The sequence below is a fragment of the Phenylobacterium immobile (ATCC 35973) genome (assembly GCF_001375595.1).
GTDB lineage: Bacteria > Pseudomonadota > Alphaproteobacteria > Caulobacterales > Caulobacteraceae > Phenylobacterium > Phenylobacterium immobile.
Map to the genome: position 1 here is coordinate 1044759 of NZ_CVJQ01000001.1, position 57671 is coordinate 1102429.

Annotated in this window: 46 protein-coding genes (2 of these 46 cut by a window edge); 19 read left to right on the forward strand and 27 right to left on the reverse strand. The window is 67.1% G+C overall.

All coding sequences use genetic code 11. The annotated features are described in order from the left end of the window. A protein-coding gene (locus BN1313_RS05250) for an alginate export family protein (RefSeq protein WP_176695901.1) crosses the window boundary here: on the reverse strand, positions 1–1109 show its 5' portion. The gene continues 268 nt to the left of window position 1, outside the view; only the first 1109 of its 1377 coding nucleotides appear in the window; the start codon lies at positions 1107–1109; its stop codon lies off the left edge, out of view. Positions 1110–1237: 128 nt separating this feature from the next. On the opposite strand from BN1313_RS05250, the gene BN1313_RS05255 reads away from it, so the two are divergent. Then, complete coding sequence (locus BN1313_RS05255; RefSeq protein WP_091737424.1) at positions 1238–2773, forward strand: spinster family MFS transporter; 1536 nt, start codon at positions 1238–1240, stop codon at positions 2771–2773. A 61-nt stretch (positions 2774–2834) separates the two neighbouring features. Here BN1313_RS05255 and BN1313_RS05260 read toward each other — a convergent pair whose 3' ends face one another. Continuing rightward, on the reverse strand, positions 2835–4046 hold the full coding sequence (locus BN1313_RS05260; RefSeq protein ID WP_091737426.1) for a dipeptidase: 1212 nt from the start codon (positions 4044–4046) through the stop codon (positions 2835–2837). 191 nt (positions 4047–4237) lie between these two features. On the opposite strand from BN1313_RS05260, the gene BN1313_RS05265 reads away from it, so the two are divergent. Next, positions 4238–5227, forward strand: a complete 990-nt coding sequence (locus tag BN1313_RS05265) for a quinone oxidoreductase family protein (RefSeq protein ID WP_091737429.1) — start codon at positions 4238–4240, stop codon at positions 5225–5227. Between the two features lie 61 nt (positions 5228–5288). Here the strand turns inward: BN1313_RS05265 and BN1313_RS05270 are convergent, their stop codons facing one another. From BN1313_RS05270 to BN1313_RS05280, 3 genes are all read right to left on the reverse strand, one after another. Then, positions 5289–6641 (reverse strand): spinster family MFS transporter, encoded by a 1353-nt coding sequence (locus BN1313_RS05270; protein ID WP_091737431.1) that lies wholly within the window; start codon positions 6639–6641, stop codon positions 5289–5291. Between the two features lie 157 nt (positions 6642–6798). Next, positions 6799–7722 carry a DMT family transporter gene (locus BN1313_RS05275; RefSeq protein ID WP_176695902.1) on the reverse strand — a complete coding sequence of 308 codons (924 nt, stop codon included), beginning with the start codon at positions 7720–7722 and terminating at the stop codon, positions 6799–6801. An 82-nt stretch (positions 7723–7804) separates the two neighbouring features. Continuing rightward, a complete protein-coding gene (locus BN1313_RS05280; RefSeq protein WP_176695903.1) occupies positions 7805–8641 on the reverse strand; it encodes an adenylyltransferase/cytidyltransferase family protein in 837 nt (278 codons plus the stop codon). Between the two features lie 174 nt (positions 8642–8815). Between BN1313_RS05280 and BN1313_RS05285 the strand changes: the two genes are divergently transcribed. The 3 genes from BN1313_RS05285 to BN1313_RS05295 all read left to right on the forward strand — a co-directional run bounded on the left by BN1313_RS05285 (position 8816) and on the right by BN1313_RS05295 (position 12288). Next, complete coding sequence (locus BN1313_RS05285) at positions 8816–10405, forward strand: 4-hydroxyphenylacetate 3-hydroxylase family protein (protein ID WP_091737435.1); 1590 nt, start codon at positions 8816–8818, stop codon at positions 10403–10405. A 9-nt stretch (positions 10406–10414) separates the two neighbouring features. Next, positions 10415–10900: a flavin reductase family protein gene (locus BN1313_RS05290; protein WP_091737437.1), complete on the forward strand. Its 486-nt coding sequence runs from the start codon at positions 10415–10417 to the stop codon at positions 10898–10900. 65 nt (positions 10901–10965) lie between these two features. Further along, on the forward strand, positions 10966–12288 hold the full coding sequence (locus BN1313_RS05295; RefSeq protein WP_091737438.1) for a spinster family MFS transporter: 1323 nt from the start codon (positions 10966–10968) through the stop codon (positions 12286–12288). Here the strand turns inward: BN1313_RS05295 and BN1313_RS05300 are convergent. The 12 genes from BN1313_RS05300 to BN1313_RS05355 all read right to left on the reverse strand — a co-directional run bounded on the left by BN1313_RS05300 (position 12261) and on the right by BN1313_RS05355 (position 29776). Then, positions 12261–12920 carry an SDR family oxidoreductase gene (locus BN1313_RS05300; RefSeq protein ID WP_091737439.1) on the reverse strand — a complete coding sequence of 220 codons (660 nt, stop codon included), beginning with the start codon at positions 12918–12920 and terminating at the stop codon, positions 12261–12263. The genes BN1313_RS05295 and BN1313_RS05300 overlap by 28 nt on opposite strands. A 9-nt stretch (positions 12921–12929) precedes the next feature. Next, on the reverse strand, positions 12930–13472 hold the full coding sequence (locus tag BN1313_RS05305) for a chromate transporter (protein WP_091737441.1): 543 nt from the start codon (positions 13470–13472) through the stop codon (positions 12930–12932). After that, on the reverse strand, positions 13469–14041 hold the full coding sequence (locus tag BN1313_RS05310) for a chromate transporter (protein ID WP_176695904.1): 573 nt from the start codon (positions 14039–14041) through the stop codon (positions 13469–13471). Before BN1313_RS05310 ends, BN1313_RS05305 begins: the two co-directional genes overlap by 4 nt. A 64-nt stretch (positions 14042–14105) precedes the next feature. Next, positions 14106–18170, reverse strand: a complete 4065-nt coding sequence (glgX, locus tag BN1313_RS05315; protein WP_091737446.1) for a glycogen debranching protein GlgX — start codon at positions 18168–18170, stop codon at positions 14106–14108. Between the two features lie 2 nt (positions 18171–18172). Next, positions 18173–19624, reverse strand: coding sequence for a glycogen synthase GlgA (glgA, locus tag BN1313_RS05320; protein WP_091737447.1), 1452 nt, complete (start codon positions 19622–19624; stop codon positions 18173–18175). A 2-nt stretch (positions 19625–19626) separates the two neighbouring features. Then, complete coding sequence (gene glgC / locus BN1313_RS05325) at positions 19627–20889, reverse strand: glucose-1-phosphate adenylyltransferase (protein ID WP_091737449.1); 1263 nt, start codon at positions 20887–20889, stop codon at positions 19627–19629. After that, on the reverse strand, positions 20886–23066 hold the full coding sequence (glgB, locus tag BN1313_RS05330) for a 1,4-alpha-glucan branching protein GlgB (RefSeq protein ID WP_091737452.1): 2181 nt from the start codon (positions 23064–23066) through the stop codon (positions 20886–20888). Before glgB ends, glgC begins: the two co-directional genes overlap by 4 nt. Before the next feature lie 45 nt (positions 23067–23111). Then, on the reverse strand, positions 23112–25598 hold the full coding sequence (locus BN1313_RS05335) for a glycogen/starch/alpha-glucan phosphorylase (RefSeq protein WP_091737454.1): 2487 nt from the start codon (positions 25596–25598) through the stop codon (positions 23112–23114). A 280-nt stretch (positions 25599–25878) separates the two neighbouring features. Then, a complete protein-coding gene (def, locus tag BN1313_RS05340; protein WP_091737456.1) occupies positions 25879–26415 on the reverse strand; it encodes a peptide deformylase in 537 nt (178 codons plus the stop codon). Positions 26416–26462: 47 nt separating this feature from the next. After that, positions 26463–26675, reverse strand: coding sequence for a hypothetical protein (locus BN1313_RS05345; RefSeq protein ID WP_091737459.1), 213 nt, complete (start codon positions 26673–26675; stop codon positions 26463–26465). A 259-nt stretch (positions 26676–26934) separates the two neighbouring features. Next, positions 26935–28728 carry an SLC13 family permease gene (locus tag BN1313_RS05350; RefSeq protein WP_245620102.1) on the reverse strand — a complete coding sequence of 598 codons (1794 nt, stop codon included), beginning with the start codon at positions 28726–28728 and terminating at the stop codon, positions 26935–26937. Between the two features lie 70 nt (positions 28729–28798). Further along, positions 28799–29776: an alpha/beta fold hydrolase gene (locus tag BN1313_RS05355; protein ID WP_091737461.1), complete on the reverse strand. Its 978-nt coding sequence runs from the start codon at positions 29774–29776 to the stop codon at positions 28799–28801. 292 nt (positions 29777–30068) lie between these two features. On the opposite strand from BN1313_RS05355, the gene BN1313_RS05360 reads away from it, so the two are divergent. The 7 genes from BN1313_RS05360 (at position 30069) to BN1313_RS05390 (ending at position 36511) form a co-directional block, all read left to right on the forward strand. Then, entirely contained in the window at positions 30069–30590 is a 522-nt protein-coding gene (locus BN1313_RS05360; protein WP_091737464.1) for an MOSC domain-containing protein, read from the forward strand. Positions 30591–30699: 109 nt separating this feature from the next. Continuing rightward, the gene (locus BN1313_RS05365) at positions 30700–31692 is read left to right on the forward strand and encodes an aldo/keto reductase (RefSeq protein WP_091737466.1); all 993 of its coding nucleotides are present in this window, start codon (positions 30700–30702) and stop codon (positions 31690–31692) included. Positions 31693–31763: 71 nt separating this feature from the next. Beyond that, the gene (locus BN1313_RS05370; RefSeq protein ID WP_091737468.1) at positions 31764–33107 is read left to right on the forward strand and encodes an MFS transporter; all 1344 of its coding nucleotides are present in this window, start codon (positions 31764–31766) and stop codon (positions 33105–33107) included. Between the two features lie 88 nt (positions 33108–33195). Further along, positions 33196–35154: a porin family protein gene (locus BN1313_RS05375; protein ID WP_141653073.1), complete on the forward strand. Its 1959-nt coding sequence runs from the start codon at positions 33196–33198 to the stop codon at positions 35152–35154. Positions 35155–35245: 91 nt separating this feature from the next. Next, positions 35246–35440, forward strand: coding sequence for a hypothetical protein (locus tag BN1313_RS05380; RefSeq protein ID WP_091737473.1), 195 nt, complete (start codon positions 35246–35248; stop codon positions 35438–35440). Beyond that, positions 35424–35657 (forward strand): hypothetical protein, encoded by a 234-nt coding sequence (locus tag BN1313_RS05385; protein WP_091737475.1) that lies wholly within the window; start codon positions 35424–35426, stop codon positions 35655–35657. Before BN1313_RS05380 ends, BN1313_RS05385 begins: the two co-directional genes overlap by 17 nt. A gap of 137 nt (positions 35658–35794) precedes the next feature. Further along, positions 35795–36511 carry a response regulator transcription factor gene (locus tag BN1313_RS05390; protein ID WP_176695905.1) on the forward strand — a complete coding sequence of 239 codons (717 nt, stop codon included), beginning with the start codon at positions 35795–35797 and terminating at the stop codon, positions 36509–36511. A 93-nt stretch (positions 36512–36604) separates the two neighbouring features. Here the strand turns inward: BN1313_RS05390 and BN1313_RS05395 are convergent, their stop codons facing one another. Continuing rightward, the gene (locus tag BN1313_RS05395; RefSeq protein ID WP_091737480.1) at positions 36605–38962 is read right to left on the reverse strand and encodes a TonB-dependent receptor; all 2358 of its coding nucleotides are present in this window, start codon (positions 38960–38962) and stop codon (positions 36605–36607) included. Between the two features lie 219 nt (positions 38963–39181). Here BN1313_RS05395 and BN1313_RS05400 point away from each other — a divergent pair, with 219 nt between their 5' ends. Then, complete coding sequence (locus BN1313_RS05400; RefSeq protein WP_218054313.1) at positions 39182–40597, forward strand: MFS transporter; 1416 nt, start codon at positions 39182–39184, stop codon at positions 40595–40597. A 63-nt stretch (positions 40598–40660) separates the two neighbouring features. On the opposite strand, the gene BN1313_RS05405 is transcribed toward BN1313_RS05400, so the two are convergent. Then, on the reverse strand, positions 40661–42031 hold the full coding sequence (locus BN1313_RS05405) for an aromatic ring-hydroxylating oxygenase subunit alpha (protein WP_176695906.1): 1371 nt from the start codon (positions 42029–42031) through the stop codon (positions 40661–40663). Positions 42032–42260: 229 nt separating this feature from the next. Between BN1313_RS05405 and BN1313_RS05410 the strand changes: the two genes are divergently transcribed. Next, on the forward strand, positions 42261–43004 hold the full coding sequence (locus BN1313_RS05410) for an alpha/beta fold hydrolase (RefSeq protein ID WP_091737485.1): 744 nt from the start codon (positions 42261–42263) through the stop codon (positions 43002–43004). Here the strand turns inward: BN1313_RS05410 and BN1313_RS05415 are convergent. From BN1313_RS05415 to BN1313_RS05435, 5 genes are all read right to left on the reverse strand, one after another. Then, positions 43001–44266, reverse strand: a complete 1266-nt coding sequence (locus tag BN1313_RS05415) for an MFS transporter (RefSeq protein WP_091737487.1) — start codon at positions 44264–44266, stop codon at positions 43001–43003. The genes BN1313_RS05410 and BN1313_RS05415 overlap by 4 nt on opposite strands. Positions 44267–44385: 119 nt before the next feature. Beyond that, entirely contained in the window at positions 44386–45819 is a 1434-nt protein-coding gene (locus tag BN1313_RS05420; protein WP_218054314.1) for an MFS transporter, read from the reverse strand. 57 nt (positions 45820–45876) lie between these two features. Further along, positions 45877–46497 (reverse strand): glutathione S-transferase family protein, encoded by a 621-nt coding sequence (locus BN1313_RS05425; protein ID WP_091737493.1) that lies wholly within the window; start codon positions 46495–46497, stop codon positions 45877–45879. Between the two features lie 12 nt (positions 46498–46509). Further along, entirely contained in the window at positions 46510–47787 is a 1278-nt protein-coding gene (locus BN1313_RS05430) for an MFS transporter (protein WP_176695907.1), read from the reverse strand. Between the two features lie 97 nt (positions 47788–47884). Next, positions 47885–49168, reverse strand: coding sequence for an MFS transporter (locus BN1313_RS05435; RefSeq protein ID WP_091737498.1), 1284 nt, complete (start codon positions 49166–49168; stop codon positions 47885–47887). Positions 49169–49354: 186 nt separating this feature from the next. On the opposite strand from BN1313_RS05435, the gene BN1313_RS05440 reads away from it, so the two are divergent. Together BN1313_RS05440 and BN1313_RS05445 are read left to right on the forward strand one after the other, a co-directional pair. Further along, positions 49355–50230, forward strand: coding sequence for a class I SAM-dependent methyltransferase (locus tag BN1313_RS05440; protein WP_245620103.1), 876 nt, complete (start codon positions 49355–49357; stop codon positions 50228–50230). A gap of 106 nt (positions 50231–50336) precedes the next feature. After that, a complete protein-coding gene (locus BN1313_RS05445) occupies positions 50337–52142 on the forward strand; it encodes a DEAD/DEAH box helicase (RefSeq protein WP_091737503.1) in 1806 nt (601 codons plus the stop codon). Positions 52143–52147: 5 nt separating this feature from the next. On the opposite strand, the gene BN1313_RS05450 is transcribed toward BN1313_RS05445, so the two are convergent. Beyond that, positions 52148–52819, reverse strand: coding sequence for a glutathione S-transferase family protein (locus tag BN1313_RS05450; RefSeq protein ID WP_091737506.1), 672 nt, complete (start codon positions 52817–52819; stop codon positions 52148–52150). A 105-nt stretch (positions 52820–52924) separates the two neighbouring features. On the opposite strand from BN1313_RS05450, the gene BN1313_RS05455 reads away from it, so the two are divergent. Both BN1313_RS05455 and BN1313_RS05460 read left to right on the forward strand, forming a co-directional pair. Then, entirely contained in the window at positions 52925–53611 is a 687-nt protein-coding gene (locus BN1313_RS05455; RefSeq protein ID WP_091737509.1) for a DUF1028 domain-containing protein, read from the forward strand. Positions 53612–53805: 194 nt separating this feature from the next. Further along, complete coding sequence (locus BN1313_RS05460; RefSeq protein ID WP_245620104.1) at positions 53806–55170, forward strand: MFS transporter; 1365 nt, start codon at positions 53806–53808, stop codon at positions 55168–55170. Here BN1313_RS05460 and BN1313_RS05465 read toward each other — a convergent pair. Then, positions 55167–56420, reverse strand: coding sequence for a GGDEF domain-containing protein (locus BN1313_RS05465; RefSeq protein WP_091737512.1), 1254 nt, complete (start codon positions 56418–56420; stop codon positions 55167–55169). The two genes, BN1313_RS05460 and BN1313_RS05465, sit on opposite strands and share 4 nt — an antisense overlap. 187 nt (positions 56421–56607) lie before the next feature. On the opposite strand from BN1313_RS05465, the gene BN1313_RS05470 reads away from it, so the two are divergent. After that, positions 56608–57450 (forward strand): SDR family NAD(P)-dependent oxidoreductase, encoded by an 843-nt coding sequence (locus tag BN1313_RS05470; RefSeq protein ID WP_091737515.1) that lies wholly within the window; start codon positions 56608–56610, stop codon positions 57448–57450. On the opposite strand, the gene BN1313_RS05475 is transcribed toward BN1313_RS05470, so the two are convergent. Continuing rightward, positions 57447–57671 carry the 3' end of an IS481 family transposase gene (locus BN1313_RS05475; RefSeq protein ID WP_091734875.1) on the reverse strand. 714 nt of this gene lie beyond the right edge of the window, so 225 of the gene's 939 nt are visible here — the last part of the coding sequence; its start codon lies off the right edge, out of view; the stop codon is at positions 57447–57449. The two genes, BN1313_RS05470 and BN1313_RS05475, sit on opposite strands and share 4 nt — an antisense overlap.

Consider the following 57671-nt stretch of genomic DNA (forward strand, 5'->3'; position numbering starts at 1 on the left):
TCGGTGCGGCTGTTGGGCTCGAATTCCAATCGGACACCCGGGGCGACGACGTTGGCCCGGCTTGATGAGGCCAAAATGCCGAAGGGCGCCAGTCGCGGCCGTCGAACGGTGTAAAGCGCGTCGAAGCGTCCGTATTTCGGGCCGGGGCCGTCGCCCGATCCCCAGTCGAATTCAACCGCCAGCCGCGGGTTCCAAGGGTTGTCGAAGGTGTAACCGAGGTTGGCGCGGGCGAAGCCGGCCAGAACATCCATGCGTGGCGCACCTGGCTCCATGTCGGCGCTGATACGGCCGACCTGCCGCAGGACTTCGGCTTCATAGTCCCAGCCTGGACCGAGACTGGGCCGATAGAGGCGGGCGGTGAAGGTCGCCAGCCGGCGATCGCGACTCGGACGCGAGGCGGCGTCCGTCTCGCGCAGGCCGAAGTAGGAGAGCTCGAGGCGGTGGCCGTGGCCCACATCCAGTCCGTTAGCGATCACGCCCCAGAACAACAGGTGCAGGCTTTCGCGATCGAGACCGCGGCGTAGGTCGCGCAGCGACACATCGTCGGCGGGCAGCCGCAGCTGCGGGGCGACGGCGATCAATGTGACGGTCTCGCCGCTCTTGAAGCCAAGGCCGGCGCGAAGTCCGGTGAAGCCGTTGGGGGTGTTGCGGTAGTTGTCGACGGTCAGTTGCCGGCGTTGTTGGGTCGGACTGATCTGGAATCGGCCGAGCTGGAGCGCCGCCTTCGCCTTCTCGCCCACCGCGAAGTCATATCCGACGTAGGCCTGGACTGGCTCCAGGATGTTGACGTCATTCGAGCTGATGGCCGAGCCCATCTTGACGTTGAAGGCGCGGCTGTCGACCAGTTCGCCGCCGACCCGCCAAGCGCCCTTCACGCACTCGGCGAAGAGCGCGGTGCGCAGGCTGTAGACCGTCTCGTTGTCGCGAAACTCCGGCCGTGGCTGGTTTTCGACAATCTCGTAGCGGGCGCGAACATTGCCGTCGGCGGTCAGCTGGTCGCATGTCCGCGCTACGGCGGCCGCGGCGGGAAGCAGCAGCGCGAGAAGGATGGCGAAGAGGCGTCCCAGGCGGACAAGGCCGCGTTGGCGCTCTTTAGGCCGAGCCCCCAATCGTACGTCTCCCACGCTTCTTGGGGCGAATTGAACGCCGCGCCCCTTCCCAAATCCCAGACGCCGATGTCTAACATCGCTTCCGCACGCCTCCACGAAGCGAGGCGGCGACGGTCCGGGGGGACACGATGACGACGACGGCGACGAACGATGCTGCGGATGCGCCCGCAGCGAAATCTTTGTATTCCGAGAAGTACACCAGCCTGGTGCTTTTCCTGCTGGCGTTAGCCTACGCCATCAACTTCGTCGACCGTTCGATTGTCACAATTCTTGGCCAGGCCATTAAGGTCGACCTCAAGATCACCGACACTCAACTCGGTCTGTTGGGTGGGCTCTACTTCGCCCTGCTGTACACCGTCCTCGGCATCCCCATCGCCCGCCTAGCTGAGCGCTACTCACGGGTGAACATCATCGCGATCTCGATGATCATCTGGTCCGGGTTCACGGTCGCCTGCGGCACCGCCGCCAACTACCTGATGCTGTCGATATACCGGTTCGGCGTGGGTGTCGGCGAGGCGGGTCTGGCGCCGCCCGCCCATTCGCTGATCAGCGACTACTTCCCACGCCACCGCCGCGCCCAGGCGCTGGCCGCCTTCAGCGTCGGCGTGCCGGTGGGCACCATGACCGGCGCGATCGTCGGGGGTTGGCTGACCACGCATTTCTCCTGGCGGTTCGCCTTTGTCATGGTGGGCCTGCCGGGCATCATCGTCGCCATTATCATCAAGCTGCTGATGAAGGAGCCGCCGCGGGGCCACATCGACGCCGAGGCGGCGGCCCACGCCGCCGGCGACCTGGCGGGCGTGCCGGCCACGTCGAAGCCTGCGAAGACGCCATTCTCGATCGGCGGCGAACTGAGGGAGGTCGGCCGCGTCGTGCGGCTCCTCTTCGGTCAATGGCCGGTGGCGAATATCCTGATCGGTCTGTCGCTGGTCACCTGCGCCGGCTTTGGCACAGGGCAGTTCAGCGCACCCTACTACGTCCGCGCCTTCGGCCTGACCTTCGCCCAGGTGGGCATGATCGTTGGCGTCATCGGCGGGATCTCGGCGATCATCGGGACCTTCGTCTCCGGCTGGGTCACCGATCGGATGGCGAAGATCCACCCCGCCGGCTACGCGCTCACGCCCGCCGTAGCGTTGGCGCTCACGGTGCCGCTGCACCTGGCTGTCTACAACGCCCCGACCTGGCAGGTGGCCGCCGCGCTCCTGGCCTTGCCGGGTCTGCTGGCCGGCTACCAGCTGGGCGCCAGCTTCGCGGTCGTTCAGAATGTCGCCCCCGTCCGCCAACGGGCCACCGCCACGGCGGTGCTGATGTTCGTCATGAACCTGGTCGGCATGGGTCTTGGGCCGCCGCTAGCCGGCATAGTCATCGACCATTATGCGGCCTTCCACCTGGCCTACCCCGACGCCAGCGGCTTCTGGGCCGCCGTCACCCACCTCTTCGACAGCGTGCCGGCCTTCAAGGCGGCCTGCCCGGGCGGACAGGCGCCGGTCGGCTCCGCTGCAGAGGCGAAGGCCGCCTGTCACGGGGCCCTCGTCCTGGGCACGCGCCACGGCATCATGACCATGTTCGGCTTCACCCTCTGGGGCGCGACGCACTACGCCCTGGCGGCCTTCGGCATGAAGGCGGCCATGGAGCGCGCGAAGGCCGCGCAGGCCGCGGTCTAGGCCAGCGCACAAGGAAAAGGGCGCAGCGTCGCCGCTGCGCCCTTTCTGAATTCGGCGGTGGCTACTTCTTCGCCGCTTGCGCCGCCGCCAGCGCTCGCAGGAAGTTGCCGCTCCAGATCTTGTCTATATCGGCTTCGCTGTAGCCGCGCTTCACCAGTTCGGCGGTGACGGCGGGCGCATCGGCGGCGTTGTGGAAGCCGTTGATGCCGGAGCCATGGTTGAAGTCGGTGCCGACTCCGACGTGATCGACGCCGATCCGCTTGACCACATAGTCTATGTGGTCGACGAAATCCTTCACGGTCGCCTGCGGGTAGAGATTGTCGAAGGCGGTCAGGAAGGCCACGCGATCGGCCTCGGCGAATTTCTCCGAGCCGCCATAGCCGAGCTTGGTGTCATCCAGGCCGTACTTGCGACGCAGCGCCCGTACATTGTCTTCGTAGTCGGCGGGCTTGGGGACAAGGTAGCGGTTGAAGGGGGTCAACTGGACGACGCCGCCATTGGCCTTGATGGCGTCCAGCTCCTCATCGGACAGGTTGCGGGGATCCGGCGAGATGGCGAACACCGAAGAGTGGGTGGCCACAACCGGCGCGCGGCTGAGTGCGATGGTCTGCAGAACAGCCGCCTTGGTCAGCTGCGAGACGTCGATCAATACGCCCAGGTCATTGAAGCGGGAGACCGCGGCCTTGCCCAAGGCTGACAGCCCGCCATTCTCTTCGCCCGCGCCGGCCTGCGGGCGGGATGAATCTGCGAAAACGGTGTTGCCGGCGTGGTTAAGCGCCGCCACGCGTACGCCGCCTTCGTAGAAATGGTCGAAGTTGGCCAGGTCGCCCCCCAGCGAATGGGCGTTCTGGAAGCCGATGATCACCGCAACCTTGCCCGCCGCCACGATCTTGCGGACATCATCGGCCGTGTAGGCGATTGCAATCTCGCCCTTGCTCTCAGCGGGCATGGCCTGAATCTCGGCGAGTCGGACATCAGCGTCCTTCCGCGCAGCCGCATAGCCTTCCGGCGTCCGCGGGCCGGTGGAGACCGCGACGGCGTAGACGACGGCGTCGACGCCGCCGGCCTTCAGCTTGGCTAGGCTCGTGTGGGACGTGCCGTCCTTGTCGAAATAGCGAAGGATCGTGCCTGGCGGCAGGACGTCGACGTGGCTGTCCAACACCAGCGCGCGCTGGTGTATCGCCGCGGCGTCCTGCGCCTGCGCCGCTGCGCCGAGCGCCATCCAGGCGACGCCGGCCAGGGCGAGGCGGCGGGTCAGAGAAAGTCTTGTCATGGGTTCCTCCCTTGCTTCCGGCTAATTTACGACTGGATCGCTAGGAATTTATCGCAGCTTTTCTGGCGGGCGCGATAGCCGCGCTTCGCGGTCGCTTTCGGGGGTGACGGCGACAATTGCGTGGGCAAGGATGCGCCCCGTCAAAACACAGGACGAGCGGCGAACGCTCGCTTTGCAGAAGAGGGAACAGCATGAGAGTCGCCCGCTATCACAAGAAGGGACCGCCCGAGGTCCTGCAGGTCGAGGACATTGCGACACCGGAGCCGGCCGAGGGCGAAGCGCTTGTTCGGGTTGAGGCTACCGGCGTGACCTACGCCGATGTCCTGCGTCGCGGCGAGGGCTACTATCCGGTCCAACCGAAGCTGCCTCACATCCCGGGCAACTTGGCGGTGGCGATGGTGGAGGCCGTGGGCCCCGGCGGCGACGCCGGCCTCGTCGGCCAGCGCGTCCTCGCCAACGTGTTCACCGGCGCCTATGCCGAACAGGGCCTGGCTAAGATCGCCACCTTTCGCAAGATCCCCGACGGCGTCGATCCGATCGACGCCCTGGCGATCTTCAGCGAGGCCGAGACCGCCGGCCTCGCCGTCCGCGCAGCCGGCAAGTTGCAGCCGGGCGAGACGGTGTTTGTACCCGCGGCCACCGGTGGCGTCGGCTTCCTTGTGGTGCAGTTTGCTCGCCTTTGGGGCGCCAAGCGCGTCTTCGGCGCAGCGAGCACCCCCGAGAAACGCGCCGTGGTCGAAAGCCTGGGCGCAATCCCGATCGACTACACGATCGACGGCTGGTCGAAGGAAGTGATCGAGAAGAACGAGGGCAGGGGCGTGGATCTGGCTTTCGAAGTGACCGGGGGCCCCGTCTTCTACGAGACCTTCAACGCCGTGCGTCCGGGCGGTCGGGTGGTGAACTACGGCAATGTCACGGACACGGACTCGCCGATCAACCCGCGTCAATTGCTTCGCAAAAACCAGGCCCTGATCGGCTTCTACCGCGGCGCTGGCGCCGCCGATAACCTCTTCGTCGAGGAGCGCGCCCAACTCTACAAGGACCTCGACGTCATGTTGGCCAAGGGCGAGCTTAAGGCTGCGATCGGCAAGACCTTCACCCTGGATCAGGCCGCCGACGCCCATCGGGCGCTGGAAGGCCGGGCCTCGCCGGGCAAGGTGATTCTGCTGCCTAACGGTTGATCTTCAGCCCATCGCCCGGCGGTCTCCGCCGGGCGATCGTCCCCCGTAAGGTAATGATCGTTCAGCTGTCGGCGACCGTCTTCCTGAAGACCCGGGTGTTGACCAGCAGGAACAGACCGCCGATCGCGCCCAGCCCGGGCGCGAGCATGAACGCCCAGCGGATGGCGTCGGCCTTGCCCAGGATCGGCAGCAGGTAGTCGCTGATCATGCCTGTGAACAGCGGGCCGAAGCCTTGGCCCAGCACATTGGCGCCGATCAGCATCATGGCGCCGGCCAGGCTGCGGGTGGAGGTCGGCACGGCCTCCAGGGCTTCCGCGATGATCGGCGCGTTCTTGAACGACATGAAGAACGAGGCGCTGCAGCCGCAGGCTAGCGAGATCCACACCGTGCCGCCGAAGATGAAGCCCAGTTGCAGCCCGACGCCGATCATCATGGCGAGGGCGGGAAGCAGGATCATCCATTCGCCCTTGCCGCTCTTACGCACCAGGTGCGCCGACATGAAGCCGCCGGCGAGCCCGCCCAGGATGCCCGAGGCGCCCCAGGTCGGCGCCAGGATGTTGGTCACCCAAGGGATGTCGATGCCGTGGACGCGCATCATGAAGGCCGGCGTCCAGGTCGCGGTGATGCCGTTGGCGAGGCCCAGGATCACCTGGGCGATGAACAGCACCAGGAAAGGCTTGGAGGCGAACATCACCCGCAGCGATGCCCAGAAACCCTCAGCGCCCAGTTCCACGCCATGCCCGTGGCCGGCCGCTGCGCCAGGCGCCGCGGTTGGCGCGGGATCGAGATGGTCCATCCGTCCGCGCAGCGGCTCACGGACCGTGAAGAAGACAATGAGGCCGAGGATCACGCCGGGAGCGCCGGCGGCGAAGAAAGCGACGCGCCACCCATAGAGGCTGGCGACCAGGCCCACCATCGGCGAGCCGATGACCATCGCCAGGACCGCCGTGGTCTGGAAAACGGCGATCGCCTGGGCGCGCTCCCGCCGACGGAAGTAATCTGTGATGAGCGATAGCGAGGGTGGGATGCCGGCGGATTCGCCGATCCCGACGCCAGCCCGCACCAGGGCCATCTGCCAGAAGTTGCCGGCCGCGCCGCACAGCATGGTCATGATCGACCAGCCGACCAGGCCGATCGACAGGATCGTCTTGCGCACCCACTTGTCCGCCCAACGGGCGATCGGGATGCCGAACACGGTGTAGAAGATGACGAATGCGAACCCGGAGAGGAGGCTCATCTGGGTGTCGGTGGCGTGCAGGTCCTCCTTGATCGGCTCCAAGAGCAGGGTGAAGGCGAGCCGGTCGAGGGTGTTGAAGATGTTGCCGATGGCCAGCAGGCCGAGAACGTAGAGGGCGTAGGGGCGGGACGGCGGCCTGGCCGCAACGTCTGACGCCGCCTGGTCCTTGGCGTTCATTGAATCCTCCGAAACGTTATCTTTTGTTACGTGGAGGTCGCCCACGTTTTGCGCGGCGCATGCTGCTGGGGCCGCGTCTCCTTGGCCAGTTCATAAATTGGGCCAGATAATGGGCGCACGGGACATTTTGGGCCGAAAACGCCGGACTCAGCTCGGGTCAGCCGTCTTCGTCGACCGCCGTCGGCGGCGAAACAGCAAGTCCGCCTTTGAGTTCGCGGTAGAGGATATAGCCGCCGCTGACGGCGATGATGGACGCGCCAATAAGGGTCAGTGGCCCTGGCAGGTCATTCCAAACCATGATGCTGATGGCCGTCGCCCAGGCGAGCTGGGTGTAGTCGAAGGGCGCGACGACGCCGACCGGAGCGGCGCGAAGGGCCTCGGTCAGCAGAATCTGCGCCAGGCCGCCGGTCAGGCCGATGCTGATCAACAGGGCGAGCGTCGGCAGGTCTGGCTGCTTCCAGCCGAACAGTGAGCCGACGGCCCCCAGAAGCGTGCCCGCCAGGGTGAAGTAGAAAACAATTGTCGCGCCCTTCTCGGTCGCGCCGATCTGGCGGATCGTCACGCTCGCGCCGGCGCCGCCGATCACGCTGCCCATGGCGAACAGAACGCCGATCGCATTGAAGTGGCCCGGCGCCGGCTTGATCATGATCAGCACGCCGATGAAGCCTACGGCCACCGCCGCCCAGCGGTGCGGCCCGACATATTCCTTGAGCACCAGCGCCGAGAGCGCCGTCATGGCGATGGGCGTCGTGAAGTTGAACGCGGCCGCCTCCGTAAGCGGCAGGTTTTGCACTGCGCCGAACATGCAGACCATGCCGACCAGGCCGATGCCCGCGCGGGTCGCGTGCGCCATCGGCCGGGTGGTCTTCAGCACCGACCAGCCGGTGGTCGCGGCGATATAGATCACCAGCGGCACGAAGCCGAAGAAATTTCGGAAGAAGAGCATCTCGAAGGTCGGGATGCCCTGTTCGCCGACCCATTTGACCAGGCCCTGCATGATCGCCAGCGAGAGCATGGCGCCGACCCGCAGGCTGATGCCGAGGCCGATGCGGTGGGGATTGGGGGACACGACGACAGACACGGCGCTGCTATGGGGCGCGGGTCTCATGGCGTCAATTGCCAGAGCAACTTTCGGCTAAGGGCCGCGAACAACGGCCTTAGGATCAGCCGGCGACGGCGCCCAGGTAGGCCACAAGCTCGGTCTCGATCACGCGGTGGGCGGGGCTGAAATCGCCATCCGCCAGGCGGACATCCATGGTCCGCTCGGTGATGTCGGCCAGCCCTAGGCGCACTCCATCCGCCAGACGGGTGCGGACGGCATAGGCCCCCGGGCGCGGGGCGATGTAATCGCCGAAGGTCAGCTTGTAGGCGGCGTCTGTCTGCGCGCTCACGTCCCCGCGGATCGAAAAGACCCGGCCCAGGGCGCGTTCGGCGTCTTCAAGCGCACCGGCGCGAAGCGCCTGGCGAACGGCTGTCGAGCAAATCTTGGCGCCGGAGCCGTCGATCACCTCCGCCGCCACCGAGGTGGTGAAGCCGAGTTCGACGCCATAGGCGGCCATAGCCTCGGGGCCGGCGCGATCGCAGCCGAAGGTGTTGTCAAAACCCACGGCGACGTGGCGCACCTGCAGCCCGTCACGCAGCACCTGTTGAGCGAAGTCGGCGCTTGAGACGTGCGACAGTTCCTTCATCGGCAGCAGATAGATGCGTTCCACGCCAAGCGCGCTGAGCGCGGATTCGAACTGGCTGGAGTCCATCAGGCGTTCGCAGGCGCGGTCAGGATTGAAGAACGCCTTGGGCGCGGGATCGAAAGTCAGGACGGCCAGCGGCGCATTCAATTCGCGGGCCACCTTCGCGGCCTGGGCGATCACCGCCTGGTGACCCAGGTGGACGCCGTCGAACACGCCCATGGCGACCACGGCCCCACGCAGACGTTCGGGCAGGTCGCGCCATTCGCAGACGATTTCAATCGGTTTCGGCAGTGCGGCTGAATGCGCGGGCATCCGGGTCGTCCTTACATCGTAAGTACACATCTAGCACGCTGGCTGCGGGCGTTCAAGACTTACGGCGTAAGTAAAAATTGTGGTGAAGCGACGGAAGGTCGTTGACAGCAATATCTTACGCCGTAAGGGTTCGAGCAACGCGTGGAAGACGCGGAACTCAGCGGAGGCGGAGCCATGGGCGCTCGGACAGGACAACAATATCTCGAATCGATCCGGGCGAATCAGCCTGAGGTCTGGCTTAACGGCGAACGCGTTGAGGATGTGACGACCCACCCGGTTTTTGTCGGTCCCGTCAAATCCATCATGGAGCAATACGACCTCCAGCATCACCCCGATTTCAAGGACATCTGCCTGTCGGTTTCGCCGAGCACCGGCGACCTGGTCTCGACGGGCTTCATCGCGCCGAAGTCGCGCGAAGAAGTCGTCAAGCGCCGCCGTCACTTCAAGGCCCGCGCCGACCTGAACTTCGGCACCATGGGGCGCGCGCCCGACTTCATGAACGGCCTCGTTTCGATGTGGCAGTTCTCGGATGAGCACTACAGCGCCGCTTCGCCGAAGTACGCCGGCCATGCGAAGAACTATTATGAGTTCGTCCGCGAGAACGATCTCTTCCTCACCCACGTGCTGGTGAACCCGCAGATCGACCGCAGCCGCACCTCGGCCAACCAGGAAGACCCGTTCTTCCACCTGGGCCGCGTCGGTGAAACCGAAGAAGGCATCATCGTCCGCGGCGCCAAGATGCTCGGCACCATGGCCGCCCTCACCGAGGAAATGCTGGTCCAGCCCTTCGGCGGCGTCGCCCCCGGCGATGACGCCTACGCCCTGGTCTTCGCGATCCCCTCCAACACCAAGGGTGTGAAGTTCATCTGCCGCGAGAGCTTCTCGCCGGGCGGCCGGACCCTGTTCGACCACCCGTTGTCGAGCCGCTTTGAAGAAATGGACTGCGTCGCGATCTTTGACGACGTCCTGGTGCCCTGGGATCGCCTAGTGGTCGACGGCTCGCCGGGCGCCGGCGCCATCGTCAATGGCGCGCCGGTTGACCCACGCATGGGCGGCGGCATTCAGACTGCCTCGCGCAACCTGGCTTGCATGGAGCTGCTCTGCGGCACCGCCGTGCGCGTCGCTGACGCCGTTGGCATCACCGGCTTCCTGCACATCCAGGAAAAGCTGGGCTTTATGCTCCAGCACCTCGAAATGGCCAAGGCCATGTTCTACGGCTCCGACGCCATGGCGGTGGAACGTCCCGACGGCTACTGGACGTCCTACATGCCTGGTCTGGGCGCCCTGCATATGCAGGCCGGCGCGATCCACGCCCAGTTTGTCGAAATCATCAACACCCTGGCTGGCGGCGGTTACTTCTACGCCCCGTCGAAGGGCGACTTCGACAACCCCGAACTGCGCGGCTACATCGACAAATACGTCCGTGGCCGCCCGGGTGTGACAGCTGAAGACCGCGTGAAGCTGTTCAAGCTGGCCTGGGATCTGTCGGGCGAGGCCTTCGGTCAACGTCTGCGCCAGTACATCAAGTTCTTCTCGGGCGACCCGGTGCGCAATACCGCCGGCTTCTACCTAGCCTACGACAAGACCGAACTGTCGGCGACGATCGACCGCGTCCTGGCCGGCCCCGGCGCCCAACAGCCGGTGCCCCCCGCCACGCCGCAGCCGCCCGCCCGCCGCGCGCGTCCGGATAGCCTGACTCTATCCTACCCGGCTGCGTCGCACCCAACGCAAAACGCCAAGGCTGTCACTCCGGCCGCGAGCTAAGGGCAGCATATGCTGAGGGTTCAGCCTGAGCTGTTCCGTGACGCGCTTTCCGCCCTTCCGGCGGGCGTCACGGTGATCACCAGCGTCGATGGCTCCGGCGGGTTTGTCGGAGCCACGGTCAGCGCCTTCATGTCGCTGTCGCTGGACCCTCCGCTGGTTCTGGCCAGCGTGGCGGCGAGTGCGAGAACCGCGCTCGCCGCTCAAGCCTCGGGCGGGTTCGCCGCTCATATCGTCGGCGCCAAGCATTGCGACCTCGCCATGCGATTCGCGTCCTCGCATCCCGACAAGTTTGAAGGGCTGCGGTATCATCTGAGCGCTCAGGGCTCGCCGGTGATCGACGACTTCGACATCAGCCTGGAATGCTCGCTCTACGCCGAGCATCCGGGCGGTGACCATGTGATCCTCATCGGTCTGGTGGAAGCGGTGAACGTCCAGGACAAGGGACCACCGGCCGTCTGGTACGACCGGAGTTTCCACAGCCTGCACCAAGGCTGAGGGCGTTGCGCCCATCCGGGCGTGTCAATTGTCGAGAGCTCGCCAACAGAGTTCCGGGGGGAAGCATGAGTGATGTCACTGCGCGTGCGGCGCCGTCGAGCCGCACCTACGCCTACTACGTCATGGCGATCCTCACGCTGACCAACGCGCTCAGCATCGCTGATCGCACGGTGATGAGTCTGCTGCTCGAGCCCATTAAGGCCGACCTCGGCGCTAGCGACACCTCGATGAGCCTGCTGACCGGCGCGGCCTTCGTCCTGTTCTATTCTCTGTTCGGCATTCCCATCGCCCGTTGGGCCGACCGGGGGAACCGTCGCAGCATCCTGGCCATGGGTGTCGGGCTCTGGTCCATCGCCACCGGCCTCTGCGGCGTAGCGGGCAACTTCGTCACAATGGCTCTGGCCCGCGCCGGCGTGGGCGTCGGCGAGTCGACCAGCACGCCGACCTCGATGTCGCTGATCGCTGACTATTTCGAACGTAAGACGCGGCCGAAGATGATCGCCATCTTCAACATGGCCCAGCCGTTCAGCGCCGTCCTGATCACGCCCATCATCGGCGTCATCGCCGACCAGTACGGCTGGCGCGCGGCCTTTTACTTCTTGGCGATCCCCGGCGTGCTGATCGCTATCCTTGTGCAGTTCACCGTCCGCGAGCCGGTCCGCGGCGCGACCGACGAGAAGCCTGTGACCGTGGGGCTCGACACGACGACGGTGGGTGACGCCCTTCGGGCCATGTGGCGTTCGAAGCCCTTCATGCTGATCCTGCTCGGCACGGCCATCACCGGGCTGGGAACGGGGACGCTGCAAGCTTGGGGTCCGGCTTTGATGGTTCGCGCCTTCGGTCTCAGCATGACTGAACTCGGTGCGATCCAGGCGCCTGTCACCGCGATCGGCGGCATCCTTGGCGGCATCGGCGGCGGCTTCCTGACCGGTTGGATCGCCACCAAGCGCAAGTCAGAGCGCTGGAACGTGTTGCTGCCGGCGATGGCGGCCTGCGTCACCATTCCCTCGGCGTTTCTATACGCCTGGGCGCCGAGCTGGCAGTGGATGATCCTCGGCGGTTTTGGCGGCGCTCTCACCAACGCCTTCCGCCTTGCGCCTTACTTGGCGCTGTCGATGGAACTCGTGCCGGCGAACTTCCGGGGCATGGTCGCCGCGGCGACCCTCATCGCCACCAACGTCGTCGGCCAGGCGGGCGGTCCGCTGGTGGTGGGCCTGATCAGCGACAGCCTGGCGCCCACCCTCGGGCCGGTCCTGGCGCTGCGCTGGGCGATGACCTTTGCGCCGTTCATCATCGCAATCGGCGTCATCCCCTTCTTCATGTCGCTCCGCTGCTTCGACGCCAACGGGGTGAAGCCCGCCTACCAGGCCAACGCCTTACCGTCGTAGTTCCAGAACCGGCCGGTGGTCGCCAGCGTCAAGCTGTCGATCACCCGCTGGATGCCCGCGGCGCTTTCCTCGACGCTGATGTCGGCGTTCGCGCCGCCCATGTCGGTGCGCACCCAGCCTGGGTGGATCGAGGCGACCGCAATCCCTTCGGCCGCGAGGTCGGTCGCCAGGCATTGGACGAGCTTGTTCACGCCGGCCTTAGAGACGCGGTAGGCGGCCTGGTTGGAGCTCGCATGGCTGAGCGAGCCCATGAAGCTGGAGATGATGACCACCTTGCCGCCGGCGGCCTTGCGGAGGTTGGGCAGCAGCGCCTGCGTCAATCGCAGGGGAGCGATGGTGTTGACGGCGAGCGCCTGGGCGAACCCCTCGAAATCCATGTCCAGGGTCGACTGACGATCCGGCCCGATGACGCCGGCGTTGTTGATCAACACGTCCACCGGATCACTGTCGAGCCCGGCTGCGAACGATCGTACCGAAGCGTCTTCTGACACCTCAAGCGCCTGCTCGGTGAATCCCGCTGCGGCGTCGGGTTTGCGCGCGCCGCCAGTCACCGCGTCGCCGCGCGCCGCGTAGAGTCGCGCCAGTTGACGGCCGATGCCGCGCGAGGCGCCGCTGATGACGACTTTGGACATGGGTTTCTCCTAGGCGGGATAGATGAAGGGGCCGGCGAATGCGCCGAGGATGGCGGCGACCAGCAAGGCCCAGGCGGGATTGCGTTTCAGGGTGAGCACGAAGGCCATGGCCGCCAAGCCGATGATCCAGGCCCAGATTGTTGGATTGGCGCCGCGCGATAGCACGAGGCCACTGGCCATCAGCAGGCCGACGGCGATGGGCGCCAGGCCGGTGCGGATCGCGCGCACAATGGTCAGGCTGTCGTAACGGGTGATCAGCCGGTTGGCGACAAGGGCCAGGAGGCTGGAGGGGATCAGGATCGCCAGGGTCGCCACCAACAGGCCGGCGACGCCGGCCACCTGCCAGCCGACCATACTGACCAGGAGCACGTTGGGGCCCGGCGCGGTGTTGGCGATGGCGAACAGCTGCGAGAAGGTCGCCTGGTCCATCCAGTGCTGCTGGTCGACGGCGATGCGCTGAATCTCCGGCGTCACCGCATTGGCCCCGCCGACGGCGCCGACAGACAGGGCCGCGAAGGTCGTGGTCAGGCTGACAAGGTCGCGGGCGCTCATTTGCGCATGCCTTGCCAGACGACGGCGATGCTTGCGGCGCCCAGTACGAAAAGGGCCGCAAGCAACGGTACGCGGAAGACGCCGACAGCGATAAAAGTCATGAGCGCAAAGCCCATGGCTGTGCGACCGAGCTTCAGGCCTGTCAGCATCTTGATCGCCGTCCCCGCCACGAGGCCTGCGGCGGCTGAACCCGCCGCGCTGAGCGCGCCGCGCACCATCGCCAGATCGCCATAGCGGCCATAGAGGACTGCTGCGCAGATCAGCAGCAACAACGGCCCGCCCATCAGGCCGAACAGCGCCATGAGGGCGCCCAGCGGCCCCTGGGCGCGGTCGCCGATCATCACCGCGGCGTTGACGGTGTTGGCCCCGGGCAACGCCTGGCCGATCGCCAGCACCTGGGCGTATTCGGCGTCGCTCAGCCACCGGCGCTCTTCGACGATCACCCGTCGCGCGCCCGGCGCTACGCCGCCAAAGCCCAGGGCGCCGATCTTGAAGAAGCCCAGGAACAGGTCCTTGAGGCTGATCGCCAGGGGCGCGCCCCAGCGGTCTTCAACTGTGGTCTCAGTCACGCAGGCCCCTCTTCTGTCGTTGGGCCGTTCATGGAACTCCGGGGCCGGGATGACAACCACGGACCTACCTTTGCGCCATGCCCCGCAGAATCGCCTGAGCGCGGGGTGAATCGAACAGTCGCGCCAGTGGCGTCGCCAGCCGTCGCCGCCAGTTAGGCCGTTCTCGGTCGGTGCCGGGCAGGTTCACGCCGACCGTCTCACCGGCCAGGTCGTCGGCTTGAGCCACGGCGATCAGGCTTGCGCTACGGGCGACGAAGGCGTGGATCAGTTCGGCGAGGTTGTCCGTCATTGGCCCGTTGGCGTCGCCCGTTCCGAGGGCGGCGACGAGGTCGGCGCGGTCGCGGGCCCGCTGGGCCCGCTCCTGGGCGGCTTGATCGGCTGGCGTGAGGCCCAGGGCCTGGCGCTCATCGATCTCGGCGCCCGCCCACCACCCCTTCAGCGGCGGCAGGTCGTGGGTGCCGACGCAGGCCCAAGCCTTGGAAGCATAGGCCTCGGGCGGGGTGAACCCGCCTTCGTCCCGCTCGAAGGGCAGGACGCGGTAACCCAGCACATTTCGCCCGGTCAGGGCCGCGCGGAGGCCATCGGGGACCACACCCAGGTCCTCCCCGACCACGACGCAACGCGCCTGCCAGCTCTCCAGGGCGAGCTGACCTAAGAGGTCGTCAAGCGGGAAGGCGACATAGGCGCCGTCCGCGCCCTCGGCTCCATGCGGCGCCCAGAACTGGCGGGCCAACCCAAGGGCGTGGTCGACCCGCAGCGCGCCGGCGTGGCGCATATTGGCGGCGAGCATTCGGCCATAGGCCCGGTAGCCGTCGGCTGTGAGAGCGTGCGGATTGAAGGGCGGGGCGCCCCAGACTTGACCCTGGGGCGCAAACGCATCCGGTGGCGCGCCGATCGCGACGCCCTTGGCCAAGAGATCGGCCATGGCCCAGGCCTCGGCGCCGTCGGGCGCGGCCGCGACGGCGAGGTCCCGGCAGAGGCCAAGCGACAGGCCGCCGCGCCGCGCCGCGGCGCCCAGCTCGGCGTCCGCCCGCCATTGCAGATACTGGTGAAACCGCAGGCGCGGGGCGTGCGCCTGGGCGAAGGCGCTCGCACGCGCCGCGTGAGGCGTACGCAGCGCCTCGGGCCAGCTGCGCCAGTCCTGGCCGGGGTGGGCGTCAGCGATCGTCTCAAAAAGGGCGAAGCGCGCCAGATCCTCGCCGCCGGCGACGATGAAGGCCTCAAGCGCCGCATCGTCGACGCCGGCCGCATAGGCCGCCTCCAGCGCCGCAAGTTTGGCCCCCCATACCGCGGGGTAGTCGATCAACTCGCTTCTGCTGACCGCGCCCGCTCCCGGGACATCAAGGTAGATGGGGTCGAGGAAGCGACGATCGGAGGGATAGTAGGGGCTGGCGCGTTCGCGATCGCCGTTGAACAGGGTGTGCAGTGGATTGATCCCCACCACCGCGAACCCGTGGGCGGCGCTGGCGGCCGCCAAATCGCCAAGGGTTGTGAGATCACCAATCCCCTGATCGCCCGCGCGCCGCAGGCTGTAGAGCTGGGTCGCCAGGCCCGATATCCGCGCGCCCTCGGCGAAATCGGGCGGCAGGAAGCATCGTTCCGGCGCGACCGTCAGGCGGCACAGCGCGTCCGGCGCGTCTTCCCGGCGCACTTCATAACGGCCGGCCGGCAGCGGCGGGGCGGCCAGGGCGAGGGTCGCAACCTCGCGGCCATCAGCGGCCATCGCGTGGGTGATGGGCGCGTCGACGCCCGTCGCCAGGCGGCGCACGCCAACGCCGTCACCGCGGATTTCGATCCAGGTCCGCGGCGCCGGGTGTGCCGGATTGAAGCGCAGGGGCAGGGTGAAGGCGGTCTCGGCGGTCGCGGTCAGGGCCGCGGGCAGGGCCCGGCGGTCTCGCTGCGCGGCGAGTCGGTCAAGCGACGTCAGGGCCTCCCCAGTGGAACCAGCAGGCAAGCCCATGGCGGCGAGCAAGGCCGTTTGCGTATCAGCGCTGACCGGATGGGCCTCGCCATCGAACCCGCGCCATTCGGGCGCGACACCCGCCGCCGCCGCCAGCCGCGCCAAGGCCTCTGTATTGGTCGGTCGCGTGGTCGGGGTGGCGGTCTCGACCTCGCCGAGCAGCAAGACGGATCGGGCGCTGAGCGATACCCGGCCCTCAACGTCCCCTTCCCGCTCGGGATTCGCGCTGTCGGCCAGGATGCGCCAGGCATGGCCATCGCGCGTTCCGGGCAGCATTGCTTCAGCAGGCGAGCGGGCGCGGTGGATCGCCAGGACCACGCGATCCAGCACGGCGTCCTCGGAGGCGGCCAGGCCGACCACCAGGGTCGCGCCATCCGCCGCGTCCCAGTCGTAAGCGCTCAACGGCGAGCCATCGGCGCGTCGCCACTCCACATCGGCGAAGGGCTCGTCGGCCAGCAGCCGGCCCGTCAGGAACCGGTCCTGACGCAGGGCGGGGTGGCTGCGCCTCGCCGCGATCAGCCGCGCGGTAAAGCCGGCCAGGCTTTCGTCGGCGGCGGCCCAGTCGAGCCAACTCGTCTCATTGTCCTGCGTATAGGCGTTGTTCGCGCCCGCCTGGCTGTGACCGAACTCCGCGCCCATGGCGATCATCGGCGTCCCGCGCGCCAGGATCAAGGTCGACAGCAGCGCGCGTTGGTCACTGAGGCGTGCGGCGCGTACGACAGGCTCATCGCTCGGCCCCTCGACCCCATTGTTCCACGAACCTTCGTGGTCGGAGCCGTCGCGGTTGTCCTCGCCGTTCGCCCAGTTGCGCTTGACCTCATAGGTGACGAGGTCGGCCAGGGTGAAGCCATCGTGGGCGGTGACGAAGTTGATGCTACGGCTCGGCCGCTTGCCGACGAAGACATCCTGCGATCCCGAAAGCCGCGTGGCGAGCTTGCCCAGCGTGATCGGTCCGCCGCGCCAGAATCCCCGCACATCATCGCGGAAATGATCGTTCCATTCACCCCATGCGGCCGGAAAACGGCCAAGCTGGTAGCCGTCCAGGCCGCAGTCCCATGGCTCGGCGATCAGCTTCAGGTCGCGCAACGCCGGGTCTTGGTCGATCGCCGCCAGCAGGGGCGAGGCCGGATCGAAACCGGCGGGCCCGCGGCCCAGGGTCGTCGCCAGATCGAAACGGAAGCCTTCGATCCCGCCCAGCGTCGCCCAGGTCCGCAGGGTGTCCATGGCCAGGCGCATGCCTGCCGGCCGCTCCAGCGCCAGCACGTTGCCCGTGCCCGCGTCGTTCACATAGCGGTCCGGCCGGCCGGCCTGGAGGCGGTAGTAACCCGCATTGTCCAGGCCGCGCAGCGATAGCGTCGGGCCCAGTTCGTCGCTCTCGCCGGAGTGGTTGAAGACCACATCGAGGAGAGTCTCGATGCCAGCCGCCGCCAAGGCGTCGGTCGCCGCGCGCACCTCGGCCCATCCGCCGGGCGCGAGGCGCGGGTCCGGCGTCATCCAGGCGACGGGGTTGTAGCCCCAATAGTTGGTCAGGTTCAGCGGCGGTAGGTGGCGCTCGTCCATCCAGGCCATGCAGGGCAGAAGCTCGACAGCGGTGACGCCGAGGCGCAGCAGGTGGGCGATGGCGGCGGGATGAGCGAGGCCTGCGAAAGTTCCCCGCATCTGCTCGGGGATGTCCGGGTTCAGGCGGGTGAAGCCGCGCACGTGCAGCTCGTAGATCACCGTATCGGCCCAGGCGGTCTTCAGCGGCGGGCGTCTGCGCGCCTCCGTCGCCGGTTGGACAAGGGCCTTCGCGACGTATGGCGCGCTATCTTCGCCATGGACTGACATCGTCGGGTGCAGGCGGATCTGGCTGTCGAGGGCGCGCGCATACGGGTCGATCAGCAGCTTGGACGGATCGAACCTCAGGCCGCGTTCCGGCGCGAAGACGCCATGCGCTCGCAACCCGTAGCGGGCGCCCGCGCCTAGGCCCGCGATCCGTCCATGGAACACCGGCCCGGTCCGGCCCGGCAGCGGCAGCCGCGCTATTTCGGCCCCTTCCGCGTCGAAGAGACAAACCTCGATGGCTTCGGCGGCGCTCGACCAGACGGCGAAGTTGACCCCGTCGCCGACCAGGCTCGCGCCCAGCGGCTCGGGCGCGCCCTCCTCGATCGGATGGGCCCCCGCCGCCACCGTCAGCCTGCGGCCAGGTCGCGGTATAGGCTTGCATAGGCCTGCGCAGGCTCGGTCCAGGAGACGTCGCTGGCCATGCCATTGAGCTGAAGGCGACGCCAGGAGTCAGGCTTGCGATAAAGACTGGATGCCCGCCGGATCGCGCTCTCCAGCATGGGACCGCTGACCGGCGAGAACTGGACGCCGGTGGCGGTGCGCGCCGCCATGGCCATGGGGCTGGCGTCGATGATCGTGTCCGCCAGGCCGCCGACGCGAGCGACCACCGGCACAGCCCCATAGCGCAGGGCGCACAGCTGGGTCAGACCGCAGGGCTCGAACCGCGACGGGACGATCAGGGCGTCGACACCGGCCTGGATCGCATGGGCCAGGGTCTCGTCGTAGCCGATTTGCACGCTGATCCGGCCAGCGTTCGAAGCCGCGGCGTTGGCGAAGCCCTCCTCCATCCATCGGTCGCCCGAGCCCAGCACCGCGAGCTGGCCGCCAGTCTCCAGGATCGTTGGTAGGGCGGCGAGCAGGAGGTCCAGTCCCTTCTGCCAGCTCAGTCGGCTGATCACGCCGAAGAGCGGCGCATCAGGGGCGACCTCCAGGCCCAACCGGGCCTGCAAGGCGGCCTTGTTCACGGCGCGGGCGGCGATGTCCGCGGCGTCGTAGGCCTGGGCGATGTGCGGGTCGGTCGCCGGATTCCAGACGTCGGTGTCGATCCCGTTCAGGATCCCGCTGAGGCGGTCGGCGCGACCGCGGATGAGGCCGTCGAGGCCCATGCCCCACTCGGGGGTGCAGATTTCGGCTGCATAGGTCGGCGAGACGGTGGTCACCCGGTCGGCCAGGCGCAGGCCCGCCTTCAGGAAGCCGATGTCGCCATAGTATTCGACGCCGTCGTGGGTGAAGGCGTGCGCCGGCAATCCAAGCGCCCCCATCAGCTTGCGGTCGAACTGACCCTGGAACGCGAGGTTATGGACGGTGAACACGACTGGCGTGCGCGGGCCGCCGTTGAAGGTGAGATAGGCCGCGGTCATGCCCGCCTGCCAGTCGTGGGCGTGCACAACGTCGGGCCGCCAGTCGGCCAGCAGGCCCTGGGCGATCGCCGCGCCAGCCGCCGACAGGGCGGCGAACCGGAGGGCGTTATCGCCGAAGTCGCGTCCGTCCATGCCGGCGTAGGGTCCGCCGGCTCGGTCGAACAGGTGCGGCGCGTCCAGCACGATCAGGTCCAGACCCTCGACCTTGACGCCCAAGAGCTGCGCCGGTCCGCCGAAATGCGTCGTAAAGGCGTGAAGCGGCTTGGCGCGCTTCAACCGCGCCATCACCGCCGGATACCCGGGCAGCAGCGTCCGCACCGTCACGCCCTCGGTCTTCAATGCGCCGGGTAGGGCGCCGGCCACGTCCGCCAGACCACCGGTCTTGATCAACGGATAGACTTCGGACGCGACCGCCAGGACGTTCAGCTTCACGGCCATCCTCAGAGCCGGTCGATCATCTTCTGGGTGATCAGGCAGACGCCGCCTTCGGACCGGCGAAACCGCTTGCCGTCGATCAACGGATCCTCACCGACGATCAGGCCCTCGGGAATATCCACGCCGCGGTCGATGATTACGTTCTTCAGGCGCGCCGAGCGGCCGATGCGAACGCCTGGCATGATCACGCCAAGTTCGACATTGGCGTAGGAATTGACCCGTACGTCGTTGAACAGCACCGATCGCGAGATCGAGGCGCCGGAGATGACGCAGCCGCCCGATACGAGCGATGACACCGCAGACCCGCGTCGCCCTGGATGATCGTGCACGAACTTCGCCGGCGCGTTCATCTCACTGTACGTCCAGATCGGCCAGTCCCGGTCATAGAGGTCGAGGTCGGGCACCACCTCGGTCAGGTCGATGTTGGCGGCGAAGAAGCTGTCGATGGTGCCCACGTCGCGCCAATAGGGTCCCGCGTCTGAGGCCGTGCGGATGTAGGAGCGCGCGAACGGGTGGGCGACCGCCTTGCCGCCCTTCACCAGCCTGGGAATGATGTCCTTGCCGAAGTCGTGGTCGCTGTCCGGATCGGCCGCGTCGCGTCGCAACTCCTCCGCCAGAAAGGCGACGTCGAACACATAGATGCCCATGCTGGCCAGGGCCGTGTCCGGCCGGCCCGGCATGTGCGGCGGGTTCGCGGGCTTCTCCAGGAAGTCGATGATCTGGTCGTTCTCGTCGACGTGCATGACGCCGAAGCCCTTGGCCTCCTCGATGGAAGCCTCGATGCAACCCACGGTCACGTCCGCGCCCTGGTCCACATGCTGCTGAAGCATGGGCTCGTAGTCCATCTTGTAGACGTGGTCGCCGGCCAGGATGACGATGAACTGCGCGCCGTAGTCCTCGATGATGTCGAGGTTCTGATAGACCGCGTCGGCGGTGCCGAGATACCACATGTGCTCGTCCACGCGCTGGCTGGCGGGCAGGATGTCGAAGGTCTCATTGCGCTCGGGTCGGAAGAAATTCCAGCCGCGCTGCAGATGGCGGATGAGGCTGTGGGCCTTGTACTGCGTCGCCACCGCGATCCGCCGGATGCCGGAATTCATGGCGTTCGACAGGGCGAAGTCGACAATGCGGAACTTGCCGCCGAAGTAGACCGCCGGCTTGGCCCGGATATCGGTCAGCTCCAGCAAGCGGCTGCCCCGACCGCCAGCCAGCACATAGGCCATGGCGTGGCGCGACAGCGGGCCGGATTGGGTCTTCGGGGTCGTCATTCTGGGGTCCTTGCGCCGTCCCACCTCAGGAACACCGTAGCGAGCGGCGGTAAAAGAATTTCACTGGAGGCTGGAAAACCCGCGAACGCCTCATCGGTGGCGATCACCTCGCCGAGATTTCCCAGGCCCGAACCGCCGTAGGCATAGGCGTCGGAATTGAAGACCTCCGTCCACGTCCCTGCGTGCGGCAGACCCAGCCGGTAGCCCTGGCGTGGCTCGGGCGTGAAGTTGCAGATCACCGCGACGGGGGCGTCGCCCTCTTCGCCAAACCGGATCCAAGCTGCAGTGGATTGAGCGGCGTCGTCCACCACGCTCCACCGGAAGGCGTCCGCATCGTTGTCCCGGCGGAAGAGCGCCGGCGTTGCGCGATAGAGGAGGTTCAGGTCGCGCACCAACTGCCGCAGGCCCTGGTGTTCGGGATATTGCAGCAGTCCCCACTCCAGTTGCCCGGCCTCGCTCCATTCGCGGCGCTGACCGAATTCCTGGCCCATGAACAGAAGCTTCTTGCCGGGATAACCCCACTGGAAACCATAGAGCCCGCGCACAGCGGCGAACCGACGCCAGTCGTCGCCCGGCATGCCGGACAGGATCGTGCCCTTGCCGTGGACCACCTCGTCGTGACTGAGCGGTAGGACATAGTTCTCACTGAAGGCGTAGGTCAGCCCGAAGGTCAGCTTCTCGTGGTGGTGCTTGCGAAACAACGGATCGAGCTCGAGGTAGGCCAGGGTGTCGTTCATCCACCCCATGTTCCACTTGAAGCCGAAGCCCAGTCCGCCCTCGTGGACCGGGGCGGTCACGCCGGGCCAGCTGGTGCTCTCCTCGGCGATCATCAGGGCCTTGGGCTGCTCGGCGTAGACGGTGGTGTTAAGCGTCTTCAGGAAGGCCTCGGCGTCGCGGTCCTCGCGTCCCCCCTCAGCGTTGCGCGGGAAGTCGCCGCCCTCGCGGCCATAGTCCAGATAGAGCATGGCGCTGACCGCATCGACGCGCAGACCGTCAGCGTGGAACACCTCCAGCCAGTAGAGCGCATTGGCGATCAGGTAGTTGGCCACTTCGCTGCGGGCGAAGTCATAGGCCGCCGTATTCCACTGGGGCTGGAAACCGCGCCGCGGATCGGGGTGTTCGTAAAGCGTGTCGCCATCGAACCGCGCCAGACCGTGGGCGTCGGCTGGAAAATGCGCCGGCACCCAGTCCAGAATCACGCCAAGGCCCGCGGCGTGGGCCGCATCGATCAACCGGGCCAACCCCGCCGGCTCGCCGAACCGGGCGGTGGGGGCGAACAGGCCGATCGGCTGGTAGCCCCAGCTTTCGTCCAGCGGGTGCTCGAACACCGGCATGAACTCCAGGTGGGTGAAACCCATGTCCTTGGCGTAGGGGATCAGCGTCTCGGCGATCTCGTCCCAGGTCAGGAAACGGCCTTCCGGTCCCCGTCGCCAGGACCCCAGGTGCACCTCGTAGATGCTCATGGCGGCCCGCCACGGCTCGGCCGGGCGCGCGTCGCGGTAGCCGGCGTCCCGCCACGCGTGGTCTAGCGGCGCCGGGACCACCGAGGCGGTGGCCGGTCGCAGTTCCGAGGCCTGGCCGAAGGGGTCGGCCTTCAACGGCAGCCGTTCGCCTGCGCGGGAAATGATCGAGTACTTGTAGGTTGCTCCTGGCGTCAGGCCAGGCGCGAAGACCTCCCAGACGCCGCTGTCGACCCGCTTGCGCATGGGCAGGGCGCGGCCGTCCCAGTCGTTGAAGTCGCCGACCACCGCAACCTGAGCCGCGTTCGGCGCCCAGACGGCGAAGCTCACGCCATGGACGCCCTCATGGGTGATCGCGTGGGCGCCCAGCTTTTCGTACAGCCTGTGGTGGGCGCCCTCGATCAGCAGGTGATCGTCCAGCGGCCCCAGCAGCGGGCCGAACCGGTAGGGATCGTGCGCCACCCAGCGACCGCCGCGGTTTGTGGCGCGCAGCAGATAAGGCTGGCCTGGGGCGAGGGGGACGGCGCCTTCGAACACCCAGGGCCGCCGCTCGGTCAGGGTCGCCAGCACCGCGCCGGTCTCGGCCAGCACCTCCAGCGTCTCGGCGTGCCGCACGAAGGCCCGCACCCAGCCGTCGTGGGGTCCCAGGACAGCGAAGGCGTCGGCCAGTTGTCCCTTGGCGATCGCAGCGACCTCGTCGTCCGTCAGGGTGCTCAAGGTCGTCTCCGGACGGAGGGCGGGAATTGGGGGCGGCGGATCACCCTACCGCTTGGTGACGGGCACGTTCCAGATGTCCTCTGCATATTCCCGGATTGCCCGGTCTGATGAGAAGAAGCCCATGTGGCTGGTATTGAGGATCGCCGAGCGCATCCAGCCCGTCTTGTCGCGCCAGCGATCACGCACGTCGGCCTGGCGGGCGCAGTAGGCGTCGAAGTCCGTCAGCACCAGGAAATGGTCGTGGTCCATCAGCCCATCCACCAGCGGCTTGTAGAGGTCCGGCTGATCCGGCGAGAAGACGCCCGAGCGCACCTGGTCCAGCACCTGTTGCAGCATGGGCGATCCCGCCACGATCTCGGCGGTCTTCAGTCCTTCGGCGCGCGAAGCCTGCACCTCGGCCGCGGTCAGGCCGAAGATGAAGATGTTGTCGTCGCCGACATGTTCCTTGATCTCGACATTGGCCCCATCGAGCGTGCCGATGGTCAGCGCCCCGTTCAACGCCAGCTTCATGTTGCCGGTGCCCGACGCTTCCATTCCCGCGGTCGAGATCTGCTCGGATAGGTCGGAGGCCGGGATGATCTGCTCGGCCAGGCTCACATTGTAGTTCGGCAGGAACACCACCTTCAGCAGGCCGTGCAGGGTCGGGTCGGCGTTCACGGTGCGGGCCACGTCGTTGATCAGTTTTATGATCAGCTTAGCGTTGTGGTAGCTGGCCGCCGCCTTGCCGGCGAAGATCTTGACCTGCGGCGTCCAGTTGCGGTGCGGCTGGGCGCGCATCTGGTCGTAGAGCGCGATGGTCTGCAGGATGTTGAGCAGCTGGCGCTTGTACTCGTGCTGGCGCTTGATCTGCACGTCGAACATCGCCTCAGGGTCCAGCCGGATGTGCAGCTTCTCCCAGGTCAGCGCGGCCAGCGCCGCCTTGCGCTCCTTGCGCACCGCCCAGAACCGCTCGTGCACGCCGGCGTCGTCGGCGAAGGCCGCGAACTCCCCCAGGGTCTCGGCGTCGTGCAGGATCTTCGGACCCACCACATCGACCATCAGGTCGGTCAGGCCCGGGTTCGCCTCCATCAGCCAGCGGCGGAAGGTGACGCCATTGGTCTTATTGACGATCCGGTCGGGGTAAATCTTGTGGAAGGCCGAGAACACCGTGGTCTTCATCAGGTCGGTGTGCAGCGCCGAGACGCCGTTCACCTTGTGCGACCCGACGAAGCTCAGCCAGCCCATCCGCACCTGCCGGCCGTGGCTCTCCTCGATCAGCGACACCTCGCCCATCTGTTCGTCGGAAACCCTGCCCGAGGCCTTCAGTCGCTCCAGATGCTTGGCGTTGATCAGGTAGATGATCTGCATGTGGCGCGGCAGAAGCCGCTCCATCAAGGCCACCGGCCAGTGCTCCAACGCCTCCGGCAGCAGGGTGTGGTTGGTGTAGCTGAAGGTCGCCACCGCGATGTCCCAGGCCTCATCCCAGGGCAGCTGGTGCACATCGACCAGCAGGCGCATCAGTTCGGGAATGGCGATCGCCGGGTGGGTGTCGTTCAGCTGGATCGCCACATGCTCGGCCAGCGACCGGATCTCGCCGTCATGCTGGCGCATGTGCCGGCGGATGATGTCCTGCAGCGCCGCCGAAGAGAAAAAGTACTCCTGCCGCAGGCGCAGCTCCTCGCCCGCCGGTGTTTCATCGCTGGGATAGAGCACCTGGGTGATCATCGCCGCCTGCGCCTGGCTGGCCAGCGCCGCCACGTGGTCGCCGCGGTTGAAGGCGTCCAGCTTCAGCGGGTCGGGCGCGCGCGCCGACCAGAGCCGCAGCGTGTTCACATGTCGCCCGCGCCACCCCACCACCGGCGTGTCATAGGCCTGGGCCTCCACCGTCTCGGCCGGGTGCCAGGCGTAGGTGTCTTGGCCATCGGCCTGTTCGACCGCTTCGACCGTGCCGCCAAAGCCGATCGAGACCAGCACTTCCGGCCGCTCGAACTCCCATGGATTGCCCGACGCCAGCCAGTTTTCCGGCACCTCGCCTTGCCAGCCGTCGTTGATCGTCTGGCGGAACAGGCCGTGGTCATAGCGGATGCCGTAGCCGTGCGCGGCCACCGCCAGGCTCGCCATACTCTCCATGTAGCAGGCGGCCAGCCGCCCCAGGCCCCCGTTGCCCAGCGCCGCGTCCGGCTCGATCGCCTCCAGCCGCTCCAGGCTGACGCCCAGCTCGCGCAGGGCGTCGCGCATCTGGTTAGTGATGCCCAGGTTGTTCAAGGAATCGGCCAGCAGCCGGCCGATCAGGAACTCCAGCGACAGGTAGTAAACCCGCTTGCGCTTCTCCTGGTAGATCGCCCGCGTCGAGGGAAACCACCGGTCGACGATCCGATCGCGCACGGTGAGGGCCGTGGCCATGAACCAGTCGTGTTCGCTGGCCGTGATCGGGTCCTTGCCCACCGCATAGGTCAGCTTCGCCACCAGGGCGCGCCGCAGGGTGGTGATCTCCTCATCCTGCTGCGGCAGCGGGATGTAGGCGGCGGGCGAAATGTCGGTGGGAGCAGCCATAAGGAGGACCGATCAGCGCAATGGAACGAGCCCTATGGGTAGGGCGCAGCGCGCGGCGTGGTCTAGCTCAATCGCGTCAAGGGGCGACGGTTTTGCGGGGATGCCTGGGCCGCCAAGTCTCTGCGTCAGTTCCTACTCACGCAGCCAGCACACCGCACCATGAGGATAGTTGGAGCCAATTGGGGCTTGCCGTCATGCCCAAAACGAACGCGGCGTACGCCAGGGCGAGGGCCCGCCCGATCTCCAATTTGCTCAGTATGACGGTGCGAGGGAACACTTTCTACTCTTCCACGCCCGCCAACGGTCCGTCCGGGAACAGCGCCTCGATGAACCCGAACTTGGTCATGTCGGTGATCCGCATCGGGTAGAGCACGCCGTTCAGGTGGTCGAACTCGTGCTGGAAGACGCGGGCGTGAAAGCCGCGGGCCTCGATCGCGACGTCGGTTCCATTCTCCAGCGTCCCGCCATAGCGGATGTGGTTGGCGCGCGGCACCAGTCCGCGCATGCCGGGCACCGAAAGGCAGCCTTCCCAGCCTTCCTCTGTCTCTTCCGTCAGCACCTCGATCCAGGGATTGATCAGGGTGATGAGCGGCACCGGCGCTTCGTCCGGATAGCGCGGGTTCTTGTCGAAGCCGAAGATCATCAGCCGCAGGTCGACGCCGATCTGCGGGGCGGCCAGGCCTACGCCCTTGGCGTCGTGCATGGTCTCGTACATGTCGGCGATGATGGTCCTGAGCTCAGGATCGCCCAGGTCCGCCACCGGCTGGGCGACGCGCAGGAGGCGGGGGTCGCCCATCTTCAGAATGTCTCTGATCATGGACGCACTATCCGAGAAGCTTCAGTCGCCCGCCAGCCAGATTTCGGTCAGGGCGGCCAGGGCGGCGAGGCTGGCGCGGTGTTGGCGACGATTAGCGTCCACGTCGGTACGCGGCGCAGTTGCGGTCGCGGAGGCGCCTCGTCCTCCTGAGTCTGTCGCCAGACCGTGGCGACAAAGTAAAACACCGCGAAATCCAGCAACACGCTCGCCGTCAGCAATACGACCCCGTGCGCCCAGCGGTCTTCCAGCAGCGGCCGCACGGCTGCGCCGCTAGCCAGCCCGGCCGCACCCAGGCGGCGTACGTCCGCTCGGCCGCCAAAAGGCTGCGGTTCGCGGCCAACACCGTGCGACGTTCCGCACTGATCAATTGCCGGTCGGCGCTTTCAACGATGGCGCCGGCGGAGGCTTCCAGATGCTGGGCGCTTTCGCTGACCTTTGCGCGCCTGTTTGGCCACCTGGTAAGCCGCCTCCGCCATCTTGGCGATGGAGCCTGTCGGCGAACTGGCGGTGGCGTGGCGGTCATTGAGCGGCGCTCCCCAGGGGCCAGAACAGGGCGATGGCCGGCGGCGCGACCAGCAGCACGATTAGGCTGAGCGGCGCCCCCAGCCGCGGATAGTCGGCGAACTTATAGCCGCCAGGGCCCATGACCAGTGTGTTGCACTGGTGACCGATGGGCGTCAGGAAGTCGCAGGCCGCGCCCACCGCCACCGCCATCAGGAAAGCGTCAGGGTTGAAGCCTAGGGTCTTGGCCAGGCTGGCTCCGATCGGCGCCATGATCAACACGGTCGCGGCGTTGTTGAGGAACGGCGTCACCGCCATCGAGCCCAACATCACCGCGCCGATGGCGACCACGCCGGGCAGGGCGCCGAACGCTCCGGACAGCAGATGGGCGACGAGGTCGGCGCCGCCGGTCTTCTGGATCGCGTCGCTTACAGGGATCAGACAGGCGATCAGCACCAGCAAGGGTCCGTCCAGCGCCTGATAGGCCTCGCGCATCTTAAGGCCGCCGAGGGCCACGATGATGACGGCGGCGCCAAAGAAGGCGACCGAGACCGGGATGACGCCGAAGGCCACCATGATCATGGCCGCAGCCAGCACTCCTGCGGCGGTGAAACGCTGGCGCACCCCGCCAAGGCGCACTTCCCGCTCGGCCAGGGGCAGCAGGTCCAACGCCTGCAGGGCCGCCGGCAGGCTGAGCTCTGCGCCCTGCAGTAAGAGCAGGTCGCCGGCCTTCAACCGCACCGTTCGCAGGTGTTGGGTCAACCGAAAGCCGCTGCGGCTCACCCCCAGAAGGTTCACTCCATGGGCGGCGTAAAGGTTGGTCGTCCGCGCGGAGGCGCCGATCAGCGGTGAATTCGCGCCTATCACCGCCTCGACCGCCCGTACCTCTTCGGTAGGCCCATCCATGGCGACGGGCCTGTCCCGACGGGTCAGGTGCAGGCGGCTGCGCACGACGAAGTCGTCCAGCGCCTGCTGGGCGCCTTCAACCAACAAGACGTCGCCAGGCAGGATGACGGTATTCGGGTGGGGTGTCGGCCGGCGCTTGCCGGCGCGCATCATGCCCATCACCGCGACCTCGCCCTCGGCCAGGCCCATCAGTTCCCCCAGGCGCATGCGGCCGTGCCGCCAGTCCTCGGGCACAGCGATTTCCGTCAGATAGGTCTTGCCCTCCAAGGCGGCGTCCAAGGTCTGGCCGGCCATGCGGTCGGGCAAGAGACGGTAGGCGAAGCTAAGGAAGATGAGGGCGCAGGCTGTCAGGATCAGCCCCACGGGCGTGTAGTCGAACATGCCGAACGGCTTGCCCAGGAGCTCCTGGCGCGACTCTGAAACGATAATGTTCGGCGCGGTTCCGACGAGCGTGGTCAGGCCGCCGATCATGGCCCCGAACGACATCGGCATTAGAAGCCGCGACAGCGAAGTCTGGGTGCGCCGGCTGATCTGCTGGGCGACCGGCAGCATGATGGCGAGCGCGCCGACGTTCTTGGTGCACATCGACAGCACAGTCACCACTGCAGTTAGGACAGGGACTTGGCTGCGCTCGGTCTTCAGCAGCGGTAGGAGGCGTTGCAGGGCGAATTGTACGATTCCCGACTTGGCGAAGGCCGCGCTGACGACCAGGGCGCAGGCGATGATCATCGTCACGTCGTTGCGGAAGCCGTCAAAAGCGTCTTCGGCCGGGATCACGCCGATTGCGAGGCCCGTCACCAGGGCCGCCAGCGCGATCAGATCATAGCGCCAGCGTCCCAGCAGGAAGCCGACGACGGTCGCCGCGACGAGGCCGAAGGCCAGCCCCTGCTGAAGTGTGATCCCCACGCCGCCTCCTGCGCCTTGACGGTCCAGCTAACGCGCCAGACCGCCGTGTGCTGCACAGGCGGCGTCCAAGTCAGTTCTTGTCGACGAAAGCCCCGAAGCCGGCGGCGATCTCGGCGGGCCGGCCGAAGAAGACGTCGTTGTGGAAGCCGTTGTTGAAGATCTCGACGCGCTTGGCCTTGGTCAGTTGCGGCTTCAGGGTGTTGCTCATGTCCGCGGCCGTCTTGTCGGACTGGTAGACGCTGGCGTCGATCGGATCGTCGATCACCAGCAGCAGCACGGGCTGGGTCAGGCCGAGCAGGCGCGTCTTGAACCGCGGGCCATATTCATAGGCGGCGGCATGGCCATACTCCTGCCGGGTGATCCCACGCAGCGACTCCACCGCGATCTTGGCCCACACCGGATCGGCCATCGCCGTCATGTCCGTCTGCGAGATCCGGCGGGGCACGCTCGGGCAGAAGGTGGCGAAGAGGTCGGCCCCCGACGTCGGGTGGTGGACTTCGGTGAGCAGCTTGGCCGACAGCTTGTCGTCGATCAGGGCGTAGGGCGACAAGCCCAGCATCACGTGACTGATCATCTCCGGGTGGGTCAGCGCCAACTCCGTGCCGATCCGCGAGCCGGTGTGGTTGCCGAAGATGGCGACCGGCTTGTTGGCCCCGAAGCCCAGGTTGGTCAGGCCCTCGGCGACGGCCGCGGCGTAATCCTCGATGGTCGGCTGGGTCATCGGCCCGTCGGAACCGCCGTGGCCCGGCGTGTCGATGGCGATCACCAGGCGATCCTTGCCCAGCTCGGCCGTCAGCGCATCGTATTCCACCGAGGAGTTGGGCGACTGGTGAAGCAGGACGATCGGCTCCTTGGTCGATCCGCCGGCCGGTTCAGCGATGGCGTAGTGCAGCTGGCCATAGCGCATATCGACATAGCCGTGCCGCAGGTGCGTCGGCCATTCCCGCTTGGGCGGGTCCGCAGCGAAGGCGGGCGCGGCTGTGGTGAGCGCGGCTGCCGCCAGGATAGCCAGAGCGCCGGCCCGGCCACGAACAAGAAGATAATCCATTGATATATCCACCCATCATTATGTTCTGATGGGCGCACGCTGTGCTCCGCCGCACAAGGATGCATGCGGGCGCGCGCCATCCAGGCGTCTGCGTCTCGCATTTGGAGAGGACGGCGCCGCAGAATTCGGCGCCCCTGCCTCGACCTCGTCAGGCCGCCTTGGCCGGCGAGAGCCGCGTGCGCAAGGCGGCGGGCAATTGCCGCGCCGACTTTGGGCGGAATGGGATGCGGCGCCCGACTTGGAACCTTTGAGGCGCCTGGAACGCGCGTCGCACCGTCCCCACTTTCGGCCTATGAGCGCGTTCAACCCGTCCTCGACCCTGCAGCGCCTGCTGGACGCGCCCGTGCGCCCCGGCCGTCTGGCCTGGATCGGCCTGCGCACCGAGCGGCGCGGCGGGATCGAGATTGTCGACGCCGTCCGCTGCTCGCCCGACCAGGGTCTGATCGGCGACCGGTACGGCGGCCGGACCGATCTGGCGGGGCAGGGCGGCAAGCGGCAGGTCACCCTGATCGCCGCCGAAGACCTGGCCGCGGTCGCCCGCTTCCTCGACCGGCCCGAGCCGGCCCTGCCGCCCGAGCTTGTCCGCCGCAACCTCGTCGTCGAAGGCCTGAACCTCACCGCGCTGAAGGGCCGCCATCTGGCCGTCGGCGACGACGTGCTCCTGGAGATCACCGGCGAATGCCACCCCTGCTCGCGCATGGAGGAGGTTCTGGGCGAGGGTGGCTACAATGCGCTCCGCGGCCGCGGCGGCCTCACGGCCCGCGTCCTGGGGGGCGGCCAGGCGCGGGTAGGGGATGTCGTCCGGCGGGTCTGACGGACGGCCAGGGCTTATGTACGACTGGCTTCGCCGCCGGGGTGAGCGCTTGCGTCCGCGCGGTGTCGCGACCGATACTTGAGCCACGCCCCCGCCCAAGGATCTCCCCATGCAGTATGTCCAGCTCGGCCGCACCGGCCTTCCCGTCTCGCGCCTGGCGCTGGGCACCATGACCTTCGGTTTCCAGTGCGATGAGAAGCAGAGCTTCTCGATCCTCGACGCGGCGGCCGACGGCGGGATCGACTTTCTCGACGCCGCCGACGTCTATCCCCTGGGCGGCGGCGCTTCGAACGTCGGCAAGACCGAGGAGATCATCGGCAAGTGGCTGAAGGGCAAGCGCGAGGACTTCATCCTGGCCACCAAGTGCACTGGGGCCATGGGTGTGAAACCCTGGAACCAGGGGACCAGCCGCAAGCATATCCTGGAGGCTATCGACGCCTCGCTGAAGCGCCTCGGGACCGACTACGTCGACCTCTATCAGCTCCATTCCTACGATCCGAAGACACCGCTGGACGAGACGCTGGAGGCGCTGACCCGCGTGGTTGAGAGCGGCAAGGCCCGCTACGTCGGCCTCTCCAACTGGCCGGCGACCAAGATCGCCCGCCTGCTGGGTCGCGCGGAGGTGAAGAACCTGATCAAGGTCGCCTCCGTCCAGCCGCGCTACAATCTCCTGTTCCGTAACTTCGAGCGCGACCTCCTGCCGCTCTGCCTGGAGGAGGGTATCGGCGTCATTCCCTATAACCCGCTCGCCGGCGGCCTGCTTACGGGCAAGCACAACCCCAAGGCCGCCCCGCCCGAGGGCACGCGCTTCACCCTGGGCGCCGCCGCGGGCAACTACCAGAGCCGTTACTGGCATGACGCCGAGTTCGATACCGTCGAGGCCTTTGGCCGCCTCGCCGCCGAGGCTGGCCTTTCGCCGGTGACGCTGGCCGTCGCCTGGGTCATGGCCAACCCCGCCATCACTGCCCCGATCATCGGCGCCAGCAAGCCGGAGCAGCTCAAGGACAACCTCGCCGCCCTCGACGTGAAGCTCGACCCCGAGCTGAAGGCCAAGCTCGACACTCTCACCGTCCGCTGGCGCTCAGTCGATGCGGAGCGGTAGCCTCTTGAGTTCAAGTCGTTGCACGCGCAAGGACGGCGCCGATTAGCTGAAGCCCGCCCGGAGACCGTTCCATGTCCGTCCCCTCGCAGGCCGATCCGAAGGCGGCGGCGGCCGTAAAGCCGGGCCTGTCGCGCACGGTCTTCGCGATTATCTGCTCGCTGTCGGTGGCCACCGCCATGGGCAACACCGGGCTGATCTCGGTGCTGCCGGCGATTGGCCGGTCGATCGGCATTCCTGATCCGATGGTGGCGGCGATCTTCTCGCTTTCGGCGATCGCCTGGGCGGCCATGTCGCCGTTCTGGGCGCAGCTGTCGGACAAGAAGGGGCGCAAGCCCCTGATGATGATCGGCATCACGGGGTTCGTCGTCTCCATGGCGATCAGCGGCGTGGTCGTCGCCGCGGGCTTGCGCCACCTGGCGCCGCCGATGGTGATCTTCGGCCTGTTCCTGGTCGCCCGCGCCCTGTTCGGCGTGTTTGGCTCGGCCTCGAACCCGGCGGCCCAGGCCTATGTGGCCGAGCGCACCGCGCCGGAAAACCGCACCCAGGCGATCGCTAATCTCGCCGGGGCTTTCGGGATGGGCACGGTTCTGGGGCCCTTCATCGCGCCGCTGTTCATCCTGCCGGTGCTGGGCTTGGCCGGCCCGTTGTTCGGCTTCGCCCTGATCGCCGCGGTCATCCTGGTCGTCCTGTGGCGCTATCTGCCGGAGCCGCGCCGCGGTGAGCAAAAGGCCTCGGCCGCCGCCTCAGCGGTCGCGGCCAAGCCCGCGGTGAAGGCCGCCACGCTTTGGCGCGACCCGCGCGTGGCGCCGTTTCTGATCTACGGCTTCGTCACCGGCGCCTGTCAGACCGCCCAGGCTCAGACCCTGGGCTTCCTGATCATCGACAAGCTCGGCATGACGCCGGTCCAGGCTCAAAGCCTGATCGCGGTCGCCATGATGTTCGGCGCGGTCGCCGCCCTGCTGGCGCAGTGGGGATTGATCCGCATGTTCCAGATGACCCCGCGTAGCCTGCTGCGCTGGGGCGCGGGCCTCCTGGCCGTGGGCAACATCATCGTCGCCTTTGCGCCGAACTACTCGGCCGTCGTCGTCGGCTTCGCCCTGTCCAGCCTGGGTGCGGGCCTCGCCCGGCCGGGCTTTACGGCGGGCTCTTCGATCGCTGTCGGCAACGCCGATCAGGCCCGCGTCGCCGGCGCCGTGGCGGCGGTCAACGGCATCTCCATCGTCTTCGCGCCGGCCTTCATCATGGTCTACGAGCGCCACCACGCCGCGCCGTTCCTGCTCAACGTCGTTTTGCTCGCCGGCATGCTCGTCTTCGCCTTCGCCAGTCCGGCGCTCCGCCGCGCCGCGGCCCAGCCCGCAACCCGCGAGGACACAGTCATGGCGACTCTGGAACAGGCCGACGAAGGCAACATCTAGACGCTTGGGCTTTCGCCTGCGCGAACGGCTGCTAAGCTGAGGACGCGACCCCTAAGAAGAAGCGGGCGCGAGTACTGGGGGGATACGCGTGAAAGCCAGACTGATGGGCGCTCTTTCGCCTGCCCTGCTGCTGGCTCTCGCGCTGGGCGGAGCAGGTGAGGCCCAGGCGCAACGCGCGCAGGAGAACGCCGCGCGCTCGGCGGGCGACGCCTTTGGCACTAACATCGGCTCTGAACAGGTGGGCGTCTATTCCGGGGCCGACACCCGTGGCTTTTCCCCAACGACCGCCGGCAATGTGCGCCTGGATGGCCTCTATGCCGACGCGCCCTTCGGCTTCAATCCGCGCCTGATCACCGGCTCGCAGATCCGCGTCGGCCTGACTGCGCAGAGCTATCCGTTCCCGGCCCCCACCGGCATCATCGACTTCGGCATGCGCCCGGTCGGCGACCGGCCGGTGCACAGCCTGCTGACCAGTGTCGGCCCCCACGGCGCCTATTCCGTCGAGTTCGACGCGCAGGGGTTGATCGTGCCGGGCCGCTTCGGCGTCGCCTACGGCGCTTACATCAACAAGCAGGAGCCGCAGGCCGACGACACGCTGAAGAGTATCGGCCTGGCGATCTCGCCACGCTGGCGTCCGCGCGAGGGTGTCGAAATCCGCCCCTTCGCCACACATTTCGTTCGCTGGCACGACCTTGCGGGCCCCCTGACCTTCGCAGGCGGCCCGGTCCTGCCGCGTGAGCCCAAGGCCCAGAACTTCACCCCGGACTGGACGGGAAACCGCACGGTCTTCACACACTTCGGCCTGGTCAGCAGCGCGGCCCTGAACAAGACGTGGACGCTGCGGGGCGGGGTCTTCCACTTCATCCAGGACGACGACGGGCCGATTTCCGACGCCTACCTGAACACCGATGCGAACGGCGTGGCGCAGATTCGCCGCTTCGCCAATCAGCGTCCGTTCCATTACATCAGCGATTCCGGCGAAGCGCGTCTCTCGGGCGTCTTCGTTGGTGAGAACCTGCGCCACACCGTCCATTTCTCGCTCCGCGCCCGCGATGTTCGACGCAACTACGGCGGCGGCGCCGTGGCCAACTTCGGTCCGTCCCTGATCGGCCAGCATAACGCGCCGGCCGAGCCCATCTGGAGCTACGGCGCCGAGACCGACGATCACATCAGCCAGCAGCAGTTCAGCGTCAGCTACGCGCTCGCCCGCCGTGGCCTGGGCGAGGTCGGCTTCGGCGTCCAGAAGGTCCGCTACGAGAAGACCCTGACGCCGGAGTTCGGTCCCAAGTCGACGTCCAGGGAAAGCCCCCTGTTCTGGAACGGCTCGGCCTCGCTGAGCGTCAGCGACAAGCTCGCGCTCTATGGCGCTTTCACCCGGGGTCTGGAGGAAGCGCCCGCCGCGCCCGAGGTGGCCGCTAACGCCCAGGAAGCGCCGCCGGCGATCCACACCAAGCAGGTGGAGGTCGGTCTGCGCTATGTGTTGAAGCCGGGTTTGCGTCTGGTGGTCGGCTACTTCGACATTCAGAAGCCCTACTTTAGCTTGGACGGCGCGCGCTTCTGGCGCGAACTCGGCGTCGAGCGCCATCGCGGGATCGAAACCTCGCTGAGTGGCGAGGTCCTGCCAGGCTTGAACGTCGTCGTCGGCTATGTCCTGCAAAAGCCCCGCGTGTCCGGCGAGGCCGTCCGTTCGGGTCTGATCGGGCCTGATCCCGTGGGCCAGCTGCGCCGCACCGGTCGCGTGAACCTGGACTATCGCCCTCCATGGAATACTGCGCTCTCGTTCGAGGCTGGGGTCATTTACACGGGCGGCCGCGCGGTCTCGACGCGCCTTTACAGCGAGCTGGGCGGCAAGCAGCTTCACATCAAGCAGAGCGCCGGCCTCGACCTCGGCGGGCGCTACAGGTTCAAGATCCGCGGCGCGGCCTCCACCTTGCGGTTGCAGGTCCAGAACATCTCCGACACGCGACGCTGGCTGGTCTCGGCCAATGGCGGCATGACCTTGACGCCGCCCCGCCGTTTCGTGGCGACGCTGACGACGGACTTCTAGGCCCCGTTTTTTCCATCCACAGCTTCGCGCGCGCGCGCCGTTGACGGCGGCGTCAACGTCGGAACATAAGGGGAACGGAAAGGACTGCGCCATGCTGTCTCAAGCGATCGACCAGATCATCCTCGCGACCGGAGGCCTGCCGGCGCACATTATCGTGGCCCAGCGGTTCTATGGGCACGATCCGCAGGCGGTCGCCGCTCTGGACCGGTTGCGTGATGCTCTGGCGGAGCTCGACCGGGCGCTGCTTGCCTCACGCGGCGCCACAACCCGTGCAGACCGTGTTTGAGATCCTTGAGCGGCGGTTGGCGGCGGGCGAGGTCGTGGTCATCGCCTGCAAGGCCTGCCGCCGTCAGGCGCGCTGGCCGCGCGATAAGGCGATCACGCGTCTGGGCGGCTGGGCGACGACACAGGCCGTCCGTCGCCGCCTGATCTGCGCGGGCTGTGGCGGCCGCGACGCGCAAACCGCCTTCAAGGGGGCGACTTCGGCGTATTTCGCGGCCTAGGCTATACTTCACGCGGCGGGTGACGCAGTTAGCGCCGACCGGCAGCCCGAAGCCGCACGCATGAGCATGATCACCACATCTTTCGCGCTCGACGCCCAGGCCCGTAGAAGTCCCGCCGTCGCCGCAGGATGTCCGGCGTGCTGATCCTCTCCGCCGCGCCAGCGCTCGCCGCCGCCCATCACCTGACGATGGTGCTGCAGACCTATGGCCACCAGGTCGTGGCTGCGGGCGGACGCAATGAGGCGGAAAATCTGGTTCGCAGCGTCCGCTTCGATCTCATCCTCCTGACTCTCGCCCTGTCCACCACGGCGCTCATCCAACGCCTGCGCGCCGAGGGCGTGGTCACGCCGATCGTCGTGCTGAGCGGCGAGGCGGGCCCCGAAGAGCGGATCGCCGCCCTTGAAGCGGGCGCCGACGACGTGCTGGGGGCGGGGATTGATCCCGCCGAGATCGAGGCGCGCCTGCGCGCCGCGGCGAGGGCGCGGAACGAGGCCAGGGCCGCTGGCCGCGCCGCCGGGGGCGAGACGCCCGATGCGAGCCTCACCGGGGGCGTCATCCGCGTCGGCGATATCGAGCTGGATGCGCAGCGCCTGAAGGCCGTTCGCGCGGGCCGCGTCCTTTCCTTATCGCGGCTGGAGTTCCGATTGCTCAGCGAACTGATGCGCCGGCCCGACGAAGTGGTGAATCGCGAGATGCTGCTGAAGGCGGTCTGGGGCCTTAGCGCCGCGCCCCGCGCCAATCTGGTGGAGGTCCACATCCGCCGGCTGCGCGGGCGATTGGTCGGGCCGGGCGAACTGGATCCGATCCGCACAGTGCGCGGCATGGGCTACCAACTGCTCAGCCGTCCGAAATAGCCGAAGGCAAAAGAAGACCCGGGCCGCGACGGCGACCCGGGTTTCTTTCCGGACCGCGCGACACGACCCGGGGCGATGCGTACAGGGACGTTCCTAGTAGCGGTAGGTCATCTCGAGGCCGAATGTGCGCGGCTCGTTGAAGTTCGCGTAGTCGCCAATCGCGTTGGAGCCCGTGCGGTTCTCCGGCGAGCGGCGGTAGATGTAGCTGTTGTTCAGCAAGTTCCGCGACCAGAGCGAGAAGGTCAGGTTCTGGGCGTCGGCGACCTGCCAGTTGGCTAGCGAGACGCGCGCGTTCACCAGGAAGGCGTTGTCCGTCTTCTGGGCGAACTGTTCGAAGCTCTGCGTGCCTGTCGAATAGTTGGCGTCCAGGTGGAAGCGCAGTTCGGCGAAGTCCAGGGGCTGGATGTAATCTACGGCGCCGCTGAGCGCGTGCTTGGGCGTGTAGATCGTATAGACTTGCTGGACCGTGCCGCAGGCCGGGCACAGCGACGAGGCCGGGAAGGGGTTACGGACCGGCGGCAGCTTGGTGTCGGTATAGGCGTAGGCGAAGGTCGCCTGGAGGTTCTCGGTCAGGCGCGTCTGCATATCGAGCTCGATGCCCTTGACCGTCCCCTTGCCCGGCGCGTTGACGGTCTCAACCGTGTTGCGGGTGTTGCCGGTGATCGGGTCCGGCGCGACCAGGGTGAACTCGATCTGGGTGTTGGTTCGGTCCATCTTGTAGGCCGCCAGGTTGAAGTTCACGCGGTCGAAGAAGATCGCCTTCAGGCCCACTTCATAGCTTTTCACCTCTTCGGACTCGAAGGGCGCGAAGGTCAGCGAGCGCGAGTTGGCGCCGCCGGCGCGATAGCCGGTGGCGTAGGTGGCGTAGACGTTCACGGCGTCGTTGACGTCGAAGGCCAGGGTCGCGCTGGGGTCGAAGCGGCTCTCGTTCAACTCGAAGCCGAAGTTACGGGCGACGTTGCTGACCTTGTAGAGCGTGCCTTCCTTCTGGTCGTCCGTGTAGCGGCCGCCCAGGGTCAGCTTCAGAGCATCGTTGGCCACCGGCAGGGTGGTGACGGTGTGGACGAAGACGCCCTTGCTGGTCGACTTGGCGACGCTGCCGCGGTCGATCGCGCGGAAGCCGCGGGTGATGCCGGCGACCTTCGGGTCACGCACTACGTAGTTTCCGTTCGAGCCGACGTAGGTCAGGGTGCTCGGCGTCGCGGCCTCTTCCCAGGCCTTCTCGAAGAAGTAGTAGGCGCCGACGACGTACTCGAAGCGGCCTTCCCAGGCTGAACCGACCAGCTGGAATTCCTGGCTGCGCTGGAACTGCTCGAGGTCGGACAGGCTGTAGCGCGAGAAGTTGCGCGCCGAGTTGCCCTCGGGCGCGTTCGGTTGGAACACCGGCGGGCGGGCCGCGGCGCCGGCGTTGTCGTACTGCTGCACAGACACGTCGCGATAGGCGGTGATCGAGCGCAGTTCGATATCGTCGTTGATGTCGAAGTTAACGCGCAGCGTATGGCCCGAGACGTTGTCGATGCTGGCCTGTTGCGGCACGCCCAGGTCAGCGACCTTCACCCGTTCCGGATGGACGCCGATTCCAGGGGCCAGGGGCGAGATCGTGCCGGACGGCCGCGGGAAGGCTGACGATACGGTCAGGTTGTTCGGGTTGTAGTTGATCAGCTGGCTGAGGAACGGCGTCGATTCCGAATGGCCGTTGTCATAGGCGTAGAGCACCTCGACCTTGTCGGTCGGGTTCCAGAGGGCCGAGATCCGGAAGCCGTGGCGGTCGAGGTAGTTGTAGCCCAGCTGGCCTTCCATCGGGTTCTTAGTCGTCTCGTCGCGGTGCTGGATCACGCCGTCGACCTTGACGCTCACGCCCGCCACTTCCGGCAGGTCCAGGTGAACATCGCCGTTGTAGCCGTTGTAGTTGCTGACCCCGGCCGTAGCGCGCAGGCCGAAGGCCCCGGTGGGCCGGCGGGTCACGAGGCTCACCGCGCCGCCTTCGGTGTTCCGGCCGAACAGGGTGCCTTGCGGGCCGCGTAGCACCTCGATGCGCTCCAGGTCCAGCATGCCCGTGTTCAGGCCCTGCTGGCGGCCCAGGTAGACGCCGTCGAGATAGATGCCGACGCCCTGTTCGCGGGCAGGCTGGTTGGCGTCGCCCGGGACGATGCCGCGAATGCCGACCGTCAGCGCCGTCGAGCGCGATTCAAAGGTCGTCATGCGCAGCGTGGGGATGCTGGCGGCGATATCGAGGAGCGACTGGACCTGGCTGTTGTCCATCGCCTCGGCGTTCATCACCGAAATGGCGATCGGCGTTTCGCGCAGGTTGGTTTCACGCTTGGTCGCGGTGACGATGATCTCGGTCACTTCCGAGGCGTCATCGGCGGCGAGCGCGGGCGCAGCGGCGGCGGCGAACATGGTCGCAACGCTCGTCAGCAGCAGGGCCCGGCGGCGGTTGGAAAGGCGCATTAGTCGGATATCCCCCGTTGATGGGCTTTCTCTGCCCGGGGGGACGCTTAGCTCCGACCCACGTCGGTTAATTGAAGCTTTCCTGACGAAAGCTCCAACAGACTGTCATTTTGGCATCATAAATTAACGTCCTCCCAATGGGCCTTGCGAAACGGCGAGGGGACGGCTTATCCACGTTTCAAGCCGGGCCCTCGACCCGGTGTGTCCGGGGAGCCACATTTGACCGCTCAGCCAGCCGCGGAAGCGCCTGACGGCCTGCCGCTTCCCCAGCGTTACCTGTCGATTCTCACGATCGCCCTGGTCATGGCCATGACGGTTCTCGACCAGTCCATCGCGAATATCGCCCTGCCAACCATCGCCAAGGCGTTGAAGTCGACAGACGCCGCATCGATCTGGGTGGTCAACGCCTACCAGGTCTCGATGGTCATGTTCCTGCTGCCGATGGCGGCCCTGGGCGACGCCATCGGCTATCGCAGGGTGTTTCTGGCGGGACTGCCGCTGTTCGCCTTGGGCGCCGTGGGATGCGCGCTCTCCAACTCCATGGAGATGCTGACCGTCATGCGGTGCCTGGAAGGCATCGGCGGCGCCTGTTGTTCGGCGACCAACAGCGCCGTGGTGCGCTTCACCTACCCTTCCTCAATGCTGGGACGAGGCATCGGCTTCAACGCCGTCATCATCGCGGTCTTCTCTGCGCTCGGTCCGACGATCGCCGGCGCCATTTTGGCGATCGGTCCCTGGCAGTGGCTCTTCGCTATCAACCCGCCATTCCTGCTGGCCGCCTTCATCCTCGGCCTCTGGTCGTTGCCGAAGACGAAGGGTTCGGGGCACCGATTTGATCCGCTCTCGGCGCTGTTGAACGGGGTCACCTGGGGAGGCCTCCTTCTGGGTGGGTCGAGCCTGGCCCATGATGTGACGCCGCTCGCCCTGGGTGAACTGGCGGCGGGCGTGGTCGCCGGCGTCTTCCTGTCGATGAGAGAGCTGAAGAAGCCCGTCCCGCTCGTGCCGTTTGACCTGATGCGCATCCGCATCTTCCGGCTTTCCGTGGCGACGGGCATCGCCTCGTTTGGCTCCCAGATGTTGGCCTTCCTGGCCATTCCCTTCTACTTCCAGGGGCCGTTGCAAATCCCCGTCGTGCAAACCGGCATGCTGATGACGCCCTGGCCGATCGCGGCGGGCGTGTCGGCGAACGTCGCGGGCTATTTGTCTGACCGGTATCCAGCAGGGATCCTCGGCGCATTCGGTCTCTCGGTGATGGCGGTGGGGCTGGTGCTGGTGGCCATGATCGCCCCGGGCGCGTCCCATCTCGACATCATCTGGCGGATGACGCTCTGCGGCGTCGGCTTCGGCTTCTTCCAGGCGCCGAACAACCGGACGCTCGTCTCTTCGGCGCCGCGCGAACGCAGCGGCGCGGCCGGCGGCATGTTGGCGACGGCGCGTCTGCTCGGCCAGACCATCGGCGCGGGGGTGATGGTTCTGCTCTTCCATCTGGTCCCGGGGCAGCCGACCAAGGTGGCTCTATACGTGGCCGCGGCCGGCTCGGTGATCGCGGCCTTGGTCAGCCTCTCGCGCCTGCGCGCGCCGCCCACGCCGATGGTGCGTGAGCCCGAGCCTGAGGTGCTCGAGGACGCGGTCTGACCTAAACGCAAAAGCGCCGCCGGGAGGCCCGGCGGCGCCTGCAGTTCAACGCTCCGTCGGCGGCTAGACCGCTTCGGCAGGGACCAGCGTACGCTGAGCCTTCAGTTCGGCCCAGTTGGCGGCGTCCATCCAGTCGGCCCAGGCGCGGTACGTCCACAGCTGGGCGTGCTCACTGATGTGGGTGTCGATCACCTTGCCGTTCTCCATCTCCGTCCACTGGCCAAAGCCCTTGTTCATCGAGAAGTTCAGCGGATAGCGACGCGCGACGACGCCCATGGTCTGGCGAGTGGACTGGTCCCAGTTTTCGCCGTCGTCCTGCTCGAGCATGCCGGCGGGGCCGAAGGTGTGGTTGGCGTTGGTGATGCGTTGTTTGCGAACGTCGTCCGTCAGGTCCTTGGGGATGACCGTGAACCACCAGATTTCGCAGCCGGTCGGGCCCTTCGGCAGGCGCAATGAAAGCTGAGTGCCGCCCGAGGCGACCCACAGGTTCGGGAAGATGTTCGGGTGACCGCGGGTGTCACGACCGGCCTCGCCGAGAGCGGCGCTGGCCGAGGGCGTATCGCGCCAACGCTCGTCCAGGAACGGCGGCGGGTTGTCGCCCATAAGGGCCATCTGTTCGCGCTGCGCCGGCGTGATGCGCGGGCCGCTGATGGCGTGGCCATACTCGCCCAGCAGCACGCGGTGAGCGTTCGGATCGGCGGTGCCGGGGCCGACCGCGATCGGGTTGCCGTCCTTATCGACCGGGGGACGGCGCAGGCTGTTGTAGCCCGACATCATCGCCGAGGCGTGGCTGATCTGCACGTGATACCAGTCGAACAGGTTGTCGACGGCGAGCTTCCAGTTGCAGCCGATGATGTTCTTCTGGACGCCTTCGATGGCGACCTGATCGCCACGTTCCGCCACAAGGTCGATGCCCATGCGGCCGACCTCGCCGAGGTATTCCTCAAGGTCCGGGGCTTCCGGGTCCATGGTGGCGAAGACGAAGCCCTTGTAGCTGGCGACCTTGCCGGCCTTCACCAGGCCCCACTGCGACTTGTCGAGTTGCTCGTGGTAGAAATCCTTGTAGCCGGGGACGCCGATCAGCTGGCCGTCGAGGCCATAGGTCCAACCGTGATAGGTGCACAGGAACGAGCGGGCGTTGCCCATTTCCGCCCGGCAGACGGCATTGCCGCGGTGACGGCAGGAGTTCAGCAGGACCTGAAGCTCGCCCTTCTTGTCGCGCGTCGCGATCACCGACTCTTCGCCGATGAAGCTCAGGAAGAAGTCGCCCGGCTTGGGGATCTGCGTCTCGTGGCACATGAAGTTCCACGCGCGCGCGAAGATCTGCTCCAGCTCCATCTCGTAGATGGCCTGGTCCGAGAAAATCACCCGGTCGACCGTGCCGTTTTCCGGGTCCACATAGTCGTGGAACGGCCTGCTGCTGTCGCGAAGCATTGCGTCTCCTGATTGCTGTCCATCGGTTTCGCTTATGCCGCAGCGGGCGATCGCAGCGGTCGGAACCTTATGGGTCCTATATCCATGCTTTTGCATGAACGTCGAGCGTTGACTGCGCAAGTCACCTTTTCGCGTGCGGATTTGGCGCGAACTGCAGCGAGCCGCTTTTCCAGGGGCGTCGAATGCGCTTAACTTACACCGTGCAATAACAAGATGGGGAGACGCCAAGATGCCGTTTGCGGAGATTAATGGAGCGGGCCACCACTGGATCGATCAGGGCGCCGGCGAAGTCGTGCTTCTGCTGCACGGCGCAGCTCAAACCAACGCCTCTCTGGCGCTTCACATCGCCGGCCTCTCCGAAACGCACCGGGTGATCGCGCCCGACCTGCGCAGCATGGGCAAGAGCGAGCATGTGGCGTCGATGTCGCCGTCGGCCTGGATCGACGACGCTGTCGCCTTGCTTGAACACCTGGGCGTCGAACAGGCGCATATCTACGGTGTCAGCCTGGGCGCGCGCATCGGACTGCGGTTGGCCATCGACTATCCGCAAAAGGTGAAAAGCCTCATTCTGGAGCGGCCCATCATCGCCATGCGCGCCGACACCAACGCTCAACTGAACACCAACATCAACAGCGGCGCGAAGCTCACGCCTCAGGAAGAGGCCGCGCGCGAAGCTCAACATGGCGCGGACTGGCGCACGGTGCTGGCGAACTATTCGGCCATCCGTAACCAGCCTGAGCTGCAGGCGCACCTTGACCTGCGCGAGCTCTCGAAGAGCGTGACGATCCCGACCCTGATCCTGCGCGGCGACGAACGCGAGGTGGTCCATCCGATCGAGCATTGCCTGGAGCTCTACCAGAATATTCCTGGTTCCTGGCTGTGGATCCGGGCGAACACCAAGGGCGCCCTGGCTGCTGCGGCGCCAGAGGAGTTCTTCCCGACGTTGCGCGCGCATATGGCGCGGGCGGCCTAGGCCGCTGAGCTTGCGAAGTCGCCACGCTTCTCCATCGCCATGGTGATGAGCGTGGCGACCACCCCCAAGGCCAGCAGGATACCGAACGGGATCCAGCGGAATTGCGGCTCGGTCCAGTTCAGGGTGGCGCCAATGGCGGCGCTGCCGCCGGCGGCCGCAAGGCCGGCGATCAGGCTGTAGTAGCCATAGTAGGTCCCTACGAGGCGCTCGCTGCCGACCAGAGGCATGAGCTCCATTGTGAAGGGCTGGGCGAGGACGCCGCCCAGGGCCATGACGACCGCGCCGAGCAGCACCGGCGACATCAGCCAAAGCGCCTTCAACAACGGCGTTGCGCCATGAACCGTCTCCATTAGCGGCGCTGAGATCATGATCGGAGCCCAGCCCAGGGCCGTTAGCGCCATGCCGATCGCCAGGGCCTGACCGCCGCGCAGGCGGGAGCGGCACCAGCGGGTGACGCGGCTCTGCAGCGCCATGGTGACCAGCGCCGAGACCACGAATAGCGCGGTCACCGAGTCGTCGCGCCCGCTCACTCGGCCAGCCTCGAGGGCCATCGCGAAGGCAAGCTGGGTGTTGAGCAGCGTCAGCAGCGCCCCCGCGACGGTGAAGACCAGGAACGCCCGGTTGGTCACCACTTCGCGCCAGTCGCCCAGGACGTTGCCGGACAGGGCGAGCTTGCGCTGCGCGGGCAGCCGGAAGATTTGGGCGATGGTCAAAAGGGTGAAGAGCGCGCAGCCGCCCGCCGCCACCCAGCGGAAGTTGATCGCCAGCAACAGGCCGCCGACGATCGGCCCGACCAGGGCGCCGACGTTGCCCGCTACGGCGAAGACCCCGAAGGCCTCAGCGCGCCGTCCCACGGTCTCGGCCATCAGATAGGCGCGGATCGACGGGTTGAAGAAGGCGGTGGCGAGGCCGGCCAGGAAGGTCGCCAGGATGATCATCGGCACCGAGGTGAACAGGGCATAGAGGCCGAAGGCGACGATCCGCATGGCGCAGCCGATGATGATCATGGGCCGGGGGCCGATCCGGTCGGCAAGGCTGCCACCGAACAGGAACATGCCGTTGGACGACAGCATCCGCAGACCGATGATCAGCCCGACCAGGGCCGGCGCCAGGCCCAGCCCTTTGGTCAGGTAGACGGCGATAAAGGGGACGACGAGGCTGAAGCCGAAGCTGATGAAGAACTGATTGATCACCAGCATCTTGGCCGCCGGCGACAGCGCAGCGAAGGCGCTCGTCTCCTTGGGGCGGTCTGGCGAACTCATCCGAGGCGTTCTTCCCTGCGTGCGGCCTTGTGCTCGACCGTCGCCGCGGGAGTAGCGGCGGCAGTGGGCCGAGAGCAAGCTTGTCTGCCCAAAACCGCGGGCAATGGCCCAGTTTAGCGCTAGAGCACGCGGCTGAGCGGCGGGGCCACCTCCTCCAGCGACCGGCCCTCGGCGGCGACGCCGAAGGCGGCGGTGACGCCGGCCGCGGCGATCATCAAGCCACCGCCCAACAGGTACCCCCAAAGGATTTGCCCAGGCTCGCCCGCATCGATCAGGGCCCCGAACACCGCCGGGCCCGCCACCCCGCCGAGCAGGGTGCCGAAGGCGTAGAACAGCGAGATCGTGATCGCGCGGATCTCCAGCGGGAAGCATTCGCCCACCGTCAGGTAGGCGGCGCTGGCCGCCGCCGAGGCGAAGAAAAAGATCACCATCCAGGCGATGGTCTGGGTGACCGCGGTCAGCATGCCGTTGGCGAACATCCAGCCGCTCAGGCACAGCAGCACCCCGGAAATGGCGTAGGTCGCGCCGATCATCTGCCGCCGGCCAATGGTGTCGAAGAACCGGCCAAGGATCAGCGGCCCCGCCACATTGCCCAGCGCGAACGGCAGGATGAACCAGCCGATATGCTGCGCCGGCACCTGGTAGAACTTGCTGAGGATCAGGGCGTAGGTGAAGAAGATCGCATTGTAGCAGAAGGCCTGGCTGCTCATCAGGGTGAGGCCCAGGATCGTCCGCTTGGGATAGGTGCGGATGAGCGCACGGCCGATCTCCAGCCACGGCGTGCGACCGCGCTCATGCAGGTGGATGGCGGGAAGGCTGTCTTCCGGGCTCAGTGGGGCGCCGGAGTCGCGGACGACATGGGCTTCGATCTCGGCGATGATCCGCTCGGCCTCGGCGCCGCGGCCGTGCGTCATCAGCCATCGTGGGCTCTCCGGAATATAGCGGCGGATATAGATGACGATCAGCGCCAGGAGGCCGCCGCCGATGAAGGCGACGCGCCAGCCCCATTCCGGCGGCAGGAGCGCCGGGTCCAGCACCACAACCGACAGCATCGCCCTGCCCGCTGCGCCGATCCAGAAGCTGCCGTTAATGGCCAGGTCCGTATAGCCGCGCCGCCGCGCCGGGATCAGCTCCTGGATCGCCGAATTGACCGCGCCATATTCGCCGCCGATGCCGGCGCCCGTCAGAAAGCGAAACAGCACGAAGGACCAGAAGTCCCAGGCGAACCCAGAGGCGATCGTCGCCAGCAGATAGACCGCGACCGTGATGGTGAAGAGCCGCTTGCGCCCGAGGCTGTCGGTCAGCCGACCGAACACCAGCGCGCCCAGCACGGCCCCCAGGATATAGGCGCTGCCGACCAGCCCGATCTGGCTGGCGGTGAGCCCAAGGCCCGCCCGGCTCTGTATCGCCGGTGACAGGGCGCCGACCAGCGTCACCTCCAGGCCGTCAAGGATCCAGGTGATCCCCAACGCCGCCACCACCAGCCAGTGGAAGCGGCTCCACGGCAGTCGGTCGAGCCTGGCCGGTATGCGTGTCGTGAAGGTCGCGCTCAAGCCGTCCCCCTGGTGCAACGGTCCAGGGCGGAACGCACGACGCTGCGCTGTTGATCCTTAAGGCAGGGCGAAGGCGTTGATCGCGGCGGGCCGGGTCAGGCAACGATCGAGCCAGGCGGCGGCGCGCGGCCAGGCGGTCAAATCGGTCTTTCCGGCGTGCATCGGCCACATGATCGAGGCGGCGTTCAGGTCGGCCAGGCTGAAGTCCGCGCCCAGCAGATAATCCCGTCCGTGGAGCGCCAGCTCCAGCACCGAAAGCGGCTTGGCCAGCACCTTCATACCGCCGGCCAGTGTTTCTGGATTGCGCTGCTCGGCCGGCAGGATGCCGGTGTGGAGCCCTGCCGCGATGCCAGCTTTCTCCACCTCGGCCATGCCCCAGAAGGACCACTGCATGATCAGCGCCTGGCTCCGGACGTCGGCGGGCCAAAGCGCGTTCGGCGCCTGGTTGGCCAGATAGTAGTTGATCGCCATGGACTCCCAGAGCTCGAAGCCATGGTCGTCGATCGCCGGCACCTTGCCCATAGGCGCGCGCGTCACGTAGGGCGGCGCCTTCAACGCCGGGTCGGCGTAGGCGATGGGGTCATGCTCGAAGGCGACGCCCAGTTCTTCGGCCAGCCAGATGCAGCGGGCGGCGCGGCTGAAGTGGGCGCCATAGATGGTCAGGCCGGTGGCGGACATGGGTTGCCTTTCCTAATCGTCGCGCGGCTCCAGAAGGCCGCGTTTCTGCATGACCAGGATGATCACTGCGCCGGTCAGCGCGACGGCCATAAGGGCGGCGAAGGGCGCCCAGCGCAAGGCGGGAACCTCAGGCCGCATCAGCGCGCCGACCAGGGCGCTGCCGCCGGCCGAGGCGAAGCCGGCGATCAGGCTGTAGTAGCCGAAGTAGGTGCCGATCCGGTGCTCGCTGCCGACCGCCGGCATCAGCTCCATCGTATAGGGCTGGCCCATGGCGTTGCCGGCCGACAAGATCATGGCGCCCAGCATCACCGGCGACATCCACAGCAGGGCCTGCGCCAGCGGCAGCGGCGTGTGGTGGGTCGCAAGGAATGGGCTCGTCACCATGATCGGAACCCAGCACAGCCCGGCCAGGGTCACGCCCAGGGCCATCGCCTGGCCGCTGTTCAGTCGCTGGCGGCACCAGTGGCTGATGCGGCTCTGCACGGCCATGCCGCAGATGGCCGAGGCCAGGAACAAGAGGGTGACGGAATCGTCGCGGCCGGTGACGCGATTGGCCTCCAGCACCATGGCGAACATCAGCTGCATGGCGCTGATCATGTAGAGCGCGCCTGCGATCGCGAAGACGAAGAAGCGGCGGTTGCGAACCACCTCGGTCAGGTCCTGGATCAGAGTGCTGCCGGGCTTTTCGAAAGCGCGCTTGGGCAGCATGACGGTCTGGTAGATCGCCAGCAGGGCGAAGGCGCCACAGGCGACGCCGGCCACGACACGGAAGTCGACCGCCAAGAGCAGGCCGCCGATCACCGGCCCGATCAAGGTGCCGGTGTTGGCAGCGACCGAGAACAGACCGAACGCCTCAGCGCGGCGGCCGGGCGTCTCTGCGGCGAGATAGCTGCGGCAGGCCGGCTGGAAGAGCGCCGCGCTGAACCCCGTCAGCAAGGTCGCGATGATGATCGCGGGCGTCGCCGTCGATATGGCGAACAGCCCAAAGCCTAGGACTCGCAGGCAACAGCCGATGATGATGGTGGGCCGGGCGCCCATGCGATCGGCCAGGCTGCCGCCCACCAGGAACATGCCCTGCGAGGTCAAGGTCCGAAGGCCGATGATCAGGCCGACCAGAGCCGGCGCCAGGCCCAGGTCTTTGGACAGGTAGATCGCCAGGAACGGCACGACCATGGTGAAGGCCGCGATGACGAAGAACTGGTTCAGCACCAGGACCTGGGCGACGGGCGTCAGAACACGGAAGTTCGCGATCAGGCTCGGCGGCTTGTCTGGCTTCACCGCGTCCGTCAAGATTCCTCACCGGTCGCCGCCGGCGCCGCTCCTGTTGCTCCGCGCCCGAATGCAGGGTGGGTCGCCGCGCGTCAACCTGATCCCGTCGTGAGGAGGCTCACGCCGCCGCGTTGGGTTCCAGCAACCCGCGCTTTTGCATGATCCGAAGCAGGGCGGCGCCGGCCAGTGAGCACACCATCAGCATGACGAAGGGCATCCAGCGCAGATAGGGAATCTCCGGCCGCATCATCGCCCCGATCGCGGCGTTGCCCACCGCGGCGGACAGCCCGGTGATCAGGCTGTAGTAGCCATAGTAGGTGCCGATCATCCGCTCGCTGCCGACCACCGGCATCAGCTCCATGGTGAAGGGCTGGCCCATGGCGTTGCCCGCCGCCAGGATCATGGCGCTCAGGATCACTGGCGTCATCCACAACGCGGCCTGCGGGATCGGCAGGGGCGTATGGTGCGTCGGCACGAACGGCCCGGCCAGGATGATCGGGATCCAGCAGAGGCCCGCCAGGACGAAACCCAGACCCAGGGACTGGCCGCTGGTCATGTTGGCGCGGCACCAGCGGGTTATGCGAACCTGGATCGCCATGCCGCAGAGCGCCGAGGCGATGAACAACAGGGTGACGGAATCGTCGCGGCCGGTGACCCGGTGCGCTTCCAGCGCCATGGCGAAGGTCACCTGCAGCGAGCTCATGGTGTAGAGCGCGCCGGCGATCGAGAAGATAAGGAAGCGCCGGTTGCGCACCACCCGGGCCAGGTCCTGGAAGAGGCTGTTGACCGATCTCTCCATGACCCGCTCGGGCAGGAACACCACCTGGATGAGCGCCAGGATGACGAAGATCACGCAAGCAGAGGCGCTGACGATGCGGAAGTCGACGGCGATTAGCATGCCGCCGATCACCGGGCCGATCAGGTTGCCCGCATTGCCGGCGATGGCGAAGAGGCCGAAGGCTTCGGCCCGGTGGCCGGCGGTCTCGGCCGCCAGATAGCTGCGGCCGGCCGGGGTGAAGAAGGCGGCGCTCAATCCGGTCAGCAGCGTGGCGATGATGATCGCCGGCAGCGAGGCGGAGAGGGCGAACAGGCCAAAGCCCATAATCCGCAGCATGCAGCCCAGGATGATGGTCGGCCGGGCGCCCATCCGGTCGGCGAGGGTCCCGCCGACCAGGAACATGCCCATCGACGAGAAGGACCGCAGGCCGATGATCAGGCCGACCAGGGCGGTGGCCATGCCCAGGTCCTTGGTCAGGTAGATGGCCAGGAACGGCACCACCATGGTGAAGCCGCACGAGATGAAGAACTGGTTGATCACGAGCACCCGGGCGGCCGGGGAGAGCATGTTGAAAGTGCCGGTGAGACCGTGCGGGTTGGCGGGCTTCGTCGACGCTTCGATCACTCAATCATCCCTGGACGATGGCCGGTCGTACTGGCGCAGGCCTTGTCGCCGGTGTTAGCGGCTGGGGGTTCCCCGGGCCAGCCTGGAAACTGGGCCATCATCCATCCGAGTGGGACGTCAGGCGCGGCCACAAAGCCGCCACATTCTGCCCGGGTCATGCCGCCTGACCCGAATCCGGAGCCTATGATGCGCCTGACACCTCAGCTGATCGCCGCCCTCATCATCGCTGCGCCCCTGGCGGCGGCCCTGCCGGCAGGCGCCCAGACGCACCAGCACCACGCCGCCCAAGCGGCCGATCCGGCGCTGGCCGCCGCCATCGCCGGCGCGCAGCGCACGCCCGCCGACCGCGCGCGCGACGCCTGGCGCCATCCGCTGGAGACCTTGCAGTTCTGGGGCGTAAAGCCGGGCGCCGCCATCCTCGAGATCAGCCCGAGCGGCGGTTGGTGGACCGAGATTCTCGCGCCCTACGCCGCAAAGACGGGCGGCCGCTACATCGGCACTGGCCCAGTGATCGAGGGCCCAGGCGCCACCGACCAGAGCCGCGCCGCCCGCCGGCGGTTCGAGCAACGCTTCGCTGACGCCGCGACCTACGGCAAGGTCGAGGTGGTCCCCTTCGGCGCCCAGACCCGCGGCTTCGGCCCGGCCAATTCGGTCGACGTCGTGTTCACCGCACGCAACGTTCACAACTGGATGGGAACGCCAGGACGGATTGACGCGGTCTTCTCCGACTTCTTCTCCGTGTTGAAGCCGGGCGGCGTCCTTGGCGTCGAGGAGCATCGCTCGGATCCGCGGCCGATGAAGGATGGCGCCTCGGATGGCTATGTGTCGGAGGCCTATGTGATCGCGGCCGCCACCAGGGCGGGGTTCGTCCTCGACGGCAAGTCCGAGATCAACGCCAACCCGAAGGACACCAAGGACCATCCCTATGGCGTCTGGACCTTGCCGCCGACCAACTCGACCGGCCCGGCGGACAAGCCTAAGGACCCCGCGTTCGACCCGGCCAAATACAAGGCTATCGGCGAGAGCGACCGCATGACCCTTCGCTTCCGCAAGCCCACCTAGGGCGCCTTGCGGCCACAGCGCGCCGCAAACGGACGAAATGCTGCTATAGACCCGCCGCGCTGCGTCGCGCCCCGCCGGGGCGTGCGCGAGCGCGACAGGGATATTGATGCCGTTTCCGAACACCCACCCCGCGCTCGCCCAAGCTCTGAAAGCGCAGGGATACGAAGAACCGACCGCGGTTCAGGCCGCCATTCTCGATACGCCGCGCGGCGCCGATCTGCTGGTCTCCGCCCAGACCGGCTCGGGCAAGACCGTCGCCTTCGGCCTGGCCGCCGGCGCCGACCTGCTGGGCGACGCCGAGCGTTTCGGGCCCGCTGACGCGCCCGTCGCCCTGGTGGTCGCCCCGACCCGCGAGCTGGCGCTGCAGGTCAGCCGCGAACTGGGATGGCTCTACGCCCCGGCCGGCGCGCGCATCGTCACTTGCGTCGGCGGCATGGACGCCCGCAGCGAGCAGCGCGCCCTGAACGCGGGCTGCCACGTGGTCGTCGGCACCCCCGGCCGCCTGCGCGACCACCTGGAGCGGGGCAACCTCGACCTTGCCAGCCTGAAGATCGTGGTCCTCGATGAGGCTGACGAGATGCTCGACCTCGGCTTCCGCGAGGATCTCGAGGAGATCCTCGACGCCACGCCGCCCGAGCGCCGCACCCTGCTGTTCTCGGCGACCATCGCCCGCGAGATCGCGACGCTCGCCCGCCGCTATCAGCGCGACGCCGTACGCATCGACACTGTCCGTCGCGACGAGCCGCACGGCGACATCGAGTACCGCGCCGTCCGCGTCGCGCCGAACGAGATTGAGCATGCGGTGGTCAACCTCCTCCGCTACTTCGACGCGCCTTCGGCCCTGATCTTCTGCGCCACCCGTGAAGCGGTCCGCCACCTCTATGGCACCTTGCGCGAACGCGGTTTCCAGGCCGTGGCGCTCTCCGGAGAGCTCAGCCAGAAGGAGCGGACTGACGCACTGCAGGCGCTGCGAGACGGTCATGCGCGCGCCTGCGTGGCGACCGATGTCGCCGCCCGCGGTCTCGATCTGCCGGCCCTGGACCTCGTGATCCACGCCGACCTGCCGCAGAACAAGCCGACCCTGCTTCACCGCAGCGGCCGCACCGGCCGCGCGGGCCGCAAGGGCACCTCCATCGTGCTCGCCCCTTACACCCGCCAGCGCAAGGTCGAGCAGTTGTTCGCCTCGGCCCAGATCACCGCCTACTGGTCGGGCCCGCCAACGGCCGATGAGGTGCGCAAGCGTGACCAGGAACGGCTGCTGGACAGCGCCGTCCTGAAGGAGCCGGCCTCCGAGGAAGACCTGGCGCTCGGCCGCCGCCTGCTCGAGGGTTCCGACGCCGAAACTATCGCCGCCAGCCTGGTGCGCCTCTACCGCTCGCAACTGCCCGAGCCCGAGGATGTCTTCGATGGCGGCGGCGAAAACGGTCCGCGCGCGCCGCGGGCGGGCCCGCGCGAGCGGCCGGAGCGCGGCGCAGATCGTGTCTACGATCCCCGCGCCGAACGCGAGGCGCGGCCGACGGGCGGCGCCTGGTTCCGCATTCCGGTGGGTCGCGTCGACAAAGCTGACCCCAAGTGGTTGATCCCGCTGATCTGTCGCCACGGGCACGTGACCAAGCGCGACATCGGCGAAATCCGTATCTTCCCGGACGAGACCCTGTTCGAAATCTCGACGGAGGCGGATGCGCGCTTCCGCGCTGCGGTCCAGCGGACGGCCGACGGCGATGCGCCGATCACGCCCGTTGACGGCCCCGCGCCCAGCCGTGGCCCGGCCCCAAAGCGTCCCGGCCCGAACCGGGCCGGCCCGAAACTAGGCGGCCATAAGCCGGGCGGGCCGCATCCGGGCGGACCGCGCAAGCCGCCGACCGGTCGCGCCGGGCCGCCGCCCTACAAGAAGAAGCGCGACAAGGCCTGACCCGCCTAGGCCGCGGCGACCATCCGGAAGCCGCGTTCCTTCATGCGCGCCAGGTAGCGGTCGCCGAAGTCGGTGGGGACGGCCTGGCGCACGCTCGGCCGTTCGGCCAGGGCTTCGCGCCACGCCATGATCTTGGCGGAGCAGTCGACCAGCTTGCGGCCGTTCAGCCGTTCGGCGAGATCCAGCTCGCGGAACATCGGCGCGAAGACCGCGTCGACCGCGCAGAAAGCCTCGCCGGCGAACAGCGGGCCGACCATCTCGTCCTCGACGCGCTTCAGCTTGGCGCCAAGCGTCGCGCTCGCCTTGGCCAGGGCGGCGTCATCACCGGCCTGCACCACCTGGCGCATATCGCCCATCACCGCGTTGCCGAACTCCATCCAAGCGCGACGGCGCGCCTTGGCCAGCGGATCGGCGGGGTGCAGCTTGGGTCCGTCGGCTGTTTCTTCGAGATATTCCAGGATCACCATGCTCTCGAACAGAATGGCTTCCGGCTCGCCGGGGCGGTCGATCCTGAGCACCGGCACCTTGCCCAGGGGCGAGATGGCCAGGAACCAGTCGGGCTTGTTCTGCAGGTCGACATACTGAATTTCGAAGGCCACGCCCTTCTCACGGAGCGCAATGGCGGCGCGCTGCACGTAGGGGCAGGTCTGGGTGCTGATCAGGGTCAGATGGGTCATCGGGCGTCTCCTGCAGGCCAGCGCTGTTGTGGGCGCGCCTTGGCGATGTTTAGCATGGCTTAACGCCCGCGCGCCGGGCTGGAAAATGACTTTGGAGGGGACTTCATGACTTTCACAGTTATCGGACGCGATCCACGCACGGGACGCCTGGGCGTCGGCACAAGCACCGGTGAAATGGCCATCGGCAGCCGCGCGCCCTATGTCGTCGCCAACGTCGGCGCGGTCGCGACCCAGGCGCTCACCGATCCACGCCTCGGCCCGCTCGCGCTGAAGCTCCTCAGCCTGGGGTATCCCGCGCAGAAGGTGATCGACGAACTCGTCAGCAGCGATCCCAATATCGAATATCGGCAATTGGGCGTTGTCGACCGTTGGGGCCATGTGGCGGCGCGCACCGGCGCCAATAACAGCGCCTGGAAGGGCCACATCATCGGAGACGGCTGGGCGGTGCTCGCCAATGCTGTGGTGGACGGCGTGGGCGAGGCGATGGCCGCCTCGATGGAGGCCTCTATCGACGACGACATCGAAACTCGCCTGATGAAGTCCATCGACGCCGGGACCAAGGCTGGAGGCCAACCTACCGGCCAGCGCTCCGCCGCCCTGCTCGTGGCTGAGAACGAGGGCTATACGATCATGAACCTGCGGGTCGATGATCACCCCGAGCCGACCACGGAATTATGGCGCCTGTTCAACAAGCTTCACCCGCTTGTTCCTTACTACCGCGAACGCCCGGACAACCCCTCCATCGGGCGCGTCTACGACTGGGCGGCCGCCCGCGGCATCAAGTACCCTTAGAAGACGCGAGAACGTCCCTTCTCTTCTCGCGGGAGGAGGGACCAAAGCCCCGCCCCCCGGCTTGCACCGGTTCGCAAAGCGTCTTAGTTGCATCTGCAAGATGTTTGGCGCCGCCGCGGCGCCCGCCCAGAACACTTCCAGAGACATACGAGCCGCCTCGGCAAGGGGCGCATCGCGCGCAGGGGGCGCGAGCCATGACGTCACTTAGCGAGCCCGACACGCCTTCAGATATCTTGATCGCTGAGTCGGAAATGGTGGCGGAGGGCGGCCACATCGAGCCGACGATGGAGGAGAAGGAAGCCGCCTACGAGAAGTTCGTCTGGGAGAACCTGAGGCGAAACTACATTGGCAATTTCCTGCACGGCATGCTGGGCATGACGGGCTTTCGGCTGCTGAACGCGCCGACCTTCCTGCCCGCCTATCTGCATGCCTTGGCCGGCTCCGACGCGATCGTCGGCCTGGGTCTGGCGGTCCAGCAGTTCGGCGCCATGCTGTCGCCCGGCATCAGCGCCAACATGGTTGAGCACCGCGCCAAGGTGCTGCCCATCGCTCAGGTGATCGGCTTCGGCATGCGAATCCCGGTGCTGTTCATCGCACTGGGCGGCTGGTTCTTGCCGCCGAATGTCCAGTTGCCGATGATCATGACGCTTCTCTTCATCTTCGGCCTGTTCAGCGGCATGCAGCGTGTCGCCTTCGGCACGCTGATGGCGAAGGTCATTCCCGTGACGCAGCGCGGCCGGTTGTCGGCATGGCGCAACGTGGTCGGCGGCGCGATCGCCGCGGTTCTCGCCTTCGTGGCGGGCAAGTACCTGATCGCCGGCAACGTCTGGGGGAACGGCTATTCGACCACCTTCCTGCTGGCCTTCTTCCTGATGACCGGCGGACTTTCAATCTTCTCGCTTCTGGTGCGCGAGCCGATCCCGCCACGCACGCGGACTTTCACCCCGATGCGCGAGCGGCTGCGCCAACTGCCGGGCATGTTCAGGTCCGAGCCGGAATTCACCTGGTACACCATCGTCGTGCTGTGCGCGGTGATGGGCCGTCTGGCCGTGCCATTCTACATTCTCTATGCAGCCAAGACGATCGAGCTCAGCGGCGCCAACATCGGCATCCTTTCCCTGGCCTACCTAGGCGCGGATACGGCGTCGAACCTCCTCTGGGGCTATCTCGGCGACAAGAAAGGCTTCCGCATCGTGCTCCTGCTGGCGCTGGGGAGCTGGATCGCCGCGACCGTCCTCCTGATGAACGTCACGGCGCTCTGGCCGATCGCGCTCGCCTTCGTGGGCCTGGGCGCCTCGCAGGCCGGCTATTTGATGGCCTCGCAGACCATGGTGCTGGAGTTCGGCTCGCGGGAGGACACCCCCATGCGGCTTGCGATCACCGGCACAGCGGAGCAGGTTTCCGCCGCCGCCGGCCCCCTGATCGGCGGGCTGATCGCCGCGGTGGTCGGCTACCACGCTGTGTTCCAGGTCTCGATCGCCTTCCTGGTGCTCTCGCTGATCCTGGTGATCGTCCGGGTGAAGGAGCCGCGCAAGCGATCGGCGCGCGTCCGCAGCTAGACGGCGTCGTCCGCCGCCAGGGCCACTTGGTTGCGGCCACGCGCCTTGGCCTCGTAGAGGGCGGCGTCGGCGCGCATCAGCAGGCTGGCGAAATCGGCCGCATCGGCCGGAAAGCCCGCTAGGCCGATACTCACGGTCACGGGCCGGTCCACGGCGTCATAGTCCGCCGCGGCGACGGCGGCGCGGACCCTTTCGCCCACGGGAGCGGCGTCGGTCGGGCTCAGCCGTGTCATCAAGGCGAACTCGTCGCCGCCATAGCGGAACAGCATCCCCTCCGACCGGGTCACACCGGCGATCGCAGCAGCGACTTCGCGGATGATCTGGTCCCCGACGGGGTGGCCATAACGGTCGTTCACCGCTTTGAATTGGTCGATGTCGATCATCATCAGGCTCACAGCCTGCCCCGCGCGGGCGGCCGCGAGGAGCGCCTGCGGTCCGGCCGTATCGAAGCGCCCACGATCGTCGAGCCCGGTCAGGGTGTCCTTGCCGACCATCTCCACCAGCTGCTCGTAACGTCGGCGGTAGGTCAGCCGATCGAACACGTCGCCCATGCCGTGCGGGCGCGCGGGCAGGCCGACGTCGCGGGCGAAGCGCAGATAGAGCGACAGCATCAATGTGAAGAAGGCCGCTGCGCCGACCTTGGCGATCCAGCCGCCGTAGAAGGCAGAGATCGGCACGCCGGAAATGACCCGCAGGCCGGCATAGAAGAAGGCCTGATCGCAGCTCAGGACGACGGCCAGACTGATGAATATCTTGAGGGGGACGGCCAGGCCCTTGCCCTGGCTCAGCCGTTCGAAGAGCAGGACCATGGCGATCAGGTCGACGAACAGCAGCGCGGTGCCCCAGACCATCAGCACGCCCATCTGGTCCAGGAAGCGCAGGTCGGGGTTGAACCCGGGCATCTCGGCGGCAGGCGTGTGCAGCCGCAAGATCAGCGCCAGGATGACCATCAGCACATTGCCGCCCAGCAGGCCGTAGACCGGCTGGCGCATGCTTTCGGCGTCCTCCTTCATGTAGAGCAGCAAGAAGAAGGCGAGCTTTCCGGCGAACATCACCGTCGAGCCGGGAGAAATCAGACCGAACGGCAGCTCGATGAAGAAGACCGCGGCGAGGTAGGTCTCCAGAAAGTGCATGGCGCCGAGCACACAGAAGAAGACGCCGATGCCGATGGTCTTGCGGCTCCGAAAGATGGCCGCCATCGCCACGAAGAAGATAGTCCCCTGAGCCAGGAGGACGAGCAGTCCGGACATCGCTGAGCAAATCCCCAAGGCGCGGCGTCAGCGGCCGCGTTTCGCCGCCATCGCCACGCGAGCGGCTAAGCCTAACGTCGTGGGCGTGGTCGGGCCAACGAAACCTGAACGGTGACAGGGCGCGACACGACATTGCCAACCTCGTGCGAGGCGCTAAAGCCCAAGGAGCATAAGGAGAGGAACCACCATGCCCCACCCCGCTCTGCGCGCCGGCTCTGTCGCCGTGGTCACCGGCGGCGCCTCCGGCATCGGCCTGGAAGCCGCCGCCCGCTTCGCCGACTTCGGCATGGCCGTCGTGATCGTCGATATCGGGGCCGACCGGCTGGAGGACGCCCGCCGGGAGGTTTCATCGCGCTCGCGGCGCGCGGTGGTTCACGCCTTCGAGGCCGATGTGTCTGACCGGCCCGCTCTGGACGCGCTGGCCGCCGAGATGGATGACCGCTACGGCGGGGTCGACGTCCTGATGAACAACGCTGGCATAGGCGCTCGCATGGACGCCTTTGGCGAGGTCGACGTCTGGCGCCGCGTGCTGGAGGTCAATCTGTGGGGCGTGATCAACGGAACGCAGGCCTTCGGCCCGGCCATGGCTGCAAGCGGCCGGCCGGGCCTGATCATCAACACCGGCTCCAAGCAAGGCATCACCACGCCGCCTGGCTCGCCGGCCTATAATGTCTCGAAGGCCGGCGTGAAGGCCTACACGGAGGCGTTGGAGCATCAGCTGCGCAACACCGAAGGCTGCAAGGTCAGCGCCCATTTGCTGATCCCGGGCTACGTCTTCACCGGCATGACGGCGGGCGATCAGGTCGAGAAGCCGCCGAGCGCGTGGACGCCAGCCGAAACGGTCGACTTCATGCTGACGAGCCTCGACAAGAGGGACTTCTACATCCTTTGCCCCGACAACGACGTGCCGCGCGAACTGGATGAGAAGCGCATCCTGTGGGCGGCCGGCGACATCGTCGAGAACCGCCCCCCGCTGTCGCGCTGGCATCCCGACTACGGCGAGGCTTTCGCGGCCTTCATCAAGCGCTAGGTGTCGTTTCCAAGAAGGTTGTTCACCCTTGTCCAGGGTGAGAGTCCGCCGATGCCGGCGTGAGGTCGGCTGAGGTTGTAGGCGTCGATCCAGGGTCCGATGGCTTGGGCGCGTTCAGCCGATGAGCTGTAGGGCTTGGCGTAGGCCCACTCCCTGAGGCTGGTCTGGATGAAGCGCTCGGCCTTGCCGTTGGTCCTGGGCGTGTACGGCCGGGTGCGGAC

What these genes read in the sequence shown, in the direction of transcription:
- BN1313_RS05255 (WP_091737424.1), top strand. Translation starts at nt 1,238, where the DNA reads ATGACGACGACGGCGACGAACGATGCTGCGGATGCGCCCGCAGCGAAA.
- BN1313_RS05260 (WP_091737426.1), bottom strand. Translation starts at nt 4,046, where the DNA reads ATGACAAGACTTTCTCTGACCCGCCGCCTCGCCCTGGCCGGCGTCGCC.
- BN1313_RS05265 (WP_091737429.1), top strand. Translation starts at nt 4,238, where the DNA reads ATGAGAGTCGCCCGCTATCACAAGAAGGGACCGCCCGAGGTCCTGCAG.
- BN1313_RS05270 (WP_091737431.1), bottom strand. Translation starts at nt 6,641, where the DNA reads ATGAACGCCAAGGACCAGGCGGCGTCAGACGTTGCGGCCAGGCCGCCG.
- BN1313_RS05280 (WP_176695903.1), bottom strand. Translation starts at nt 8,641, where the DNA reads ATGCCCGCGCATTCAGCCGCACTGCCGAAACCGATTGAAATCGTCTGC.
- BN1313_RS05285 (WP_091737435.1), top strand. Translation starts at nt 8,816, where the DNA reads ATGGGCGCTCGGACAGGACAACAATATCTCGAATCGATCCGGGCGAAT.
- BN1313_RS05290 (WP_091737437.1), top strand. Translation starts at nt 10,415, where the DNA reads ATGCTGAGGGTTCAGCCTGAGCTGTTCCGTGACGCGCTTTCCGCCCTT.
- BN1313_RS05295 (WP_091737438.1), top strand. Translation starts at nt 10,966, where the DNA reads ATGAGTGATGTCACTGCGCGTGCGGCGCCGTCGAGCCGCACCTACGCC.
- BN1313_RS05300 (WP_091737439.1), bottom strand. Translation starts at nt 12,920, where the DNA reads ATGTCCAAAGTCGTCATCAGCGGCGCCTCGCGCGGCATCGGCCGTCAA.
- BN1313_RS05305 (WP_091737441.1), bottom strand. Translation starts at nt 13,472, where the DNA reads ATGAGCGCCCGCGACCTTGTCAGCCTGACCACGACCTTCGCGGCCCTG.
- glgA (WP_091737447.1), bottom strand. Translation starts at nt 19,624, where the DNA reads ATGGCCGTGAAGCTGAACGTCCTGGCGGTCGCGTCCGAAGTCTATCCG.
- glgC (WP_091737449.1), bottom strand. Translation starts at nt 20,889, where the DNA reads ATGACGACCCCGAAGACCCAATCCGGCCCGCTGTCGCGCCACGCCATG.
- BN1313_RS05335 (WP_091737454.1), bottom strand. Translation starts at nt 25,598, where the DNA reads ATGGCTGCTCCCACCGACATTTCGCCCGCCGCCTACATCCCGCTGCCG.
- def (WP_091737456.1), bottom strand. Translation starts at nt 26,415, where the DNA reads ATGATCAGAGACATTCTGAAGATGGGCGACCCCCGCCTCCTGCGCGTC.
- BN1313_RS05355 (WP_091737461.1), bottom strand. Translation starts at nt 29,776, where the DNA reads ATGGATTATCTTCTTGTTCGTGGCCGGGCCGGCGCTCTGGCTATCCTG.
- BN1313_RS05360 (WP_091737464.1), top strand. Translation starts at nt 30,069, where the DNA reads ATGAGCGCGTTCAACCCGTCCTCGACCCTGCAGCGCCTGCTGGACGCG.
- BN1313_RS05365 (WP_091737466.1), top strand. Translation starts at nt 30,700, where the DNA reads ATGCAGTATGTCCAGCTCGGCCGCACCGGCCTTCCCGTCTCGCGCCTG.
- BN1313_RS05370 (WP_091737468.1), top strand. Translation starts at nt 31,764, where the DNA reads ATGTCCGTCCCCTCGCAGGCCGATCCGAAGGCGGCGGCGGCCGTAAAG.
- BN1313_RS05380 (WP_091737473.1), top strand. Translation starts at nt 35,246, where the DNA reads ATGCTGTCTCAAGCGATCGACCAGATCATCCTCGCGACCGGAGGCCTG.
- BN1313_RS05395 (WP_091737480.1), bottom strand. Translation starts at nt 38,962, where the DNA reads ATGCGCCTTTCCAACCGCCGCCGGGCCCTGCTGCTGACGAGCGTTGCG.
- BN1313_RS05405 (WP_176695906.1), bottom strand. Translation starts at nt 42,031, where the DNA reads ATGCTTCGCGACAGCAGCAGGCCGTTCCACGACTATGTGGACCCGGAA.
- BN1313_RS05410 (WP_091737485.1), top strand. Translation starts at nt 42,261, where the DNA reads ATGCCGTTTGCGGAGATTAATGGAGCGGGCCACCACTGGATCGATCAG.
- BN1313_RS05415 (WP_091737487.1), bottom strand. Translation starts at nt 44,266, where the DNA reads ATGAGTTCGCCAGACCGCCCCAAGGAGACGAGCGCCTTCGCTGCGCTG.
- BN1313_RS05425 (WP_091737493.1), bottom strand. Translation starts at nt 46,497, where the DNA reads ATGTCCGCCACCGGCCTGACCATCTATGGCGCCCACTTCAGCCGCGCC.
- BN1313_RS05440 (WP_245620103.1), top strand. Translation starts at nt 49,355, where the DNA reads ATGCGCCTGACACCTCAGCTGATCGCCGCCCTCATCATCGCTGCGCCC.
- BN1313_RS05445 (WP_091737503.1), top strand. Translation starts at nt 50,337, where the DNA reads ATGCCGTTTCCGAACACCCACCCCGCGCTCGCCCAAGCTCTGAAAGCG.
- BN1313_RS05450 (WP_091737506.1), bottom strand. Translation starts at nt 52,819, where the DNA reads ATGACCCATCTGACCCTGATCAGCACCCAGACCTGCCCCTACGTGCAG.
- BN1313_RS05455 (WP_091737509.1), top strand. Translation starts at nt 52,925, where the DNA reads ATGACTTTCACAGTTATCGGACGCGATCCACGCACGGGACGCCTGGGC.
- BN1313_RS05460 (WP_245620104.1), top strand. Translation starts at nt 53,806, where the DNA reads ATGACGTCACTTAGCGAGCCCGACACGCCTTCAGATATCTTGATCGCT.
- BN1313_RS05465 (WP_091737512.1), bottom strand. Translation starts at nt 56,420, where the DNA reads ATGTCCGGACTGCTCGTCCTCCTGGCTCAGGGGACTATCTTCTTCGTG.
- BN1313_RS05470 (WP_091737515.1), top strand. Translation starts at nt 56,608, where the DNA reads ATGCCCCACCCCGCTCTGCGCGCCGGCTCTGTCGCCGTGGTCACCGGC.